The sequence below is a fragment of the Diaphorobacter sp. MNS-0 genome (assembly GCF_019602835.1).
GTDB lineage: Bacteria > Pseudomonadota > Gammaproteobacteria > Burkholderiales > Burkholderiaceae_C > Diaphorobacter > Diaphorobacter nitroreducens.
The window spans coordinates 1-48,975 of the sequence record NZ_CP080762.1; the positions used below are offsets into that span (position 1 = coordinate 1).

A 48,975-nucleotide genomic window follows, 5' to 3' on the forward strand; every position below is an offset into this window, starting at 1 on the left:
TAAGCGAAGCGGCTGGCGTGACGGATGCGCCGGCAACGCGCGCGGCATTGCGGCGGGCGTGACAGGAACAGCCGGGGCCGTGACAGTGCGCAGCGCTGGCGCGGGCTTGGCCCTGGCGCGGCCGTTGCTGCCGCCCTCGTGGTGACAAAAGCGGCGCACCTGGTCGCCGCGGCCGTCACCAAAGTTTCGAGCTGGTGCGGTTGAGCTGGTGACAGCTCGGCCGCGCCGGCGAGCTGCTGCTGTCACCAAGCTCCGATTGGTGACACGGCGCCGGCCTGGATCTCGCCCGGGTGTCACCACGCGAGCGAGTTCCGGGGCAAGCCCTGTGCATCCGCTCGCCCTCGTGGCGAGGGCAAAAAAAAGCCGCCTCTGTGGGCGGCAAAAGGGAGGTCAGGGAGGGATCAGCGGAGAAACAGGCGGATGACTTCGCGGACTCGTTTCAAGCGGTCGTCGTCGAAGCTGTCGACGGGGCAAGTGCTTTCCGAGAGGAAGGTGCGGAAAGCCGCGTCGTTCGAGCGGATCAGGCCGCCATACAACAGCTTCAAGCGGTCACTATAACCGGCCGTCCTGGCGACGCCGCCGATCAGGAAGCGGCCGATGTACGCGCGGGCCACGATGGAGGCCAGCACGACGTTTTCATCAGCGGCGAACAGCGCTTCGCCCTCGAACTGCTCGTCGAGGCGAAACGCCTTGCGGATCGCGAAGTCGAGCGACGGCGCGGCCAAGATCGCGTGCAGCGTCTTGTAGCTCTGCTCGGGTGCGGGTACGGCCGGCAGGCGCGGCGGCAAGGTGGTGTGCAAGTTGAACGGCTCCCAAATGGTGACGGGGCCGCTGTCGTCGATGACGGTGGCGGCGGGTATGTGTGGCGCCGGCCGTGGTCGGCCACGGCCCAGGATGCGGCGGATTGCTGTAAGCAGCATGGGGTTCCTACCTCTTAGCGGCGCGTCCACTAGAAATCGCCCTCGTTGTCCTTCACCAGCTCGTAAGCGCCTGACTTGAACATTTCCCTTGCCACACCGAAGTCGTTGGGCGCGATCGCCCAGGCGATCAGCGCGCGGACTCGGCGTAGCTCCGGCCCGTCCACTTGTTCGAGCGGGCAATAGCTGCCCGCCATGTAGGCACGGAATTCGTCGTCGCTCGTGCGTAGCAGGAGGTCGAAAAGGAAGTGGGCGCGCGTGTTGAAAAGCGTGCCTTGAACCCCTGGATCAATGTGGCCGGGCGCGGTGCTATCGCGCTCCCACTTGTCGAAGAACGCGGCGACGCATGTGCAAGCCAGCGCCTTCGTGTGTTGATCCGGGGTGAGCTTCTTTCGTCCATTGCGTTTGACCTGAAAGACCGACTGCAAGACGGCTGCACGATCTGGCGCGAGGCGCAAGGCGTGAAGCCGCTCCTCGAACTTGCTGCGGAAGGCAGTGGGCTTGTCGTTCTCACTGGCTGCTGCCGACGCGGCGGCAGGCTTGGCGGCCGGCTGCTGTTGCAGCGGGTCGCCCTTGCCGGTGAGGATCGAGAACGCCGATCGGAGGCCGTGCTTGCTCATTCGGGCTTACTTGACCGCGACGGTCGAGGTCGAGCCGTGGCCGATCAGCTCAATGTCGACGCGGCGGTTCTTGGCGCGGCCGGCCTCGGTGGTGTTGTCCGCGATGAAGTCGCCCGACGCCTTGCCGCTGACGCGAATCTTGTTCGCCGGCACACCGTTCTGCACAAGGTAGGCGCGCGCGGCCAGCGCGCGGCCGGTGGCGATCTTCTGGTTGGCGGTGGTGGTGCCGATCGCGTCAGTGTGGCCGATGATGTTGACCTGCTGCGCCTTCTGCGCGGCGGGGATCAGCCAAGCGCTCATGAGGGCGCTGGGCTTGAATGCGGTGCTGTCGAAGCCGAACGGCACACGCACCAGCTTCGCGGCGAGGCCGTTGATCCGGGTTTCGATCACGTCGAGCTGGCGATTGATCGCCTCGGTGTCGGCGTCGCGCTGCGCAAGCTGGGCCTGCACCTGGGCCAGCTCCTTCTTGGCCCGCTCCAGCTCCGCTTCGGTAGCGGCCAGTTTGGCCGCGCTCTCGGTTTCCGACGCGCGCAGCGCGGATACCTGTGCGGCCGGATCGGCGGCGTCGTAGCCGTTGTTGGTCACGATGGCCTGCTCGCCCAGCACGGTCACGGCCAGCCACGGATGCAGCCCGCTCACGATCGCGTACTGGCCCATGCGGTTGTAGGGCAGGGTCTTGCCCTTGCTGTCGTAAATCGCGGGGTTCTGCCGCTCGAGGTCGACGAACTGGATGATCGTCGACGTGCGATCGTCGAAGGCGCGCAGCACGCCCACGCCGGCACGGTTCGACACGTCGTAGTTGAACCGGAAGCGCGAGGCGCCGGCCGCCTTGTCAGACGCGGTAGCGGTTGCCGCGCCGTTCTGGTCGGTGCCCTTGAACATCGCGCAGCCTGGAAGGCCAAGGGCGATTGCGGTGGCGAGCGCGAGGGTGACGGGAGTTTTCTTCATCGGTGTTTTCCTTCTGGTCAGGTTACGGGTTTTGAGGCGCTTTCGCGCCGGATGTGTTGGGGGCCAGTGCCTCGGGCGCCCATGCGCTCGGGTTGGCCCAGCTCCGTTTGAACGACTGCACGCCGCTGTCGGCGGTGTACGGGTTCGGCGGGATCGGTGGCGCCTCGTAGGCGACGGGATCGGCAAAGGCCACTTTGACGGCCGGCGCTCCGGGTGCTCGAGCGACGACACTTTGCCCGCCCAGGGGCGGCATGATCGCGGCAGGGATCGGGGCGCCCGCCTTGGCCGCGACTTTGGCGACGTAGCCATTCTTGAAGCCGGTGGTGAAGTTGCCGGAGTTGTATGCGGACAAGGCCGCATACAAGGCCTTGGTGCCGGGGCCGTACTGCTTCGACGCGCGGCCGTAGGCCTCTGTCAGCAGGTAGGCGCCGGCCCGGATGTTCGTGCAAGGCTCGAACACGTTTTCGGCCGTGAGGCCCAGCTTGTCGAAGTTCGTGCTGTTGATCTGCACGATGCCGGCGTCGAATTTGTAGCCGTTGGCGAGTAGCCATTGCGCCCAGCTCACGGCCTCGGCCGCGTCCTTGGGCTGTCGCTGCAAGGTGAGAACCGCGCGGCCGGGGCCGACGATCTTGTAGCCGATCGCCGTGGGCCGGAAGCTCGATTCGACGTGCATGATCGCGGCGACGGTGTTGGGGCCGACGTTCGGCGCGCATTCGTGAATCAGGGCGGGTAAGTCCATCGTCCGGTGCCTCTTGTTATTGGTTGAAAGCCGCGATGAGCGGAATGTCGAATAGACGCGCCCAGGCGCGCAGCGCCGTGCGCTGGATGCCGGGGATCGAGGTCGTCTTGCTCCACCACGCATTCGCGGGCGCGACGATGGCCTGCGGCTTGTGGGCCAGCGACACAAGCGCCGGCCACACAAGAAGCTGCTCGTAGCAGATCAGGCCGGCGACGGGCCGGCCCTGCACGGTGAAGATGCCTGCATCGAACCAGTGGGCGCGTGCGCCGTCCTGGGCGAACGGGCGCCACATGGAAATCGGCACTGGCACGCGCTGGCGGTACTTCACGCCGGCATCGGCGCCCACGGCGATGATGGCGTTGTCGTAGATGCGCTTCGCGTCTGTATTGAGGAAGCCGCCCAGCAGCGCCGTCGAGCCTTTGCGCGCGAGCGCGTCGCTTGCGTCCTGCCAGAAGTCGGCGGTCGTGCTGTTCCAGTAGCCGACAAGCGACTCGGGATAGACGGCCACTGTGCGCGGCGGCAGGGCCGTCGCGTGCCCGATCAGTTGGGTGTTGATCTCGTAGGCGCGCATGAAGTATTGCGGCCCGTCGAGCGGGTTGAAGCGGTTGCCGCTGTAGTCGGTGTTCACGGCCGTCCAGTAGGCACGCGGTTCGCCTTGGGTCGCTTGCAGGCCCAGGGCGGCCACGAACACGGCGGCCACGACGCCGCGCCACATGCCTTCGGCCGCGCACATGGCCCACATGAGCGCGAGCAAGGCCAGCAGGCCAAACCATCCCCAGGCCGGGAACAGCACGCCGGCCGCCGTGAGCGGGTTGGCCCAGCCAACCAAGCCGATCGGGGGAAGCGCCACAAGCGCGAGGGCCAGCGGCAGGCGCCACGCGAAGCCGCGCGGCGTCGGCCGGTCAGTCCACAAGGCCGCCCAGGGCGCGGCCAGCAAGGCGCTCGAGGCGAGCCACACGGCGACGCCGAAATAGCCGGGCGCCTCCGGGCCGAAGAAGATGATCGTGCCGGTCGGCAAGCCGCGCGCGGCGCCCAGGTAGTACGCGAAGGCAGCGAGGCCGGCAATCATCCGCGACGGCGCTTCTGCCCACAACAGGGGCAGGAGCGCGGAGAAAGCCAGCAGGGGCAGGTAATCGCCCCATGCGGCCACGCCCACGGCGCCGGCCAGCGCGATCACCAGCAGGCCGTACACGTCGGCCGGCTTGGCGCGGAGGTAGTACAGGCGAAGGGCTGTGGTCACTTCCTTCCCCCCTTGGCGGCCGGCTTACGCGGCGCCGGGTTGAAGTTGGGCTTGCCCGCGCGGTCGTCGTAGGAGGCGTCGCATTTCGGCTCGGCCTTGTAGTTCGAGCAAGACCAGAAGAAGCCCTTGCTGCCCTTGATGCGGCGCAGCTTGCCCGTCTTGCACTTGGGGCAAGTGATCTCGGGCGGCGGGGCGAGCTGCGGCTTGCCTCCGGCGTCGTTGAAGATCGCTTCGCACTTGGGTTCGCTGTTCCAGTTCGAGCAAGACCAGAACGGGCCTTTGCTGCCCTTCTTCATGGTCAGCTTGCCGCCCTGGCACTTCGGGCAAGGGAAGCTCGGCGCAAGCGGCAGGTTCATCGTGGCTTGGCGAAGGTCGCCGCATACCTTCGTGATGAAACCGACGTTGCGCTCGATGAAGGTTTCGTAGGGCAAGGCGCCCTTGGCGATCGCGTCGAGGGCCAGCTTGAAGATGCCGGCCATCGTCGGGTCTTTCACCGGGCCGGGCAGTGCGTCGATCAGGGCGCGCGCGTCCTTGGTCGACTGGAATTTCGTCTTGCTGCCCTTGACCGGCTCGAGGAATCCGCGCTCGCGCAAGTCTTTGATGATGCCGGCGCGGGTCGCGCTGGTGCCGATGCCCGATCCGTCCTTGAGTCGCGCCTTCGCGTTGGCGTCGGTGACGTACTTGTGAAGGTTAATCATCGCGTCCAGCAGGCTCGATTCATCGAAGCGCGGCGGCGGCGTGGTCTGCTTGCTGTTCACGTCGCACTTCTGGCAGGGCGCGCTATCGCCCTTCTGCATGGCCGGAAGCGTCTGCTTGCCCTCCTTCTCGTCCTGGTCGTCGCCCTTGCCGTCGTCCTCGTCGGCCGGGGCGTACACCTCGCGCCATCCGGCAGATACCGGGGTCTTGCCGCTGGCCGTGAAGCGCTCGCCCTCGGCCACGGCTTCGATCTTGGTGGCGCTGAACACGGCGGCCGGGAAGAACTGCGCGAGGTAGCTGCGAACGATCAGGTCGTAGACGTTCTTCTCGATCGGAGAGAAGCCCGTCGTGTCGGCCGTCTTTTCGGTCGGCACGATCGCGTGGTGCGGGTTGCCCTCCATCTTCTTGTCGTCGAAGGCGGGCGACTTGCGTTTCGGGTCGGCCTTGCCGATCACGCCGGCCATTGCCGGCAGGTTCTTCGCCAGCGCGGCGAGGATCGTGGGCGCCTCGTCGTGCTGCGCTTCGGACAGGTAGCGGCACTCGCTTCGCGGGTAGGTCGTCACCTTGTAGGTTTCATAGAGGGCTTGGGCGGCGTCCAGCACCTGTTCGGCGGTGTAGCCGTACTTCGAGCAAGCGAACATCGTGAGTTCGTTCAACGACAGCGGAAGCGGCGGCGCCTCCTTCTTGTCGGCCTTCTCGTAGTGCGTGATCGTGGCCGGCTTGCCGGTCACTTTGGCGGCGATGCCCTTGGCGATCGCGGCGTCGACAAGGCGGCCGGCTTCGTCGAGGCCGGCTTGCCCTTCCTTGGCCTTCCAGTTGGCCCGGAACGCGCCGTTCGCGTGTTGCAGCGTCGCGGTGAGCGTGAAGTAGGGGATCGGCTTGAAGCCTTCGATCACGCGGTCGCGGTCGACGACGATCTTGAGCGTCGGCGTCTGCACGCTGCCCACGGTCAGCACGCCGTCGTAGCCCAGCTCGCGCGCGCGCAAGGTGGCGGCGCGCGTGATGTTGAGGCCGAAAAGCCAGTCGTAATGCGATCGGGCCAGCGCCCACTTGTACCAGCCGCGAAACTGCGGGTCGTCGTTGCTCTTGATCGCGGCGAGGGCTTGCTTGACCTTCGTGGCGTTGTAGTCGTTCACCAGCAGCCGGCGAACAGGCTTGCGGTTCCCCAGGAACAAGAGCACTTCGTCGACAAGAAGCTGGCCCTCGGCGTCCGGGTCGCCCAGGTGGATCACTTCGTCGCATTTGGGCAGCAGCTCCTTGATGGCCGCGAGATTGCGCTTTGTGTCGTCGCGAGGCTTCATCACCCACTGCTTCGGGACGATGGGAAGGTCTTGCGCACGCCACACCTTGTTCCCCGACTTGCCGCGCGGCACGTCGTCGGGAAGGTAGTGGTCGGGCATTTCTTGCTCGAGGATGTGGCCGGCCAGCGGCACGAAATAGTTGTCCCCGACTTTGGTGTAGACGCCGTGCTTCTCCGGGTTGCCGGGCAACACGGCCGCGACGGCCTGGGCCAAGCTGGGCTTTTCAGCGATGAAAAGTCGAATCATTTGTCATGGTTCCTTCGTTGTTGTTGTTGCCGCCGCCGTGCTTGCAGCTCGGCTTGCAATTCCGCTTCGCGCTCGGCCTCCCGTTGCCGGGAACGGGCACGCACGCGCTCGATGCGGGCGCGGGATTCACGTCGCTCGCTGTATTTGCTCCAAGCAAAGCCAAAAGCCACGATCAGCAAAAAGCCGATCGCGGCCGTAGCTGCGAGTGACAACACGTTATCGGGCATCGGACTCCCCAAAAAATTGGCGCCTCTAGTGATATAAATATATCACGATAAGGCGCCGGCCTCAAGCCGTGATTGGCTATGTAGCTGTGGGGTAGGCCTTGGTGACGACGGGCAGCATGGTCGACAGGATCGCGCTGGCCCGAACCGGGCCGAAATAGCGGCTGTCGTAGCTGTTCGGGTGCTGGTTCGCGATCAACCAGTATTCGCCCTGCGCGACGGTGTAGGTGCCGCGCTCAATGAACTGCATCGGTCGGCCCTTGCTGTCGTGGCGGTTCGTCCTGGTGTTCGGGATCGGCTTGCCGTTCACGATCACGGCGTCGTCGGTCAGCGTCACGGTGTCGCCGGGCATGGCGACGATCTGCTTCAAGAGCGGCGCGTAGCCGCTCGGGCATTCGCCCTCGGGCATGTAGTTGCGCTCGAAGGCCATCGCGGCCGTGGGCGTCTGGTGGTCGATGCAGGCGGTAGCGTAGGCGCCACGGTGTACCGTATCGCCCTGCTTCCACAAGCCCAGCGGCATAGATGCCGTCGTGTTGAGGCGGTAGCCCATGAGGCCGCCGATCACGACGATCGCCAGCAGGACAGCGCCGGGCACGAGCGCCCTGGTGATGAGCTTTCGAGTATTCATGCAGTCCCCTCCCCTTTCAGCCCAAGCGCTTCATGGCCTCGGGGCCGTCCATCGAGGTCGGCGGCACTTCGCTTTCTTCGCCTGCGTCAGCGGGCAGCGGTGCGCTTTGCTCGCGGTCGTCGCGGTCGAGCGCGACGCGGTGGTGATCCTCCGCGATGATTTCGACGCTGGTGCGCTTCACGTTCTTGTCGTCCGTCCACTGGCGCGTGAACTTGCGGCCGTCGACGTGGATGCAGTCGCCCTTCTTGTAGCCCTCGGCGCGCTCCGCGAGCTTCCGGTACATCACGACGGTGTGCCATTCGGTGTGCGTCTGCCACTGGTCTTTCGCGTCCTTCCACGACTCTTGCGTGGCGAGGCGAAGGCTCAAAACGGCATCGCCGTTCGGCATGTAGCGGATCGTCGGGTCGTTGCCGACATTTCCGCAGAGTTCAACGCGGTTTTTGTAGGGTATGCGTGCCATGTATGTCGCTCCTGGTCATGTGTTGACGTGATATAAATATATCACTTAATGCCGCTGGCATCTAGGGGTCAGCGGCTCATTGGGTCGTTGCGGATTTCGGCCAGCAGGTCGTCGAGGCCGTCCATTCCTGGTTCGACTTCCTGCGGCTTGGCCGAAGCCTTGGGCTTGCTCGAGGCCTCGGCCGTCGAGCTGGTCGGTGCGCCGGCCAGTATGTCGTCGAACATGCTGTAGTCGCTCTCGTCGGCTTTCGCGGATACCGCGAGGGCCGCCATCAGCAGGTCGTCGACGCCGCCCGCTGCCGGCGCGGCCGGCTCCGGTGTCGGCTCCACGTTGATCGGGCCTTGTGCCAAGGCTTCGATCGGCGGCATGTCGTCGTGGTGATCGCCGCCATCGTGCTCGATGTAGTGCTCGATTGGCGTGCCCACGTCCTCCGGTGCTTCTTCGATCAAGTCGTCGATCGGTGCGCCGACTGGCGCCTCGGTCGCGGCGTCGAGGATCGCATCGAGCACTTCATCGGTAGGCGCCACGGCCTCGGCGGCCGGCGCCGCTGCCGGCGCTGCCGCTGCGGCGGCCTTGATTGCGCCCGCTGCCTCCGGGTTGGCCGCGAGGTGGCTGGCCGCGCTTGCGGCGGCGATCGCCGCTTGCTCGGCGTCGGCCGGCTTCGCCGCGATCGGCGGCATGGTCACGATGGGCGCATCGTAGAGCCGGTCGCTTGCGGCCGGCGTGGCGACTTTGGCCCGCGTGCTGAACGTCGGGTCGGTGAAGTAGAGGATTTGCTTGCCGTACACGGGCGCGTGGCCAGCGACGAAGATCAGCATGTCGCCGGCCTCGAGGATGTTGCCCTGGGCATCCTTCTTCGCTGCCGGCAGGCGCATCACCTCGTCAGGCGTCAGCAGTGGGCGCGACACTTCGTTCTGTGACGTGCTCACGTTCGACAGCATCGGCGTCAGCCGGTCGCCGCTGTAGCTGTTCTGCGTCTTGACGATCGTCGTGGTTCCCGTCATGTCCGAAAGCAGCTTCGCCGTTTCGATCTTGTTGGGCGCGTAGGCGATCCGAACGTGGCAATTCGAGAAGATGCTTTCGTCCTTGCCGTAGGCCGTCCAGAGCTGGGAAATGTCCTGCACGATGAGATAGGCCTTCATGCCGTAGCCCGCGATGAAGGCAAGCGATTCCTCGAAAATGTCGAGCTTGCCCAGCGACGGGAATTCGTCGATCAGCAGCAAGAGCTTGTGCTTGTAGCCGGCCACGCTGCGGCCGTCCTTGAATTCCATCTTCTCGGTGAGCGAGCGCACCACCTGGTTGATGACAAGCCGGATCAGCGGCTTCAAGCGGTCTTTGTCGCTCGGTGGCACGACGAGATAAAGCGACATAGGTTTGTCGGCATTCATCAGGTCGCGCACCTTGAATTGGCTGTAGCGGGTGTTCTTGGCAACGACAGGATCGCGGTACAGCGTCAGGAAGCTCATGGCGGTCGATAGCACGCCCGACATTTCGTTTTCCGACTTGTTGAGCATGTCGCGCGCGCTGGCCGCGACGACTGGATGCGTGCCGGTGGGCTTGCCTTCGCTGTCCGTCCAACCGCGCTTGCGGTCGGGGTCGTGCTCGGTGCCCAGCATGTAATGCAAGGTTTCCTCGAGCGTCCTGGTCGGCTCCGACAGGAAGTTCGCGAGGCCGGCCAGGGTCTTGTCGTTCTCGGAGTAGAGAACGTGAAGCATGGTGCCGACAAGCAGCGCGTGGCCGGTCTTGGCCCAATGGTCGTTCAGGCCTTTGCCGTCCGGGTCGACGATCATGGTGACGATGTTCTGAACGTCCGACACTTCCTTGTCGGTGCCCAGGCGGATTTCCTCGAGCGGGTTGAAGCACACGCTCGATCCGTCCGTCGCGGTCGGCTCGAACTTCAATGCGTAGTTGCCGGCCTCCTGTTGGCGCCATCCTGCGGTGAGCGCCCAGTTCTCGCCCTTGATGTCGTAGACCAACACGCTGTTGGGCCAGCTCAAGAGGGTCGGCAACACCAAGCCGACGCCCTTACCCGATCGGGTCGGGGCGAAGGCCATGATGTGCTCGGGGCCGTCGTGGCGAAGGTAGTGGATCGTTTCGGTCTTGGGGTTCTTCCACGCGCCCACATAGACGCCCTTGCCCTGCCCTTTCATGGGCAGCAGGGTCGTCGCCTTGATTTCTTCCTCGGTCGCCCAATGGGCGGAACCGTGAAGGTGCTCCGCGCCCGATTCGAGGTTCCTGGTGCGGCGGTAGGTGATGTAGGCGGCCGTCAGCACGGATAGCCCGCTGCCGATGATGACGATCATGTAGGCGACGGTGAAATGGTGGCGAACGACGGGGTTCTCGAGTTCGCGCCATTTCCAAATCCAGCTAATCCACCCGAAGGGGTGGTACACCCGCACGCTGCCCAGCGTGAAAAGGGGCGTGCCAAGCGCGTCCTGGTAGCCGAAGGCGGCGGCGAGGTATTGCGTCGCGATGATGCCGACGATCAGTAGAAGGCCAAGCCCAACGGCCACGGCGATCCACATAACGCCGCCCAGGTTGGTCGGCTTATTGGGTAGTTTGTAGAGTGGGTTTTCGAGGTTGGGCTTTGCCATTCCTTTGTCCTTTGCCCGCCCCTTGCCTTTCGGCAAAGGGCGGTGCGGTTAGTTAGTGGATCAGCGCGCGATCTCGCGATCGGGGCCGCGTTGCCGGTCTTGCTGCTGCTGTCGCTGCGCGCCCTGCACGATGGCCTTGCCCTGGTTGTACTGAACCTTCACGAACTGGCCGATGCCAACGTCGCCGCCGTCGAGCGCGCTGCGCTCGTGAGCGATGAACTTGTTGGCACCGATGCGCTGGATCACGCGGTCGTCGTCTTGAGCGACGACGGTGCCGGTGAAGTTGCCCTGCTCGGCGTCGACGAACTTGGCGTCGACGATCTTGGCGTCCTTGCCGAACTTCTCGCGCACTTGCTCGCGGGCACTCTCGGCGGTGTGGCCCTTTTCCTGGGCGTCATGCTTGGCGTGCTCGCGCTGCTTGTCGGCGCTCAATTCCTCGGCGTACACCTTGCCGTGCTCGTACACGATCGAAAGGTTGTGGCCTACCTCCACGTCCTTCTGCAAGTTGGTCTTGGCGTGGACGATGGCGGTCTGGTCGTTCACCTTCTGGATCACATAGCTCCCGGTTTCCGCGACGATGGGGCCGTCGAAGGTTTGGCGTCCCTCGTTGTCGTAGGCGAATTGGAGCTTCGCATCCTTGCCCATGTGCTCGGTCTTGAGCGATTGCAGCTCGGCTTCCTGGCCCGGCGTCGTGCGCTGGGTCATGCGGCCGTCTTTGTAGGAAACGCGCATTTGGCCGCCGATCTCGGGCACTTCGTCGAAGTTCTCGCGAAGATGCGCGATTGCGGTGGCCTTGCCGACTTGCTGCACGACGTGGGTTTCGTTCACGAAAATCACGCTGCCCCGGTATTCCTGGGCGTTGCGGTTGGGGATGTAGGTCTTGGCCTCGGCGCCCAGCTCGGCGGCGACGGCCTGCTTCACTTCCTGGTAGCCGCGCGACAGCCGATCGCGGTTCTGCTCGAGGCTCGGCGCATCCGCGATGGCCGGCGCATCGCGGCCCGGCTCGTAGGCCATGCGCAAGGCCTTGCCGGTTTCGATGCTGTTGGCGATGCGCTCGAGGGCTTCGCCCCGGCCGATCTTCTCGAGGTCGTGGACGATGGCCGTGTCCTTGCCGATCTGCTGAACGGCGTAGTTCTCGTTCATATAGATGAACTTGCCGTCGTACTGGCGGGCGGCGTCGGGGCGCGGCGAGTAGAGCTTGCCGCCCTCGCCCAGCATTTCCGGGGTCTTTGCCATGTACGCGGCCAGCGATCGGTCGGTGTCGCGGTTGTCGCGAGCGATGGCGCCCAGCGCCTGATAGCCGGCGTCGCGCTCCGCGCGCGTCAGCTTGTTTTCCTCGGCCCACTGGATGAAGGCCGGCGTGCCGCCGAACATGATTTCTTGGTTGTTGGGCAGCGTGGCGATCAGCTCCTTGCGATCGTTCACGGTCAGCGCGACGCCCGGCATGGTGGTCAGCTCCGCGACTGGCGTGCGCGTGCGGTGCATGTCGATCAAGGCGTCGATCTTGTCGAGCGCCTTGTCGATGTTCTGCTCGAGGCCGTCGATCTCGAACGGCAGTTCGTGGCGCTGCCAGAAGGGGTTTTGCGTGTTGAGCGGAACCATCCCGGTCAGGTGGTCGCGGTGGTATTCCAGCTCGTCGATGCCGGCACGCGAAAGGTTGTCGCGGTAGGCCTTCGGATCGGTTTGCAGCTCGGCCAGAATGCGGCCTTCCTGCTCCTGGCGCATGGCGTCGTATTCGACAGCCTTGCGCTGCTCCTTGGCTGCGCTGCGGCGCTGGTTTTCTTCGGGACTGATCCCGTATTCGTTATGCAGGGCATCGCCCTTCAAGATGCCCTTGTCGGCCTCGGCCTGCATGATCGCCTTGGCGTTCTTGTCGCCCACGGTGTCGGCCAGCGCGTCGGCGTCCAGTTGCTCGAACTTGGCGACGATCTTGCTGCCGCTGTAGAAGGCGGCGGTGTAGGCCAGCTCGCCGCCCTCGAGCTGCGAACGGGTGAAGCGGATCGAGTTGGCTTCCTTGTCGTCGATCCTGGTGATTCCGGTGGCGGCTACCTCTTGTTGCGCGGTTTCCATAGCTTGCGGCTCCTGGTCAGGTGTAGGCAGGGTGACGGCCTGCTCCGGCTGCTGCTCGCGCGTCAGCTCGAGCGCTTTGGTCAAGCGCTCGGCGGTCAAGGCAAAGTGCTGCGCGAGTCCCTTGCGTTCCAAATAGGCGTTGCCCATTTCGTCGTGCTCGGGGTCGATACCGAACACGGCGGAAAGGCGGTCGTGCGCCGTTTCGTAGAACTTCTCGGGGTCGTGGCCGGTGACGGCGCCCACGGTCGCAAGGTTGCGGCTGCGTAAGGCATCGTCGAGGCTTGCGCCCTGGTAGGCGGTGAAGTGGTCGAAGGTCACGCTCGGGTCGGCCATTGCTTCCGCAATGTCCACCTCGAGGGCACGCGCGACGGCCGGCTCGGCGGTGCGCTCCTGCGCTTTCTCGATGGTGCGTTCGCGCGCAAGGTCGATCACATAGTCGGCCATGATTTCCGCGTCGCGGGCCGCGCGGAAAATCTCGTGCTTGTCCTCCTTCAAGGCCTTCACCCATGACGCTTGATAGGCGGCATGGCGGTCGGGGTTGAAAGGGACGCCCAGCTCGGCCGACAGGTAGAGGCTCGCCATCTGCGCGCGCAGTTCCTCGCGCGCATACGACTCACTGCCGAAGCCGCCCGACAGGTCACGGTTCAGGCGCTTTTCGTGGCCCGTCCAGTGGCCCAGCTCGTGCATGGCGACTTCGTAGTAGTCGAGCGGCTGCGGGAAGGCCTCGCGCGGGGGCAGGTGGATTTCATCGGCGCCCGGCGAGTAGTAGGCGCGATCCTGCTGGTCGTGGAAGATGCGCGCCCCGCTGCCCGTTAGGATGCGGTCGGCTTCTTCTACAGGATTCCAGCCGTCAGGCCGCTCGCGGCGCTTGTACTCGGGGATGCCCTCGATCTGGCTGGCGTGGAAAACCGTGGCGTAGAACACGCGCGGGTTTTCGAGTTTCACCGTCACCTTTTCCTTCTTGCCGGTGGTCGGGTCGAAGCGTTCTTCTTCCTTGTCGAATTGCCAGTATTCGACGCTGGTGCCTTTCGATCCCTTCTTGACTTGCCAGCCTTCCGCCTGGGCCTGCTTGAAGGTGCACCAGCGCGGATCATCCGATCCCATGAGCTGGGCTTTCGCCATCAGGTACAGAGCGTTGCCGCCGCGATAGGCCCGGCCGCTTGTGGCGTTGTGGGGCATTTCGAGGAAGCTGCTGGCGGCGTCGGGATTCCACGGCTTTTGCCAAGGTGCCGCGCCCTGCTCAATCAGGTCGACGATCTGATTGGTCAGGTCTTGCCGGAAGTCGCGCTTGGGCTTGTCGTCTTTTTCAGTCGCCATGATTTACCGGCTCCTGGTCAACGTCGGCCACATAGGTTTCCGACAGGTCAGAAAGCGGCATGTCCGCTTCCTCAACAGATACGCCGCCGTCCTGAGACAGCGGGCGGCCGGCGAGCTTCGCCCTGGGCAGGATCGCTTTGCGATCGGCTTGTTGGTCATGAGTGTTCATGCCGCATTTCCTCCTTGTGATTAGCTCCCGCCGCCGTTGTCGGACGGGCAATTCCAGTTCAAGACGTTCCAGTACTTCTTGCTGTTGTTCATGTCCATCCGAACGTAGGTGTTGCGGATGTGGTCGGCCGGCACTTTCGGGTTGGCCGTGGCGTGGTAGTTCTGCACGAGGTATTCGTACTGCGGCGTCAGCACGCCGTAGCCGGCGTACACCACGGCGTTGTTGCCGGGGCCGACCAGCGAACAAATCAACTGGTTGTTGAGCACGACGTAGCTGCGCGAACCTCCGGGCACTGCCTGGAAAAACTCGGCCGGCTGATAGACATTGCTCTTGCCGTCAGTGCTGGGCGGGAACCATGTGCCGTTCTGGTAGAACGCGAGGTCGTTGCCGTTGCGCATGACGCCGATGTAGTAGGCGCCGGGGCGCCCAACATCGGCCGCGTTGGGTGTGATCGTCACGGTCACTTTGTGGCCGGTCAGAACTTGGTTGTCGCCGTAGCCGCTGTAGATTTCCTCCACCGTCGCGGTCGCGTCGGCCAGCGCCGGCCCGACTGCGAGGGCGGCCAGCAGGCCGGCCAAATAACGAAACTTCATAAAGCAAACTCCTTTCAACGTGAAATGCCCCGCCGTTTGTGGTTGTGGGCTGGCTCGCGGCGCGGGGCGATTTCATAGCCTCCCGGCGTTGGGCGAATTGCGCCGCGATCCAGTAACTCTTTGCCTGTCTCGGCCAAAGCTCGGTGGTACTTGCCCAGCCATCCGCCATAGGCGCGCTCGGTGGGTAGGTGCTTCGTGGTGTTCACCGTGCGGAACACTTCACCCATGAGGCGCTTCTTGTCGGTCAGCAAGGCGTCTGCATCGCCGTAGCTGTCGAAGCGGACTTTCACCCGCTCCTTACCGTCCTGGCCGATGTACGGGGACGCCTGCAAGACGACGTATTCGCCTGTCTTTAAGCCTTCCGCCCTCGCCTTCTCGGCCTCTTTGGACTGATATATATAATGCACTTTACCATCAGTTCCTTCAATCAGCATGAACGGCTGGTCGCGCGCTTCGTCGAGGCCTGTGCCGATCAGGCGCCCGGCCACGCGGCCCACTTTGCGTAGGTCGGTGTTCTGCATCTGCAAGCGCGGATCGGACAGCATGGCCCGATGCTGGAACAGTGTTTTCAATCGGTCGTTGCCGATTTGCCGCTGCCTCAAGGCGTGTTCGAGATTCGGCGGCAACTGCCACTTCATGTTTCCGGTGCGCTGGGCCAAGCCCATTTGCTCGAGGTGAACAAGGCGCTTGATCTGCTGGATGCGGTACTCGCGCAGCTTGAGCGATCGCGGAATGTTGCCGTCGTAGTTCGCCTCGAATCCCTGGTCGCCGGCCATCCTGGTCGCGGACTTGAGGATCATCCGGTCGAGTTCGGTGTAGCGCTGCTGGTCGATCTGGCGGGTCAGCGATTCCGTCACTTCCTTGTCGGTGCGGAACCCCAGGTGGTTTGTGGCGACTTGCTGCGCGCGCTCGCGCATGGTTTTCTTGACGTAGGCCGGGTCGATGCGCAAGGCCTTGCCGTGCTCATCCTTTCCACGCACCGCTAGGTGGACGTGCGGATGCTCGGTGTTGTAGTGATCGACTCCAACCCACTCGAGCGGCGTGCCTAAGTCCTGCTCGAGTTTCTTCACGAAGTCTTTGGTGTACTGCCGCAAGTCCAGCTTGTCGCCAAACTCGGGCGACAGGATGAACTTGAACATGCGCTCGTCGCCGGCCTTCTGCCAGCGGTCGAGCGTTTCAGCGATCGGCATGGCATCGCCAGCGCTGCCGAAGCCTGGATTCTTTACAGCCCGGCGTCGGTTGCCCGTTGTACGTTCGCCATCACCTCCCCGTCGCAATGCTGGATCGCCGTTTGATCCTCGGTGCTCCACGTCACGAGGTGCATTACCCGGCAGTAGCACTTCACTTGATTTGCTGAAGCCAACCACACCGATCCCGGACAGGCTTCGCACACTGTTGAGGGATTGGGCCTCTGGCTTTTCGGCAAGCGCGCGAGCGTAGGACTGACGTAAGGCTCTAAGCCGGCCAGCACTGGATACAGGGATTCCGGCGTAACGGCTTCCTCCGTCGTCGCGCTCTCGTTCGGGTTCTCGTTCATGGTCTAGCTCCTGGTCAAGTTGTGGATCGTCAATGCCGCGCTCTTGCTGGGCCTCGAGTGAGGCCGATTCGCGAGCGATGTAGCGGCCGTGGGCTTTCCATTGCCCATTGCCCTTGTTGCCGGCGAAGGTCATGCGAACGCTGGCGCGCTGCAAGTGGCGCGTCGGGTTCGCGGTTCGCATGGCCTGCTTGGTGACTGTGCTGGCGGCGGCGGCTCCTTTGCCGCGCGCTCCCCCCATAGAAAATTCGGGACTCGCCCGGCGTTTGCCCGGCGACTCCCGAAGTAGGTTCATCAGCTCGCGACGGACTTTCTTAATGTCGCGGACACCATCAGAGGGCCGCTTGCCGGCCCTTGGGGTGATCTTGAACTTGCTGTCGTCAGCCATTCATTCCCCCGAAAGTCTCTCGCGAGAAACTGGCTTGACGATCAAAGGGGTAAGCGCGCACGCCCGGCGAAAGTTTCTCGCGAGAAACTTTGCGTGTCCTGGTCGATGCGGCTGGGCGGGTCATTCGCCGTCACCCTCCGCATTCAGCTCTGCCGCAATGGCGAGCACGCCGCTTCCGGCCCGCACCATTTGGGCCACCTGGGCGCGCAGTTTCTCGTAGCGCTCCCAGGCCTCTTTCGATGCAAGGTCGATCGCCTCGGGCGGGACGGCCGGGGTGTGAAGGAAGAAGCTGCGGGTGAACAGGTCGAACAAGGCCAGCATCACTTCAAGGTCGTTCTTGATGCGCCGCTGCTCGCGTGTCACCGCGCGATGGCTTGCGGCTACGCGCTTCTCGAACTCCGCGAATTCTTCGCGCAGCCTGTCGCGGCCCAGGTACTCGCGCACGGCCTCGCGGTACACGTCCGCGATCGCCCAGCCTTTGTCCTTTGCCGCCTTCTCTACGGCCTCTTTGAACTCGGGGTCTGTCACCTGAACGGTGTGCTTCGGGTACTTCGCCCCTCCGCCTGTCTTGCCTCCGGTAGTGGCCTTTGCCATGTGGGTTCCTTCTATCGGTTCGGTTCTAATTCGCTGCTAAAAAGTGTATAATGGAACCGACAAAAAAGCAAGGCACAGCCTTGACTTACGCCGCATTCGCGGCCACAATCGCACCTAACCTTTATGTTCCACTATGCTTTGTTTGGTGATGCTGTGCTCGGGTGTGGTTTCCGTAGCACGCAGCGCCGGACAAAGCAGGGGGATGCCGGGCGGGAGAGGCGCGAAGCGCCGAGGATCGAGCCGGCGGGGGGCGTGCCACCCAAGAGGCGGCGCCTTTGGTCTTGTGTTTGGGGATGTGGGTCTACAGCGCGGAGCGATGCAGAGGATGTGAGGATGTAGCGATGGCGTTATGGCGATCGGAAAGAGCGACACGGCAAGCGGGCCGGCAGTCCTCCGGTTTCTCGCGAGAAACCGGGGCTGTCGGCTTTTTGTCGTTTCCGTCGTGGGGTCGGCCTTGCGGCCTGCTGGGTCAGCGCTCTAAAAGTTTCTCGCGAGAAACTTTTAGAGCGGGTGAGGGAAGGGGTGCTATCCGCGCGCCCGCCTTGCGGGCTGGGAAAAAGAAGTCAGCGCTCGATGCCTTTGCTCTGTGCGAACTTGCGGGCGCCGTCGATGGTGCGTTGTATGTAGTCACGCTGGCGGGCTTCGCCGCCTTTGTGCGACAGGTCGCGCGATCGGATCGCGCCCTCGATCTCGTGATCGGGGACGCCGCGCGAAACTGCGTAGACGGCGTAGCTCATGTCGGCGCGGTGGTAGTCGCCCTGGAATTTGGGGTCGTTGCGGAAGTCGTTGATCGACTTGCGCGCACCTGCCCGGCTTTGGCTCTGCGGCGCATTGCGCCACTGCTCCCGGCGTTCCGCTTCCTCACGCTCGCGCGTCTGGATCGTGTCGCGCGCCGTCTGGATCAGCTCCCCCGCCTTGGGGTAGGTTTCACCCGTAGCTTCGCGGACAATGACAAACGGGAAGTAGCCGGAGTCGAGCTTGTGCTTCGGCTTGCAGTTGGTGAAGCCGGCAAGGCGGCCGAAGTGTCGCCAGTCTGCGCTGCTCGGGTCGCCGCCATAGCGGCGCGCGAGTTCCTTGGCGCACTCGGTGGAAAGATCGGTGGGGAGTGGTTGGCCGTGGTTTACCCACGCCTGGAAGTTCTTGGGGGAGGTTTCGACGACAAGGGCGGGCGCGATGCCGTCGCGCTTCATCTGCTCCACACCGTCTTTGGTGAGGTCGTCGACAAGCGACAAGGCATGTTCGCCGGCCGGGCGGATGTAGATGTGCTTGCCGTTCACGTTCTGCGCGCGGAAGTAGTCGATCGAGCGCAGCACGGTTTCCTTGTCCCACTGCTTGATAAGCATCGTTTCGCGGCGGGCGTCGTAGACGCCGATCTCGAAGCGATCGCAGCCCATTGCCTCCACCTGTCTCTGTACTGCTACAGCGGTCAGATCAGCCATTTATTTATCTTCCTTTCAAGTCTGAGTGATTGCACAACGTCATGCGAGGTGATATATTTATATCACGAACACCCCAGGGGGACAACCAATTGACCAGTACCAAAGACAAGCAACGGCATCTGCTCGAAGAAAAGCTACGTCGGGAATGCGGCATCGTGTTCATGGAAGGCCTCGAGTCTCCGAAGGTGAACGAACTTGCGCTGAACCCGGACGGACGGCTTTGGTTCGACATTGCCGGTAGCGGCTGGACTGACATAGGGGAAACGATGGCCCCGGCTCAATCCGAGTCGCTGCTTGCGACGTGCGCGAGCATGTTGCATACATGCGTCACGCGGGAGAACCCGATTCTCGAGGGCGAATTCCCGCTGGACGGCTCCCGCCTTGAAGGCCTCATTTATCCCGTCGTGCGTGCGCCGACGTTCACCGTCCGCAAGAAGGCGACTTCGATCTTCACCTTCGAGGACTACAAGGCACGCGGCATCATCCGCCCCTTGCACACCATCCCGCCACGTTCGCGCAAGGTGAACATGCTGGAACAGGAGTTCGGCCATCCAGTCGAGGCCATCCGCGCGGCCGTTTCCGCGAGAAAGAACATCCTGGTCGTCGGCGGCACTGGCTCGGGCAAGACGACGCTGGTGAACGCGGTGCTTCATGAAATCGGCTTGCTGACGCCTCACGATCGCATGGTGGCGATCGAGGACACGATGGAACTGCAAGTCAACATTGCGAATGCGGTGCTGCTGCGCTCAAGCGAGCACTGCACGATGCAAAGACTTCTCCGGGCAACGATGCGGTTGAGTCCCAACCGGATCGTGGTCGGTGAAACGCGGGGTGCGGAAGCCTTCACCCTGCTCAAGAGCTGGAACAGTGGACACCCTGGCGGCGCTGCGACGATTCACGCGGACAGTGCCGAAGAAGGGCTGGATAAGCTGGTCAGCTACATCTACGAGTCGCCTGACGCGAAAGCGTTGTCGCCCGAGATCATCGGGCGGCTCGTCGCTACGGCTGTTCACATGGTTCTGTTTATTGAGAAATGGGAGGGTGATCCTGGACGTTTAGTAAGTGAAGTTGCACTGGTTCGTGGCTATTCCAACGGTCGTTTTGACCTTCAACCTATCAAGGAGTCTTTTCAACATGCAATCGCGTAAATCTCTCATCAGCAACGTGCTGTTCGTTATGTTCTTCGGCCTTTTCTCGGCCGCTGCTTTCGCCGGTACTGGCGGCGGTGGTCTGCCCTGGGAAGGCCCGCTGGACACGGTGGTGAAGTCGCTGACTGGCCCGGTCGCCCTGGCGATCTCCATTCTGGCGATGGCCGCCGCTGGTGGCGCCCTGGTGTTCGGCGGCGAGCTGTCCGAGTTCACCCGCAAGATCATCATGCTCGTGCTGGCGATCTCGTTCCTGGTGTTCGGCGCCTCGTTCATGAGCACGGTGTTCGGTGTGTCGGGGGCGTTGATCTAAATGGACGAACCACGCCGCATTCCAATTCATCGCTCGCTGAATCAGCCGCACATGCTGATCGGCGGCGAGCGCACCCTTGTCCAGTTCTCCGGGCTTATCGCCGTGCTGATTGTCATTTCGGGCATGTCGCTCTTTGCGTTGGTCTGCGGCGTGGGGTTCTGGATCGTGTGCATGTGGGCGCTTGTACGGATGGGCAAGGCCGATCCGCAAATGTCGGACGTGTACCGCCGCCACATTCAGTACAAGGACTATTACCCCGCCCGGACGGGGAGCCAAGCGCTCCCCGCTCCGGTGCGCACCTGGAAGGCTTAACCGATGCTCAAGCTACAACAATTTCGCGATAAGGCGATCGGGCTGCCGGATTTGCTGAACTTCGCACTGTCCCCGGAGGATGGGATCGTGCAAGGCAAAGACGGTTGCCTTATGGCCTCGTGGTACTACAGAGGCGAGGACATGGGGAGTTCTACCCACGGTGAACTTGCCTCGATCTCGGCCCGCCTCAATGCCGCCTTGGTCGGCCTGGGAAGCGGCTGGATGAGTCACACCGACTTGATCCGCCGCTACACCACCGGCTACCCCAAGCGCGGCGCATTCCCGGATCGGACGACGCTGGTGATCGACGAAGAACGTCGCCAGCTCTACGAAGCCGAAGGCGTACACCTGGAAGGCGTGTATGCCCTGACGCTGAGTTACATGCCCGATTCCAAGACCGCCGAGAAGATCAAGGACTTTCTCTACGAAGGCGGCCAGAAAGGCCAAGACAAGGCGCAAGAACTGGCGGATCGCGTGATCCAGAAGTTCAAGCGCGGGATTGGCGAGTTCGAGGGCGTGCTGTCGGGCATGTTCCCGGTTCGCCGCATGAAGGGCATCCGCGACACCGACGACTTCGGCCGTGAGTACGTCGAGGATGAACAGCTCCAATTCCTCGAGTTCTGCGTTTCCGGCGATCTGCGCCCGGTTCGCCTGCCTTCGATCCCGATGTACCTGGACGCCATCATCGGCGGCCATACCTTCGCGGGCGGTATCGAGCCGCGTATCGACAACAAGCTGGTGAAGGTCGTTGCAATCGACGGTTTTCCCCAGGACAGCACGCCGGGCATTCTGCATGTGCTCGATGAGCTGAACTGCGAATATCGGTGGTCTACGCGCTTCATCTTCCTTGATCCGTACCAAGCAAAAGCGGTGCTTGACAAGCAGCGCAAGCGCTGGCAGCAAAAGCAGCGCGGCTTGAAGGATCAGGTGATGAATACCGCGAGCGGCGCCGTCGATCTGAACGCGATGGAAATGACGGCGGACGTGCAGGCCGCGATGGGTGAGGCCGAATCGAACTTGGTGCGATTCGGCTACTACACCAGTGTCGTCGTGCTCATCGGCAAGGATGAGGATCGGGTTCGCGAGAACGCCGAAGAAGTGCGTACCGCGATCAAGAACAAGGGTTTCGGCGCCCGGATCGAGGACATTAATTCGGTCGAAGCCTACCTGGGGTCGATTCCTGGTCATGGCTATCCGAACGTGCGCCGGCCGATCATGCACACGCTGAATCTGGCCGACATGCTGCCGATCACGTCGGTGTGGGCCGGCAATGAGTTTCATCCCAGCCCGCTCTATCCGAAGAAAAGCCCGCCGCTGATTCACACCACGACGACAGGCACGACGCCCTTCCGCATGTGCCTGCACGTCGACGACGTGGGCCACGCCCTCATGCTTGGCCCAACTGGTGCCGGCAAGACCACGGCGATCAACACCTTGATCGCCCAGCACTTCCGCTACCCGAACGCCAACACGATCGGCCTGGACTACAAGAACGGCTCCTATGTGCTGTGCAAGGCCGCTGGTGGCGATTACTACGACATTGGCGGCCCTGGTCAGGATGACATGGCTTTCTGCCCGCTGTCCGATCTGGACACGACAGCCGATGTGACATGGGCGAACGAATGGCTCGAGGGCTGCGTCGAGCTGCAAGGCATCACGCCGACGCCCGCGCTGCGCGAGGAAATGCAACGGGCGCTTGAGCGCTTCAAGCGCAGTCCGTCGCGCTCGCTTTCCGAGTTCTGCTCGGAAGTGCAAAGCAACGAGCTGCGGCAGGCGATCGGCCTTTACACCATGAGCGGCCCCTTGGGCGGCCTGCTCGATGGTCAGCAGGACAACATGAAGAAGGGCCGCTTCATGATGTTCGAGATGGAGCACTTGCTTGAGATGGGCGACAAGAACGCGCTGCCCGTCCTCGGCTATCTGTTCCGTCAAATCGAAAAGCGGCTGAATGGTCGCGATCCGACGTTCGTGCCGTGCGATGAGGCATGGCGAGCCGGCAGCCATCCAGTCGGCCGTCGCTGGATCGGTCGTGCGCTCAATACGTGGCGCTCGAAGAACGCCAACATGCTCATCGCAACCCAGCAGCCGATCGAGCTGTTCCGCTACGAAGAACTCCGCGACGTGATCCTGGCCGGCTGCCCGACGCGCATCCTGCTCGCCAACCCGGAAGCCCAGGAATCGCAGAAGCCCATGTACGAAATGATGGGCTGCAACGCGAAGGAGCTGGAAATCGTCGCCAACATGACCAAGAAGCGCGAGTACTACTACAAGTCGCCGCTCGGTCGTCGCCGGTTCTCACTCGGGCTTGGCCCGGTCGCCCTGGCTTTCGTCGGTGCGTCGGGTAAGGAAGCGGTCGCGGAAGCGCGCCGCTACATGGATCAGTACGGCGAAACATGGCCGGCTGAGTGGTTGCGTAATCACGCCTCTCCCGAGTGGGCTGATTACTGGATGCGTGTTCAATAACAGGAGAAAGTGCAATGCAGAAACGCAAAGTAGTTGCGCTGGTGATGGCCCTGGCCACGGCCTTCGGGCCGATGCCAGCGGCCCATGCCTCCGGCGCTGTCGCGGGTGCCACGGAAATCACCCAGCTTCTCAACAACGCCGAATTGGTGACGCAAGTTGCCCAGCAAGCCCAGCAGCTCGCGACGCAGTTGCAGCAGTATCAGACGATGCTGACCAACCTGCAAAACATCCCGAACCAGATTTGGGGGCCGATCCAGCAGGACTTGGTTGCCCTGCAAAACGTGGTGAAGCAGGGGCAAGCGCTGTCGTTTGCGGCCTCGAACGTGGTGCAGCAGTTCGAGAACACTTACGAGGGCTTCAAGCAGGCGCCGAAGTTCGTGACGGCATACAAGAACTGGTCGAAAACCTCGATGGACTCGATCAAGGGGTCGCTGGCGGCGGCCAACTTGCAAGCCAACCAGTTCGCGACGGAAGAAGGCACGCTGTCGGCGCTGCGCTCCATGTCGCAAAGCTCGGTCGGCCAGCTTCAAGCGCTGCAAGTCGGCTCGCAAATCGCGGTCGAACAGGCCGGGCAAATGCAGAAGCTGCGCGGGCTCATCATGGCCCAAATGCAGGCGCAAAGCGCCTACATGGCAGGCAACCAGCAAGAGAAGGACAACCGTAAGGCGGCCGAAGAAGGGTTCTTCGTCAAGACGAACCCAGGCGGCAAGCCCTACAAGACCTTCTAACCAACGGGAGCAACACACGCCATGAATCTCACGAAAGCATTGTTCGCGTCGCTCCTGGCGGTGTTGCTCGCCGCCTGCGGTGACAAGGCCAGCGATCCGGCCCAAAAGGCCGCGATCGCTGCGCCTGACGCCGATCGAGTGACGTTCTACGTCGAGCACGACGCCGAACGCAAAGCCAAGCTGGCGGAATGCACCAGTCGGGGCATTAACCGCATGGCCGATACAGAGGAAGCGGCGGAATGCCGGGCGGCAGGGAAGGCCGCCGATCACGCGCTTCTGAAACCTGCGACGGCCTCCGAGCCGAAGCAATACAAGAAGTTCTAAGGGGCACTCAACGATGACGAATAACAAGAGTTCGCTGGTGCGCCGGGTCTGGTTCTATGCGCTGTGTGCGGTTCTTTTTTTCGCCGCCTCTGGCGCGCGAGCGGATGTTTTCGACACGATCACGCAAAGCTACCAGACTGCGACGACTGGCTGGTTTAGCGCACTGCAAGGCTATGCCCAAACGCTGTTTTGGCTGCTGGCCGCGATCGAGCTGGCTTGGTCGGGTATCACCTGGGCGCTTGAGAAGGACAACATGAGCAGCTTCACGGCTGCGCTGGTGAAGAAGATCATGGGGATCAGCTTCTTCTACGCGCTGCTGCTGAATGCCGGAACGTGGATTCCGGCAATCGTGAACAGTCTCAAAATCGCCGGCCAGAATGCGGCCGGCAGCGGCGGCCTGTCGCCGTCCTCGATTGTGGATCAAGGCATCTTCACGGCCTCCACCATGCTCGAGGGCTTGAAAGACCTGTCGCTGTTCGACAGCCCTATGACGATCGTGGTGGGCGGCCTCTCGGCCCTGGGCATCGTGATCGCCTTCGTGGTGATCGCGGGCCAGCTCATGGTCGCCTTGATCGAGTCGTATATCGCAATCGGTGCCGGCGTGCTGTTCCTCGGCTTCGGCGGCGCCCGCTGGACGACGGACTTCACGCAAAAGTACGTCAGCTACGCCTTCGCCACTGGCGTCAAGCTGTTCATGCTGTACCTGATTCTCGGCCTCGGCATGGCACAAGCGTCGACGTGGGCCGCACTCCTGGCGACGGCCTCGCTCGAAAACATCTTCGCGGTGCTCGGCGGCTCGTTGATCCTGGCCTTCCTGGCCTTCCAGATTCCGGGGATGGCTGCGGCCATGCTCTCGGGTTCGCCAAGTCTCACGGCCGGCGCTGCGGCCTCTACGGCGGCCACGGTGGCGGCCGGTACGGTCGCCGCTGGCGGCGCCGTTATTTCTCCGGCAATGCGCGAAGCTCGTGGCGGTATGCAGGCCATTTCCTCCGGCTATCAAGCCAACCGCGCCGAAGGCGGCAGTGTGCTCGGCTCGGCCGTGGCAAGCCTTGGCTCGGCCGGCGCGCAGATGGCGCGCGAAGCCGGGCGCAACATGGGCGACGCCGTGGGCTTGATGAAGCCCTCGGAGCACACCAGTAGCACGCTCGGCGGCCGTGCGGCCCAGGCGCTGGATCAGCGCGCGGCCACTGCGGCCGAACGAAGCGCTGCGATGGGTGGTTCTGGCGATGGCAAGTCGGGATCGACGCCGCCATCGAGCAATCCGCCTTCTGGTGGCCCTGGCGGTGGCGAAGGCGGCACGCCGGTCGCACCGAGTTCCGGCGCTCCCTCGGGCGGCTCTGGTGGTGGTGCGGCTGCGGCGGCTGAAAGCGACGCGCCCGCGCCTGTGGCTGCGGTTCCTCCACCGGCTATCGCGGATGGTGGCGGCTCCAATGGCTCGCTGTCGGGCGGCAGTGTTGACTACAAGAACCTGGACAAGCCGGCCTATCAGCGCAAGCAAGCTGCTGAATCGGCCGCTGCGGCGGCCCCGGCCGGGGGTTCTGCATCCGCTGCGCCGCCTGCTGCGGCGGGAAAAGGTAGCGCTGCACCTGGTAGTGCACCTGGTGGTGCCTCTGTAGCCTCGGCGCCGGCTTCTGCCGCGCCTGCTGCGGCCTCGGAAGCGGCTGCGGCCACGGCCAGCGCCGCACCGGCTATCGCGGATGTTTCCCCGGCTTCCTCGGCTCCTGCAACGGGTTCGCTGGAACAGGAAATGGCGACGCCGGGCGTGTCCGACAAGCTCGGTCAAGAAATGCTGACGCCGGCCAACGAAACGCCGTCGACGGCAACAGCGCCGGCCAGCTCGAGCGCGCCGGCAAGCAGCTCTAGCGCCCAAGCTCCGGCGCCCGCCCAGGCGAGCAATGTGACGCCTGAGCTGCCGGGCAAGGACTTCAAGACGGCCGGTGTGCAAGACGTTCGCCCGCCTCAACTGCCGCAAGACTCGGCGGGAGGTGGCACGGTGCATATCAAGCTGAACCACTCCGAAGATTGAGGCAAAGAGGCGTTGGAAAGCGCCTCGCCTCGTGCTACTATTCGTCTTAGCCGTGATATACATATATCACCAACCTTAAAGGAAACCAGCCGATGGACAAGAAAGACAAGCAGCAGAAAGCGCCGCAATCCGACGCGGCACTCAACCCCTACATGGAAGCGCGCCGTGAATGGCTCGAGCGCTACGGCGACTACATCGCCCAGGCGAAGAACTGGCGCATGGCCGCCTTCGGCGCGATCCTGGTGGCCCTGGCCGCCGTTGTCGGCCTCGCGGTGAGCGCGTCGCAAAGCAAGATCACGCCCTACGTGGTCGAGGTCGACAAGATTGGCAACGTGGCCGCCGTTGGCCCGGCCGACAAGGCAAGCACGGCCGATCAGCGCGTTATCAAGGCCTACTTGAGCCGCTTCATCACCGACTTCCGTTTCGTCACTTCCGATCTGGTGCAGCAGAAGGCCGCGCTCACGCGCGTGTACTCGATGCTGCCGCAAGGCTCGGCCTCGCTGACGAAGGTCAACGAGTCCTACAAGGCCGCTTCTCCGTTCGAGGCCGCTGCCAGCAAGACCGTGCAAGTCGAAGTGACCTCGGTGCTGCCGATCAGCGAAAAGACGTGGCAAATCGAATGGACTGAAACGACGCGCAACCTGCAAGGCGGCATCTTGGGCACGCCCACGCGCTACCAAGCATCGGTGCAAGTGGCGATCAATCCGCCGTCCGATCTGCGGCAGGTGCTCATCAATCCGTTGGGCATCTTCTTGCCCGATCTGAACTGGACGCAAGTTCTCTAACTTTTTGAGGGGATTCAACCAATGAAAAAGCAGCTTCTCTTTGTCGCCCTGTCGATCGCCGGGGCATCCGCGATCGCCGCACCTTCTACCGGCGCTGTTGCCGCTGGCCCGGCTGCGGTGGCCGCGCAACCCGCCGCCTCCGTTCCGATGTTGCCCACGTCCGCGCCGGCTCCGGCCGCGAAGCCGGCCGCTGCTGACGCGCCGGCCGCTGCGGCTTCCGGCCCTTCTTGCAACTGCACCAAGCCTGTCGCGAAGCCGGCCGTGAAGCGCGTCGTGCGCCCGCGTGCCCCGGTCGATACGGCGCCTGCCGTTCCGAAGGCCGCGAAGGAAGCGGTCGAGAAGTCCGAAGCCTGGGCGAACGATCCCAAGACCATCGTTTCGATGGGCGACGACGGCCGCATCGTGTTCCTCTACGGCCAGTCCACGCCTACGGTGGTTTGCTCCACGCTGCGCGTGTGCTCGATCGAGCTGGAACCGGGCGAAACCGTGCTGGACAAGCCGCACGCGGGCGATCCGGTGCGCTGGGCCATCGAGCCGGCTGTCACTGGCTCCGGCCCGAACAAGACCGTCCTGGTCGTGGTCAAGCCGAAGGATGTGGGCCTCGATACGAACCTCATGATCCCCACGGATCGCCGCGCCTACTTCGTGCGCCTTGTGTCGTCGGACAAGCACTACGTTACCCGCGTGAGCTGGTACTACCCGGAGAACGAGGCGAAGGCCTGGGCCGCCCAGCGCGAGGCGCTGGCGAAGAAAGAGGCGCCTGTCGTTTCCGATCTGCCGCCGCTGTCGGCCGACAAGCTGAACTTCAAGTACACGGTCGAGGCCGACAAGGGCAAGCCCAGCTTCATCCCGGTTCGTGTGTTCGATGACGGCGAAAAGACCTACTTCCAAATGTCCCCGAACATGAAGGTCGACGAAGCGCCGGCCGTGGTGCTCCTGGACAGCGAAGGCAAGGAACAGCTCGTCAATTACCGCCTCAAGAACGGCTACTACGTCATTGATCGTCTTTTCACCAAGGCGGCCTTGATCGCCGGGGTTGGCGGATCGCAAGACCGCGTGCTGGTCACGCGCGACACATGCACGAAGCGCAACTGGTTCAACTCTTGCGTAGCCTCGGAGTGATCGACTATGGCAGACACCAATGAAATCAAGTCGCCCGACGCCCTGGAAGTGAAGGGCAAGGCCAAGACGGGCCTGCGCATCGGCAAGAAGGCGGCCTTCCTGGTGATCTTGCTCATGGCCGTGGCCGGTATGGTGGTGGCAATCAACATCGCCACACGCAAGCCGGCAGGCCTGGACAAGAACGCCGTGGATCAAACGCCGGAGAACAAGAAGCTCGTGGCCGCGACGGCCGTGGGCGCCGAAATGACGCGCGGCGTGCCCGATGGTCAGGCCTCGGCCTGGGCCAAAAACAACATGGCCGGCCAACCGCAACCGGCAGACGGCGGCAACGTGCTCGCGCCGATTCCTGGCAGCGGTGCCGCGCCTCTGGCCGGCCCGGCCGGTCAGCCCGTTCCGCTGGGTGGCCCTGCGGTTCCCGATCTGAGTGGTCAAGGCCCGGCGCCGGGCACTGGTGCCCCGCAAGGCACTGCGCCGCGCATGTCCAACGGTCAGCCGGCTCTGTCGGATGCCGAACTGGCGGCGAAGAAGCTGCGCGAGCAACGCGAGCAAGAGCGTCAGCGCGCGATCAACGCCGGCACGTCGGTCGAGAAATACCAGTCGGGCAACCCGAACCAGCAAGGCCAACAGCAACAACCAGCCGCCGCCGCGCTGGCCGCGCAGTTGAAAGGTCTGCAAGGCCTTGCTCCTGCTGCGGGCGGTATCCCGGCCTTCGGTGGCAACGGTGGCCCGAATGGCGAAGAACCGGATCAGAACCGCCAAGCGCAGAAGCAAGCCTTCCTCGAGCGCGCCGCTGCGGTGCAGGACACGCCTTACCTGCCTTCGGTGCGCAAGGCCGCCATGTCGCCGCTGGAAATCAAGACCGGCACGGTGATCCCGGCCGTCATGATCGACGCCGTGAACTCCGATCTGCCCGGCGAGCTGATTGCCCAGGTGTCGGAGAACGTCTACGACACGGCAACGGGCAGCAAGCTCCTGATTCCGCAAGGCTCGAAGCTGTATGGCAGCTACGACAGCGCAGTAGCCTACGGGCAAGAAGGGCTGCTTGTGGTGTGGAAGCGACTGATTTTCCCGGATGCCTCCACGCTCGAGCTGGGCGGCATGGGCGGATCGGATCAAGGTGGCCGTGCCGGCTTCCGCGATCAGGTCAACAACCACTACGGCCGCATCTTCGGCTATGGCCTCATGACTTCGCTGTTCTCGGCCGCGTTCCAGCTCTCCCAGCCTCAACAGAGCACGACGACGGGCGGCCAGCTATCCAGTCAGCAAACCGTGGCCGCTGCCGTGGGCACGCAAATGAGCCAGTTGGGGATCGAGATCACGCGCAAGAACCTGCGGATTCAACCTACGATCGAAGTTCGCCCCGGTTATCGCTTCGTGGTCAAGGTCAATCGCGACGTTGTGTTTCCTTCGACCTTTAAGTGAGGGGTCTGTAGAATGGAACATTTATACAACAAGCGATACAGAGAAGGCCGAAATGACCATGAACCCGGAAGCGGTGAAGCTCGTCACCGTCCGCCTGTCTGAGCGGGCCGATCGCCTCTTGCGTAAGAAGGTTGAACGAAAAGGGGACGTTTCGAGATTGATAGGTGATGCGATCGCGGCTACGGACTTCGCCGCGATCGAGGTCACACCAAGAAAGAGACAGCCGGGCGGCGGCCGTCAGACGTTCATCACCACATCGGTGAAGTTCGTGCCGGAAGTGCATGAAGCACTGGCGGCTACCGCCAAGCTACGCGGCGTGTCAACAAGCGCGCTGCTGGACGCAATCATCATTGGGTTTTATGGGAGCGGTAAGCCCAAGCCCAGCTAAACAGAGATAAGGAGCAACATGGCTAAGGTTATCGCGGTAACGAATCAAAAAGGCGGCGTCGGCAAAACGACGGTTTCCGCTCACATTTCGTTCGCTCTGCAAGAGGCAGGGCATAGCGTCCTGCACGTCGATCTTGACGGGCAAGGGCATTCGTCGATCTACATCAGTGGTGATAAGGCAATCAACAGCCGGAAGGGCGGTGCTGAACGCATCTTCGATCGCCTGGAAGGCTTGCGCGGTGATGCGACGCCCTGCGGCGTCGATCTGCTGCACGGTCACTTGGACTTGGGCAAGCTGGACGAGGGCGAAAAGACCTCGGCCGACGCCCTGGCTCTGCGGGACTATGTGAAGTCGCTGCCTTACGACTACATCGTGATCGACACGCCGCCTGCTTTGCAGTTGCGGCAGTTCGCCGCGATGATCTGGGCCGACGTGCTCCTGGTGGTGGTCGAGCCGGAAGAAAAGGCACTGCGCGGCTTCATGAAGGTGAAGGAAGTCGTCGAGCTGCTGAAATCGAAAGGCCTGCTGGCCGCCGATTACAAGTGGCGCATCCTGTTCAACAAGGTCGACGGCCGCATCGCTGAACAGCAAAAGGTGGTCGACGGCTTCATGGAGTCCTACAAGGGCATCGTGATCCCGGTGCCGCTGGCCGAACGCAAGGCGCTCATCAACAAGGCCTACTCGGCCCGCGTGCCGGTCTGGAAGTTCAAGGACACGCCCAAAGACTTGGGCGGCATCTGGCGCGGTCTGCCTAGCCTGCTCGGCGTGCTGTAAGGGGAGGGGGCCACATGACAAAAGCTAAAGGCGGCTCCGTCCTGGACATTCTTGGCGAAATGACGGCTCCGGCCGCGACGCCGGCCGCTGCGCCGGCTCCGGTCGTGCCGGCCGCGCCTCTCCTGGCGCGGATCGACGACATTGAACCCGATCCCGAACAGCCACGCCGCGAGTTCGACGAAGCCGATCTGGATGATCTGGCCTCGTCGTTCAAGATGGTCGGCATCCTCGAGCCGTTGGTTCTTCGCGAAACCAACGGCCAAGCGCCGTTCACCAAGCGCTTCGTGATCCTGGCCGGCGAACGCCGTTGGCGCGCAGCGCCGCGCGCTGGTCTGGAAGAAGTGCCCTATGTGCTGCGCAACGACATTGCGGCAGAGGATGTGTTTCTCGCCCAGGTGGTCGAGAACACCAACCGCAAGGACTTGACCGACTTCGAGCTGGCGAAGTCGATCCGCCGCGTGCTCGATAGCAACAAGAAGATCAAGCAGAAGGACATTGCTGCGGCAATGAACAAGAGCAAGGCGACGATCTCCAAGGTGCTCGGCATGTTGGACGACGACGTGATCCAGTTCGTCGAAGAAGGCTTGCTGCGCACGGCGAACGACGTGTCGTTCTTCAAGGCTTTGAGCGATGACGACAAGCTCGCCCTGGTCGAGAAGGTGCGCGCAGAAGGCGGCCGGCCGATCTCGCGCCCGGACTTCGATGATCTCAAGGCTGCAAAGGCATCCGCTGCGCCTGCTGCTGACGCTGCAAGCGGTGAAAGCGGCCATGCCGAAGGCGGCACGTCCGTCGAGGATGGCGCGGGCGCCGGTTCTTCTGTGGATAGCGGCAGCGACGGCGGCCAGCTCGAGGGCGACGGGCAACAGGCCGGCGCTGACGTGGGCGGCGAGGGCGGTTTCCCCGACTTCTCCGGTGCCACTGCCGGCGACGGTGAGGCGGGTGGCTTTGGTGGTGAAGGCGCCGGCCTGGATGGCCTCGGCGGCTTTGGTGGTGAAGCTGGCGGTGACGGCGGTTCTGACGAAGGCGGCACGTCCGTCGCTACTTCCAGCTCGAGCGGCGAGAAAGGCCCGGCCGGGCCGAAGCCGGTGAGCGTCAAGCTCAAGGTCGAGGACGTGGAACGGTTGATTCCGCATTTCGTCGACAAGAGCGAGGACAAGGTAGAGCTGCGCTTCTCGGCCGATCTCGCGATCGCCTTGATCGAGAACTTGGGCGGCACGGTGCCTGACGATGCAGGCGAGTACGGCGAGAAGATCAAGGATTTGCTCGCATGATTTGATGAACTCATGGTGACAGGTCGGCCACCTGGCCAAGCAAGGCCTGTCACCATTCACTTTCGGGAAGGAACACAAGATATGCGGAAACTGGTACTCATCGGCGCGATCATCGCCCTCGCTGGCTGCGCTCAAACAGGCAACGTGCTGCAAAGCGTCAACGAGTCGTTGAAGGCCGCCAACAAGACGTTGGCCGGGGGCAGCACGATCGCCACGCTGGGCGAAGCGAACGGCTATCAGGCTACCAATCTGTCCGTGCCGGCCGATCGCGACGTGTGCGATCAGACGGCCTACATGGACGGCTTCAAGACGGGCTACGTCCAGTCCTGGAACCAGTTGGTCGACGGCCGCGCCAATCTGTTCCGCCTGAACCTGCAAAACCGTCCGAAGGACACGGCCGCCAAAGCGAACTACAACCTCTACCACGGCAAGAAGATCGTGTACGGCGACGCCGGCACGAAAGAAGTGCTCTATGGGGTGAAGTGGGACGCCTCGGGCAAGATCACGAACTTCTGCCAGTCGAACGGCTACACCAAGGGCAAGAATGCCGGCCTGACGGCCGCCTCCAATGACTTCCGCACGCTGCAACAGCAGGAAGTCGCGGGCGGCATCGGCTCATGATGCGCTGAACAGCTCGGCACGGTCGCAGAAACGCCCTACGGGGCGTTTTTTCATGCTCGGACAGGGTTCGCCCTGTCCGTTGTCGTTTGAGGCCCGCCACGGCCCTCCTGTGGCCTCGGCGCGGTATTGGTTTTCCTTTTCCCCGCCCAAGGGGCGGCGGCGGATAACTCCCTGGCGGCCGCTATGCGCCTCGGTGCTTGATTGCCCACGACTGGATGAGTAGGCGCGCTTGCGCGCCCTTCAATCGGCTTTGTGAGCGAAGCGAACCACTTATTGAGGTCTTGGGGTTCATGGTTTTCGATTTGCCCAGGTGGTCGAGGCGAGCGCCCCGGCGCAGCAGCGCCGGGACTCAATCACCTTGTGAGCGAAGCGAACCACTTATTGCGACGGCTACAGCCGGCGCGGGGGTATGCCGGGCGGGGAGCGCCGAAGGCGCGGGCGGAGGGCCGCTTGCGGCCCGCAGGAGCCGGCAGGGGGCTTGCCCCCTAAGAGGCGGCGCCGAGTCCCCCAGGACGCGGCTACGGCGTTAAAACCGTTATAAAACAATGTTAAGAGACGCGCGCGCGTGTTAGCTGTTTGCAAGGCCTTGATCTGCATGGCTTTTTAGGCGTTTTCTATCCGCGATAGCCGGTAGATAGCATCCGCGTTCGCCGGTCGATTTCATCCGCGATAGCCGGTGTTTGCATCCGCGTTCGCCGGTAGCCTGTGGATAACCGTTTCAGGCATCCGCGATAGCCGGTCGAACATCCGCGATAGCCGGTTGTAAGGTTCGCGTGGTCGGCCGGCGCCGGTTTCTTCAAAAAAAATGACGGTGGCTTGCAAAGCCCCGTCATTCCTGGGTTTTTGGTGTTTTACCGGCCTTCGGCGGCATCCGCGATAGCCGGTAAAAACATCCGCGATAGCCGGTTCGGCATCCGCGATCGCCGCCGCGCTCGTTTCTTCAAACATCCGCGTTAGCCGGTGCGGCCAGCGCCTTCGGGCGCTTCGGCTTGCGCCATTGGGCCGTGTTGTCGGGCCGCTCGAGGCTCTGGAACCATTCGATCTTCTGCAAGCGCATCAGCTCCATAGAGAGCTTGCGCGTGTCCCTGGTGTAGAACACCACGTCGTCGGGCGAAGCCTTCGTGTCGAGCGCGACGCGGTACTGTGGCAGCTCGTCGGCCTCGATGGCCTGCCGGATTTCATCGCGCACCTTGAAGCGTTCGCGGCTGGTGCCGATCTTCTCGGCCAGTAGGTCGATGTTCACTTTCCAAAGGGCTTGATCGCCGCAGTGCTTGCGGGCGATCTCGTACAGGCGCCGGTCGATCGAGCGCGTCAGCCGGAAGTAGGCGCGGTCGAGGGTCAACACCTCGAAGTCCATCAGGCCGTTGTAGAGCCATTCGCTGATCGTCACGGTGAAGCTGAACACCCGTTCGACTTCGGTTTCCTCGGGCTTGCCGCTTTTCTTGTCGACGTTGGTGATCGTGCGCTTCTTGCTCGATAGCACCTTGAAGTGGTCGATCATCGAGAAGCCCTCGGTCTGCGTGATCTTGTCCTTGCCGGTGGGAATGTTGGTTTCGATCGTGGTGCCGCGCAGCCGGCGAAGCATGTTGATGATGCGCTCGAACGAGGCGCCTCCGTCGCCTCGCTCGGTGCCCAGCAGGAAGTCGATGCTGTCGATCTGGACGTTGCGCGAAACGGGAAGGCCTTGGTTCTTCGCCTCTACGATCTGCGACGCGATGTAGAGCAACAGGTCTTTGTCGAACACGGTGGCCGCGCCGACAGACGACGGCACGATCCGAACGACTTTGTTGCCGCGCCGGTACTCGCGAATCTCGGTGTCCTTCTGTTTCGCGAGGCTGAACAGCGGGAACTCCATGCTGGCAATGTCGTCCTTGACCGGCCAGTTCGCGATCTCGCACACGAACAGGTCGCCTTGCGCCGGTTCCTCGATGAAATGGCCGGGCTTTTGTCCGCGTGCCGTTTTAGAATTCTTCTTAGCCATGAATCGCCTCCTGGTCAGGTGTCAGTGGTTAGGCTCGGTGAGTGTTCGCGCACTCAACCGGGCCGCTTTGTTTATGGTACTCCGATGCGCTGGCGTGACATATATGCAGCGCGTTGTGTGTGGTGACAAAGCCCGCGCGTGGATCTCGCCGCAGTGTCACCATTTTCGCATATTGGTGACATGGCCAGCTCGCCGGCGGGCCGTTTTTGTCACCATGCGCCCGGCGCCGCGAATTGGTGACAAATCGCGCGCACCTGGTTGTCGATCGCGTCACCATTGCTTGCGCAAGGCGTTGACGGCCTCGCGGATGTGAAGCCGGCCGGTGTATAGCCGTTGTTCGATTCGCTCGAGCTGGGCCTTCAAGGCGTCGTACTCCTTGGCCCGCTCGATGGCCGCATGGGTTTCCTCGATCTTCTTGGCGTCGGCGCCGACGTACTCGCGCTTCCGCTCTCCATCCTGCATCGGGTAGATCAGGTACAGATATTTGCCTTGGCGCATGTGCGTCTTGGCGTAGATCAGGCCGGCGCGCTTGAGCGCGGCCATGCTGTCGGCTGTCGCCTTGCGCGCATCCTCAAGGCCAGCGATCAGCTCGGGCAACGACTCGGCCAGCTTCGCGCATTCGTTCGCGATGGTCATGGCGTGGCCTCCTTGTTAGTTCTGCGGCTTCTTGGCCTGGGCGCGCTTCGAGGCGGGCTTGCCCTCGGCGGGCTGGGCCTGCTCCGGCTTGGCCTTGCCGATCGAGGCGATCAGCTCGCTGTGTTGCTTCATCACGGTCTGCGCCGTGGCCTCGGCGCGGTCGGCCCTCGAGCGGGCTTCGTCGCGCTCGATGGTCACACGCTCGAAGCGCTCCTGGGCGGCCTCTAGCTGGCCTTGCAGGCCCGCGACTTGGCCCTTGACGGCCTCGGCCGTGGCCTCTGCCTTCGTCAGCTTGCCGGCCAGCGCCTCGCGCTCCTGCTGGCATTTGGTCAGCGTGGTTTGCACCTCGGACAGTTGCGCGGTCACGGCCTCGGCCGTGGCCTCTGCCTTGGCGAGCTTGCCGGTCAGCGCCTCGCGCTCCTGCTGGCACTTGGTCAATGCCGCCTGCTGCTCGGCCAGTTGGGTCGCCATGCGGGCCAGCTCGGCCGCGTGCTCGGTCTGCTGCTGGGCCTGCTCGGTCTTGATGCTGTCAATGTGGCTCTGACGCTCTGCGGCCGTGGCCTCGGCGCGCTCGGCTCGCGCGGTGGCTTCCGCTGCGCTGCGCTCGGTCTGCTCCAGCTTGGTCGTCAAGCCCTGCACGGTGGCGGTCGCCGCCTCGAGGTCGGCCGAAAGCTGGTCAGCGAACTCGGCGGCCTGCTGCTGCTCGGCCTCGAACTCTTGACGTGCCGCCTCGAGGGCTTCGCGCTCGGCCGCAAGCCGGCCATTCACAACGTCTTGCGCCGCGTCCCACACGATCACGGCGAATTCCTGGGATGCGGTGACGACGCGCTCCGGCGCCGGTTCCCGGCGCGGTGCCTGTGCAGCCTCGCGCTGCGCCCGGCGCTCGTTCATCGCCTCCGAAATGGTGGTGAAGCTGCCGCCGCCCAGCTTGCGCCGGATGTTCGCCTGGGTAGGCCGCTCGCCGGCCGCCTCGAGTTCGTCGGCCGCCGCCCAAATCGCTTCTTTCGTGTAGATCGCCATGTTTTCCTGCTCCTGGTTTGAATCCGCCCGGCCGCCGTTGGCGCCGGAAAAGGGGGGTAGGGCGCCACGATGGGCGCCGCCTGTCAATGGTTAATCGGCCAGCAGCTCGATCCGCTCGAGCACCCAGCTCGACAGGCTGGGCCGATCGGGGAAGCTGGTGCGTGCCAGCTCGCGCACTGCGCGGCTGAAAACCTCGTCCTCGTCGGGCGCGTACACGTCTACATGGCCGTCGTAGGTAGCCCACATGCCCGGCGCGCTGCGAAGGTGGCAGCGGTACTTCTTGAAGGTCTGTTCGAGGCTCATTGCTCAATACCCCTGCTTCGCGAGTTCTGCGGTGATGGTCTTGGCGACGATGGCGTGCTGCTCATCGGTCAAGGTCTTTTGAATGGCGATCAGCGCTTGCGCGCTCGCCATTGCGCGAGCGACTTCCGACTTCATCGCCTCGAGGGCGCGCACCTCGTTCGACAGCGCGAGGCGCATGAACAGGTTGCCGATCTCGCCCCACGTCGGGGTCATGTCGATGGTCTTGCCGGTGTCAGCGGTGGCGGTTTGGGTCATGTTGAAGCTCCTTTCGGTGATGGTGTCAGGCCTTGTCCTGGTGGTGGGCGCCCTGTCACCATCGCGCCCTGTTGTATGTTGTATTTGTATTCTACTACAACATACAACAAACGCAAGCCCTTTTTGTATATTTGTAGCGTCGATACAGAATCATACAGCAAGGCATGGTGACAAGCACGCGCAGGCCTGCCGCGCCTCTGTCACCAGTTGCGAAAATGCGACGTTTTCGAGGTCGACGGGGGCAAAACGGCCTCGGGAAACCGATCGTTTTCAGGTGGTCGAAACGGGCCGCTTAAAGGTCGCTTTTTTGATGCCGAAACGGTGCCGAAAAAGTACAATTAGGCGTTTTCGTGAAACGCTCGGGTTTTGGGCCTGCTGTGGCCTGTTCCTGGTCGAAAGGGGAGGGGAATGAAGCAAGCAGAGGATGCGCGGACGCTCGAACTTCCGATACCGGCAGTGCCTCGGTACTTCGGCTACCTGCGGGTGTCGAGCGACGATCAAACGACGGAGAACCAACGGCTCGGCCTGCTGGACTACGCCAACAGCCGGCGCCTCGTGCCGATCGAGCTGGTCGAGGACACGGCCAGCCGGGCGAAGTCCTGGCGCGATCGCGGGCTGGGCGCCCTGCTCGAACAGGCCTCGGCCGGCGATGTGATCCTGTCGCCCGAAATCTCACGCCTGGGCGGCTCTGCGCTTCAAGTCCTGGAATTCATGGCCGAAGCCGTGAAGAAGGGCGTCACGGTGCATATAACGAAACAAGGCATCGTGCTCGATGGCTCGTTGCAGGCCGAAATCATGGCGACGGTGCTGGGCCTTGTTGCGCAGATTGAACGGGCCTTCATCAAGGCGCGCACCAAGGAAGCCTTGCAGGTCGCCAAGCTCAACGGCAAGAAGCTCGGCCGGCCGGCCGGGCACGCCGAAACGCTCAAGCTCGATCCACGCGCCGATGAGATAGCCGGTTATCTGGCCCTGGGCCTGTCGCAAGCAAAGATCGCCGCTCGCGTCGGGTGCTCGAAGGCCACGCTGTCGCGGTTCATCGAACGGCGAGGACTCAAGGGCAAGGGGTGAGGTTTTCTTTCTTCGCGCGCCGTGCGCGCGCAGCGGATACAGGGGGTTGCATGGACAAGTGGCAGGCCGAATTCGCAGACGCGCAAGAGCGCCTGCCGTGCTGGTTGTCGCGGCTGGCCCGGCCGCGCATCTTCTTCTTGCCGCGCTGGTGGCCGGCGCCGGTCGGCGCCTGGGCCTACCTTCACATGGTGTTCATCGGCCCCGGCCTACGCGATGCGCCCGACGACGTGCGCCGCTACATCGTCGGCCACGAGTACGGCCACATTCAGGCCAATCACACGCTCCTGCACTTCTTCTACTGGCTCGGCGCCCTGGGCTTCGCCCTGGCGGCGATCTGGCACATGCCCGCGCTCGGCGCGTGGTCGTGCCTTGTCCTGGCCGTGGTGTCGCTCCTGGTCGTGCTGCCGCCCTTGGCGCGCGGGCGCGAGTATCAGGCCGACGCCGTGGCGGCGTTGTTGTATGGCAGGGAAACCGCGCTGAATGGCGCGCTGTGGATGGCCGACAAGACGGGCACGATCGGCAACGAGTTCCGGCGCAGTCGGTTGCGCCGGCTAGGCTGGCGAGAGTAGGTTTCTCGCGAGAAACGGCGAACTGGTGACAGGCGTTGCACCTGGCCAGCTCGCGTTTGTCACCATCAGCGCTTGCTGTGGTGGTAGTACAGGTAGGCCAGTCCGATCGGCGCGATGAACACGGCGAACATGAAGCACACCGACATGGTGATGAGCTTCACGAACAGCATGAGAAAGGCGTTCGCGTAGAACACGTTGTTCCCCATGATGAAGCCGACGACGCTTTCGTAAACGAACCGCGAATAGGGGTACAACAGCGCGTTGATCGCCATCAGCAGCGCGGCCCCGATCGGCACGCCGTGGGTGCTTTTCGATGCCATGAACATGAAGAAGGCCACGAACAGCAGGCCGAAGAAAAATTGCCGGAAGTAGTACGGTTTCGACAGGCCGCCGAAGGTCTTAGCGATGACTGGATGCACGGTGCCCGCTCCTTATCGCTGTGAGGCCGGTTGATCGAACACCGATTCAGCCGGCGACGACAGTGCGAAGCGGTAGCCGAAATCGTCGTCGCTGCTCTCGCCCTGGGTGTCGCCGCTCTCGATGCGCGCGACGACTTCCTTGAGCTGGGCCAGCATTGCGGCCCGATCAGAATGTCGCGTGCCTTGCAGCTCGATCGTGATGAGTTGCAAGGGATAGGCGTGGTCTTTCCATGCTTGTGATGCCAAGGTGTTTCTCCTTCTTGGTTAGCGTCCGATAGCCTGTTGCTGGCCTCGTGACTGGTCGCGATCAACGATGCGGGCCTTGCCCGCGTCGTACTGGATTTTGGTGAAGGCGCCGATCTGCGGCGCCTCTGCGAAGGCCGCCCGATCGTGCCGGGCGATGTTGTTCTTGCCCAGCTCCTGGTAGACGTGCTTCCCGTCGACGTGCAACACGGTGCCGGCGAAAAGCTCCTTCGCCTCGCGCGCGACGGGCTTGGCCTCATGCAAGGGATAGACGCCCTTGCGCAGACTGCCGGCGTCGTCGACTCTGGTGGCGATCCACTGGCGCCCGTAGTTACGCTCGAGGCGCTTGCTGCCGTTGGACACGATCAGGCGTTCGTCGTACTGACCGGCCAGCTTGGCCGAATAGGCCTCGGGCGATTGCCCGAAGGTCTGTTCTATCTCCCGGCGCCCGGCCTGGGCGATCTGCGCGACGGTCGGCTCGCGCCCCGGCTCGCCCAGCTTGCCGGCCAGCGCGTGCGGCGGCACGCCGCTTTGCAGTGCTGTCTTGAGTACGCCGCGCTCGAGGGCGAGGCGACGCCCGCCCTGTTCTTCCTTGTCGTATGCCATGCCCTTATCTCGCAAGACTCAAGCGCTGGCCTTGAGCATGGCCTTTGTCGACGACTTGGGCCTTGCCGGCGTCGTACTGAATCTTGGTGAACTGGCCGCGCTCGGGAACCTTGTCGAAGGCCGCCCGATCGTGGCGAACGATGTTGTTCTTGCCCAGCTCCTGGTAGACGTGCTTGGCGTCGGTGTCGATGATCTTGCCGGCGAACTGCTGGCCCTTGTCCTCGGCCGGCTTCGACTGGCTGAGATAAGGCGACGGCACGCCCTGGGCCTCGTAGAGCTTGTCGATTGCCTTCTCCACGGCCGGGGCACGGCTGCGCTCGGCAACCTCCTTCATGATCTCGTCGCGCGTCCTCGGGCCGACGCTCTGCTGGAAGTCCTTGAAGGCCTGCGACAAGCCGTTCTGCTCGCCGGGGTTGAAAACCATCTTGGTCACGTTGTCCTGCAAGAACTTGCCGTCGTCGGGAGACAGCTTGCCGGTTTTGATGCCGTGGTCGATCACGCTGTTCACGAACAGCATGTGATTGACCAGCTTCTCCTTCATGACGGGCAGTTTCTCGCCCTGGGCAAGCCCGACGTGGTTGCCTCGGCGCTCGTCGTCGATCGTCAGGCGGCCACGGTTGCCGAACTGCTCGAGCACTATGTCGGCGTTGAGCTTGCGGCCCTGGTTCACCAGTTGGCGCATGTCCTCGGACATGCCCAGGCCTTTCGGCATGTCGACGTTGGCCGTGCGGCCGGCGAGGATCGCGACGGTGCTTTCCGGGCTTTGCCCGAAGGCTCGCTGCATGTCCTCTCGCCCTTTCTGGATCATTTGCAGCGTGGTCGGCTCTCGCCCAGGATCGCCCAGCTTGCCGGCCAGCGCGTGCGGCGGCACTGCGTTTTCCAATGCGGTCTTGAGAACGGCGCGCTCGAGGGCCAGCCGGCCGGCGCCCAGCGCCTTCCGGCCCTCCGGGATGCTCGTATTGGAAAGCGCGCTGTAGAAGCGGTCGTACTCCTGGCCGAAGTTCGCGGTGATGCGATCCTCGGCGGCTTGGCGTTCTTGTTGTACTGCCATGTTTTCACCCTTCCTTGTGGGGTCGCTGGCTTAGTGCAGCGGCTCGGGGTTGTTCAAGTGCTCGATCTGGCCGACGCTGATGCCCAGCAAGGCCAAGAACGAGAAGGTCTTGCCGCATTCGCTGCACTTGCAGGTGTGGTGCGACATGCCCATGCGCGGGGGCATGGTCACGACGCCGTGACACTCCGGGCAGGTGGGCAGCTCGAGGGCTTGGGGTTGTGCGTCGCTCATCAGGCGGTCGCCCCGGCGATCGTGTGATCCATGTAGTCGCGCGACTCGCGCACCTTGGCCGTCGCCTCGCGGCCGGCCTGGATGGCTTTGCCGGCGTCGAACTCGTGGTGGTCGAAGGCCCACTTGAGGGCGCGGTAGTAGGTGAGGCTGTCCAGCCGCTCGCCCAGCAAGGCTTCCATCAGCTCGTTGAAGGCGCCCGCTGCTTCCGGCCCCTTGTCGGCAAGGGCGAAGCTCCACGACAGGGGATCGCCGGCCGGCGCCGGGTTCAGGGCGGTGTAGGTGGGGAACGGGGTGTCGTCGTCCAGCAGGTCGACGTAGGCGTTGCCGGCGCCGACGACGATGGCGAGCTTGCGAAAGCCGCGCATCGTGTCGTTGATTTCGATGATGGTTTCCGGCTCGAAGGTGGTGGTGTTCATGTCAGCTTGTTGCATGGTGTTGCTCCTTTCCGCGCGCCCTCTCGGGCAAAAAATAAGGCCTCCTGGTGGGCGGCCCTGGTGATGGTTATGCCAGCTCGGCCGCCTTGAAAGCGGCCTCTTTGTTGGTGGTGAAGGTACTGGCCTCGTTCTCGTCGACTTCGCGCAGCTCGAGGCCGATCACGTCAGCGCCCTCGGTCAGCAGGGACAAGATGAACCACGCGCCGCGCTTGGTCTTGCCCAGGATCGCAAGCTGTAGCTGTCGATCCTTGTTGTCGACGTGCTGCGGGTCGGCCATGTGTACCAGTTCGGCTTCGCTGCCCTTCCAGCGTTTACCGTCTTGCAACAGGTCGAAGCCGTGGAATGCGGCCCGGACATTGCGCGCCCAGGCAGCGCGTAGGCGCCGGTCGTTCTTCTCGATGAGGGTCAAGATCGCCGGGATGGCGAGCAAGGGGGCCAGCACGGCGCCGGCCTTGCCGCCGTCGTAGGCGAAAGCCACAACGGCGATCAGGATGGACGCGGCGGCCGATCCGATCGCGGTCTGTGTCAGTTGTTCATCGGTGAGTCGTTGCAAGAACATGAATTTCCCCCTGGTTCAACGGACGCGCTTCAAGCGCGCGCCCAGCAAGAAAAGGATCAAGGCGGCCACGGCCAGCTTGGCGCTATGCCAGTTGCCGGTCAGCAGGAAGGCGCCGTAGAGCGTGCCGGAGAACACGAACAGCAAGGCCGACGTGGTGGCGAAGAAGTCGATCAAGCTGCGCTTGGGGCAAGGCGGCATTCCGCGCATCAGCAGGAGGCCAAACAGGGCCAAGCCGCCCGTCACCATCAGGAACGGCCGCCACGAGTGCGTCGCCAGCCATTCGCCGGCCGCAGTCCTGGCCGGTTCTGCCAGTTCCCACAACCCGCGCAAGCCGTGAACGATGGCCGCCCCTCGGCCGCTCGCTTCCTGCGCGCCTTCACGCAAGAACCAGTCGATCGCCAGCACTGCCAAAGCAGCGGCAAGGGCATAAACCAAAATCCCGAAACCGGGCTTTTTGGGTGGTGCTTTTACGGTGGTTCCATTCAACATGATGGCCTCCTATTACGCGCTATAAGTATATCACGCGACGCCTTGAAAATCTAGGCTAAACCGTTGATTTTCCTAATAAAAAAGCGTTTTTATTCAATGGGTTATGCAACTTCAACGGCATTAAGTGGCTTGAAATGCCGGGCCATAATCTCCGGTTCGTCCTGCACCAATTCAGCGGCCTTTTCTTCTGCAATTGGGGTGATGCCGTATTCGATTACCTTGTCGCCGTGGGTGAGCACATGCAGGAGAAACCACGCGCCTTTCTCCGTCTTGCAAAGCAAGGGGTAGCGGAAGGTCATTCGGTGGTATGGCCTGGGCACGCCCTCCATGTCGCTCGGCTCGAGCTGGGCGACGATGGTGCTTTGTGCGCCGATCCAGCGCTTGCCGTCCGCGATCTGGTCGAGCTGCTTGAAAGTGCCGATCACGGCACGGTGCCGGCGATCGCGGAACTTGCGCCAATCGTTTTCGAGGATCAGGCCGTAAAACAGGCCGAAAACAAGCAGCGCGGGAAACAGCAGCAGCGGGTTCGAGGTATGCGAGGCATAGGCCACGATGCCGCCCGACACGGCCAGCGTGCCCAGCAGGGCCGGCCGCATGGCGTGATCGGGGATTCGGTTCAAGAAAAGCATTGTTGTATTCCCTCTGTAGTGAAAGATATGTTCATCATGCCGGATAGAAGCGGCTGACGGTATTGCCGCCGCGATCCTCGAACACCACGATCCCGCCGCGCACCTGGAACACGCGAGGTTCCGGCGCGCGCTTCGGCGGGACTTCACGCACGACGACGACGGGCGCGGGCTGGGCTGGCTTGTTGCCCAGCACGAACAGGCCCAGCAGGCCGGCCGCGACGTTCGCGGCCAGTGCAGGCGGGGCGATGACGGCAGCAAGGAAGCAAGCGATGCTGAAAAGCAGGGTCGAGGCTTTCAAGGGTGTTCTCCTGGTCAGTTGCCCAGCGGTGCGGGCATGGTGTCGGCGGCCGGCTTGGCAATGCCGGGCAGTGGGGCCGGACGGCCGATAGCGTGGCCCTGGGCCAGATTGACACCCAGCCAAAACGCGAAGTCGCGGATGGCCGGGCTATCGACGCATTCAGCAATGACGGTGGCACTCACGCTGCGCGCGGCGGCCAGCAGCTCAACGGCCGGCGCGATCTCGCGCGTGCTGTAGCAGTGGTGAAGGAACTCGCCGTCGAGCTTGATGGCCTGCGGCTTGATCTGCGCAATGAACGCCGGATCGCCGTACAGGTGGCCCGGCCGGCAGTCGTCCAGCGCGATCGAGCAACCCAGCTCGCGGCAGTGGCCGATGAAGCGCATCAGCGCCGGCATGTCCTGGATCGGGCTGGTTTCGGTCAGCTCCACGATCACGCGGCGCGTGTGCGGGGTGAGCATCTTCAAGGCCTCGAGGTAGGCGGTGCCGCCTTCCTCAACCGTGGCGATCGACACGTTCACGGCCAGCCGCAAGGCCGGCCGGGCGGTGCCGACGATCTCCGCGATGCGCTTGAGCATGGCGCGATCAGCGTGCTTGATGAAGCCGGTTTTCTCCCAGCGGAGAACGAACGGCGCCGGGCTGGCGTCGTGGCCGTGAAACCGCATCAGGGCTTCATAGGCGTAGACCGCACCCGTCGCGTCGACGATGGGCTGGAAAAGCGGCTCAAAGAGTCCTTGCATCGTTGTCCCCTTAGAAGCCTGCGGCCATGCCGTGAAGGCGCTGGTAGTTCTTGCGGTAGCGCTCGGCGCGGCGGCGCATCTTGGCCGCGTCGCGCGAGCTGCGAAGGTCGCGCGCGCCCTTGGCTTCGGCGTGATTCATCAGAATCGCCATGCGGTTCAGGCTGTTGGCCGCCATTGCCTTGATCTCTTGCTTGGTGATCTTCACGGTCGTTCTCCTGGTCGTTGAGGTCGGGTTAGAAGATGCCGGTGTGAACGAACCGGACGGGCACGAAAGCGGCGCGAAGGCCTCGGCGCACGAGCACGCTGGGCACGCCGTCGATCACCTTCTTGTAGAAGGCCGGGAGGCGCCGCCAATCGGCCGGGCGGATGTTGATGGGCTGCTCGAGTTCGATGCTGTTTTGCTGGGGCATGGTCTAGCTCCTGGTCGTCGTCACTGGATCGGTGACAAGGGCGCGCTGCGCCCTTGTCGGCGTGGGTCAGTAGTCGGAAGGCAGCAGTACGGTCGTCACGCTGCGGTCGTGCTCGGTAATCACCCAAACCTTCGGGGCGTCCTCGCCCTGGTCGTCGGTCAGGTAGTACGAACTGAAAACGCGATAGCCCTTTTCAGCACTGGCGGCGTTCTCGAGCGCATCGCTCTCGGTCTGGTGCGACCAGTCGCCGGCCAAGTGGCGGCCGATGAAGTCGAAGGGGGTCTTGCCGTGCTGCTCGAGCACGTCGATCGCGGCCGGCGTGGCGACGATGCGGCCCAGCTTGAACAGGGCCGGGGCGTAGACGATCTCGCCGCCCTCGGCCTTGCTGCGGAAGGCTTGGCAAAGCGAATAGCCCGACGAAGCGGGCAGGGCGGTCGGTGCGCCCAGGGCCACGAAGTCGGACAGGTTGACGGTGACAGGCTCGAAGCTGTTGCCGTCACGGCGGAAAACGCGGGTCAGACGGGCTTGCTGTGCTTGAACGGTTTGCATGGTGCTTCCTCCGGTTGGCGCCCTTGTGGTGATATATGTATATCACTAAAGGGCAAAAAAAAGGGGTTAAAGGCTTTCGGGCTTGAAGTCGGACGGTAGGGCTACACGGTAGGCCTCGAAGTCCTCTTTGGTTGCCGGGCGAATGGTGGCGCCGAACGTGGACACCGGGCCGTTTTTCCAGTCGTGGCCGCCCTTCAAAACGCTACCCTGCAAGACGCCCATGTAGGGCGAACCTTCTTGCAAGTAGCCCAGGGTGTGTTCGTCCTTGACGACGTAGCGGATTGCGGTGTTCGGCATCTTGATCCTCCGGGGTTGGTTGCCTGTTTCAGTGATATAAATATATCACTATCTAGCCGACAATACAAGCGAAAATACAGGTGCTACAGAACTTTTTTTCACGCGCTGCGCGCGGGCGGATGATTGGCTCATGGTCAGAAGCGCTTATAGGTCTTGCCGGTGTTCGCGGCGACAGTCAGAAAGGCGTCTTGCGCCGCTTTGCCGGCCGCGCGGCACTCGGCCGCCTCGGTCGTGTCTTGCAACGTGTTCACGGCCTTGTCGTGGCACTCGGCCAGCTTGGCCTTGCGCTCGTCCTGGTTGGCCTTGTAGTAGGCGACGGTTTTGGCCTCCGGCATCGTCACGGTGACGGCGGGCTTGTTGCCCTCTTGGGCACACGCGGCCAGCAGGCCGGCCAGCACAAGAGCAAGGGGGAGTCGGGTGTTCATGGCGTTTCTCCTGGTCAGGTCAGAGGAAAATCTTGCGGCCGTTGTGGTCGCGGAATTCGATGCTGTTGAGGTCGACGGTGTGCCACGCCTCGAAGTCGTCGGTGATCTCGAGCTGGCCGGCGCGCACGCGAGCGCCAAAGGCGCGCGAGCAAACGGCGCTCGGATAGAAGCCTGCCAACGTGCGGGCGTGGTGGTCGTTCAAGCGGCGCGCTGCGCGGGTCGGTGTGGTCTGCGTGGTCATGTCGTTCCTCCTGGTCATGCGTAGGTTTTGCGGGCTTCGGCCTTGGCCTCGGCCAGCGTGTCGAATCGGTCAATGCGGCCAGTCCAGTGCATCAGTGCCCAATGCGGCGCCTCGCCCTGGTTGCCGGCATTGGCAAGCGCCCCTTTGTCGAAGTAGCGGATCAAGGCCACAAACATCGGCCCGCCCAGGCGCGTCGCTGTGACGCGGTAGGCCGCCTTGCCGCTCTCGATGCCGTCTTTCTTGATCTGGATTGCCACGGTCTTTTTCCTCTCTTTGGTGATATATGTATATCACTATTGGGCGAATGATACAACAGAATTACAGGTGCTACAGGTCACGGTTAGCCGATCAGCTCGGGGATCATGTCGGCCATCTGCACCGGGTAGAAGCCGTTGCGCTGCTGCCGGCCTCGCGTGGTGCTCGCAAGGTGCGCGTTCACCTTCCCGTCAATGCGGACGCCCAGGCCCAGGACTCGCCATGTGTCGCCTTCCCATTCGATGATCTGCCCGACTTCCACCGGGCGCGGTTCCGTGGTTTTCATGCTCTTGGTTCCTGTGAAAAGCGATCCTCTCGCTCGGCTTCCCTCGCTCCCGCCCTGGGGCGGGCGGGGGGTGGGGATGGCCCTTTCCCTCACGGGGAAGGGTTGGGATGGGGTGGGGTCTTTGCAGCGTTAAACACGGCTCGCCGGCCGCGTCGTTAAAGCATCCCCCCACAAGTCCCCCTCGCAAATCGACGGGGGTTGTGGGGGGAGGCCGACGCGGCTGGTGAGGCGTGTAGCTGCGGGGTTCGCGGTGCCGGCATCGGCGGCCGGCATGACAGGCAAGCGAAGCGGCTGGCGTGACGGTTGCAGCGGCCGTGCCCTGCGGCACTGCGGCGGGCGTGACAGGAACAGCCGGGGCCGTGACAGTGCGCAGCGCTGGCGCGGGCTTGGCCCTGGCGCGGCCGTTGCTGCCGCCCTCGATCAGCACGGCGCCGGTCATGCCGGCGCGACTTCGCCCCGACGGTGGTGATTGGTGTCAGGCCTCGCGCCTGGCCAGCTCCTTCTTGTCACCATCGGGGCGCGGCCGGGTTGCCCGGCCTCGCGCGCGTAAGGCCTGAATGCCGCGACGCGCGCCCGCGTGAAAAGCCGCCCTTTCGGGCGGTTCCGGCTTGCCGTATCAGGCGAACAGGTCGAGCTGTTCGCTGGCCTTCACGCGCTGCGCGACGATCTCGGCGCGCTGTCGCTCAATGGGAGCCGGCGCCGGCATTTCCGGGGCCGTTTCGGCCGCCTTGGCGCTGGTCGAGGCCTCGGCCAGCGCGAGGGCTTCGCGCGCGGCCTGCTCGCGATCTCGGCGGCGCAAGCGGGCATCCCACAAGCCGACGACGTGGGCCGGCGTCACCCAATGGCCCCATGCCTTTTCGGGCCAAAGTGCATTGCCGTGGATCACGATGGCCGGAATGTGCAGCAAGGAAAACTGGATGTAGGCCATGTGGCACGCGGTCGGGTCAATGTCGGTCGCGGTGACGTGCATGGTCTGCTGGTAGTTGATGCCTTGATCGAGCATCGCGGCGGCCGACGCGATCACCATGCAGCCGGCGCCGGCTGCTGGTTCGTTCAACGTGAAGAAGCCTTCGCGCTCGATCACGGCGGCCATGTCGCCCATAGTGATCTTCGCCATCAGCAAGGCCAGCTCGTAAGGGGTGAAGAACTGGCCTTTCCAGTGGTCGCCCAGCTCCATGCTCATGAAGATTTGGCCCAGCGCGTCCTTGTGGCCGCCTTCGAGGCTGTCGACAAGGTGCGCGAGCATCCGGGGGAAGCGCTCAACCTCGGCGCGCTCGTAGCGGCCGACGATCTCCATGTAGCGGGCCTCGCGGGCCGCGTACTGGTGGCGGTCTACCGTGTTGCTGATACTGAGGGCCGCCATTTCGCAGAAGTCGCGGAAAACCTCGTGCCGGCGATAGCGGCGCGCGTTTTCTCCGATCAGCTTCACGAACTCTTTTTGATGCGGGTCGAGGCCCGTAAACTCTGCTTTAGCCATGTTTCACGCTCCAATCGTGAGGGGTGGTTAGAAGCCCTCGGCCTGCTCCAACAGGCCGGGGGCTTCGCGTTTGTGGTCAGTGCTGCTTGTAGTAGGCGTAGATGGGCCAGCCATAGCGGGCGGCCAGCTCGTCGCCATAGGCGGCGGCCTCGGCCACGTCGGAGAAGTCGCCCACGCACGCAACGCCGCCCGCGACGTTGTGCAGGTACACGCTGAAAAACTGCGGGTCGTCGTTGTCGACTTCGCAGAAGCTGCCCTGCGGGTCGGTCTGGTCGATGTACTCGCGCACGCCCTGAATCTCGATGGCGTCGAACTGGTGGGGATTGCCGGCGATGATTTCGTCGGCGTAGCGGTCGCAAATTTGGGTCATGGTGAATTCCTCCGGGAGTGGTGGGTTAGGGCCGCCCTGCCGGGCGGCCGTGGGTCTTAGCGCTGCTTCTCGGCGCAATACAGCAGGTAAGAGGCGTCGAGCGAGGCGTACAGGTCGAGGCCGTGCGCTTCGCAGAAGTGGCGAAGGTCGGTCACAAAGTCGGTCACGGTGTCGATGCACACCGGGCCGGCTTCGCCAAGGTGCTCGGCTTTGTAGGTGGAAAGCGTGGCCGCAATGCGGGCCGCCCTGACTTCGTTGGTCGGCTCGGCCTCGTCGTCCAGCTCGGCTTGCGGCGGAACATCGAAGGCGGCGAACTTGCCTTCGTCGTTGGAAACCTCGAAGGCGTAGGCCAGCAGCTCGTGAACCTCGGCGGCGGCCGTGGCTTTGGTGTCGGCGGCGACAGTGATTCGGGCGGTGATGATGTGTTCTTGCGTCATGGTTAGACCTCCGGTTATGGGTTGTTGAGAGCGATCCTCTCGCTCGGCTTCCCTCGCTCCCGCCCTGGGGCGGGCGGGGGGTGGGGATGGCCCTTTCCCTCACGGGGAAGGGTTGGGATGGGGTGGGGTCTTTGCAGCGTTAAACACGGCTCGCCGGCCGCGTCGTTAAAGCATCCCCCCACAAGTCCCCCTCGCAAATCGACGGGGGTTGTGGGGGGAGGCCGACGCGGCTGGTGAGGCGTGTAGCTGCGGGGTTCGCGGTGCCGGCATCGGCGGCCGGCATGACAGG

General features: G+C 63.4%; 59 protein-coding genes and 1 pseudogene. 16 read left to right on the forward strand and 44 right to left on the reverse strand.

All coding sequences use genetic code 11. From position 1 onward, the window contains the following. Positions 1-401: 401 nt before the first annotated feature. From K2L43_RS18500 to K2L43_RS18575, 16 genes and pseudogenes are all read right to left on the reverse strand, one after another. Positions 402-920, reverse strand: coding sequence for a hypothetical protein (locus tag K2L43_RS18500; protein ID WP_220639060.1), 519 nt, complete (start codon positions 918-920; stop codon positions 402-404). 29 nt (positions 921-949) lie between these two features. After that, a complete protein-coding gene (locus K2L43_RS18505) occupies positions 950-1,537 on the reverse strand; it encodes a hypothetical protein (protein ID WP_220639061.1) in 588 nt (195 codons plus the stop codon). A 6-nt stretch (positions 1,538-1,543) separates the two neighbouring features. Continuing rightward, on the reverse strand, positions 1,544-2,485 hold the full coding sequence (locus tag K2L43_RS18510) for an OmpA family protein (protein ID WP_220639062.1): 942 nt from the start codon (positions 2,483-2,485) through the stop codon (positions 1,544-1,546). Positions 2,486-2,507: 22 nt separating this feature from the next. After that, positions 2,508-3,224, reverse strand: a complete 717-nt coding sequence (locus tag K2L43_RS18515) for a lytic transglycosylase domain-containing protein (protein WP_220639063.1) — start codon at positions 3,222-3,224, stop codon at positions 2,508-2,510. A 16-nt stretch (positions 3,225-3,240) separates the two neighbouring features. Next, positions 3,241-4,464 carry a nitrilase-related carbon-nitrogen hydrolase gene (locus tag K2L43_RS18520; RefSeq protein WP_220639064.1) on the reverse strand — a complete coding sequence of 408 codons (1,224 nt, stop codon included), beginning with the start codon at positions 4,462-4,464 and terminating at the stop codon, positions 3,241-3,243. After that, positions 4,461-6,707, reverse strand: a complete 2,247-nt coding sequence (locus tag K2L43_RS18525) for a DNA topoisomerase 3 (protein ID WP_220639065.1) — start codon at positions 6,705-6,707, stop codon at positions 4,461-4,463. Before K2L43_RS18525 ends, K2L43_RS18520 begins: the two co-directional genes overlap by 4 nt. Further along, positions 6,704-6,934: a hypothetical protein gene (locus K2L43_RS18530; protein ID WP_220639066.1), complete on the reverse strand. Its 231-nt coding sequence runs from the start codon at positions 6,932-6,934 to the stop codon at positions 6,704-6,706. Before K2L43_RS18530 ends, K2L43_RS18525 begins: the two co-directional genes overlap by 4 nt. Positions 6,935-7,010: 76 nt before the next feature. Beyond that, positions 7,011-7,559 carry a conjugative transfer signal peptidase TraF gene (gene traF / locus K2L43_RS18535; protein WP_220639067.1) on the reverse strand — a complete coding sequence of 183 codons (549 nt, stop codon included), beginning with the start codon at positions 7,557-7,559 and terminating at the stop codon, positions 7,011-7,013. 16 nt (positions 7,560-7,575) lie between these two features. Further along, positions 7,576-8,019 (reverse strand): single-stranded DNA-binding protein, encoded by a 444-nt coding sequence (locus K2L43_RS18540; protein ID WP_220639068.1) that lies wholly within the window; start codon positions 8,017-8,019, stop codon positions 7,576-7,578. Between the two features lie 674 nt (positions 8,020-8,693). Continuing rightward, a pseudogene (traG, locus tag K2L43_RS18545) lies at positions 8,694-10,544 on the reverse strand (IncP-type conjugal transfer protein TraG); the annotation flags it as partial. A 129-nt stretch (positions 10,545-10,673) separates the two neighbouring features. Next, a complete protein-coding gene (locus K2L43_RS18550; RefSeq protein WP_220639070.1) occupies positions 10,674-14,000 on the reverse strand; it encodes an ArdC family protein in 3,327 nt (1,108 codons plus the stop codon). Beyond that, complete coding sequence (locus K2L43_RS18555; RefSeq protein WP_220639071.1) at positions 13,990-14,169, reverse strand: hypothetical protein; 180 nt, start codon at positions 14,167-14,169, stop codon at positions 13,990-13,992. The genes K2L43_RS18550 and K2L43_RS18555 overlap by 11 nt, the downstream gene beginning before the upstream one ends. 20 nt (positions 14,170-14,189) lie before the next feature. After that, entirely contained in the window at positions 14,190-14,762 is a 573-nt protein-coding gene (locus tag K2L43_RS18560) for a hypothetical protein (protein WP_220639072.1), read from the reverse strand. 14 nt (positions 14,763-14,776) lie between these two features. Beyond that, positions 14,777-16,684: a DUF3363 domain-containing protein gene (locus K2L43_RS18565; RefSeq protein ID WP_220639073.1), complete on the reverse strand. Its 1,908-nt coding sequence runs from the start codon at positions 16,682-16,684 to the stop codon at positions 14,777-14,779. Positions 16,685-16,804: 120 nt separating this feature from the next. Further along, positions 16,805-17,278: a hypothetical protein gene (locus tag K2L43_RS18570; RefSeq protein ID WP_220639074.1), complete on the reverse strand. Its 474-nt coding sequence runs from the start codon at positions 17,276-17,278 to the stop codon at positions 16,805-16,807. 563 nt (positions 17,279-17,841) lie between these two features. Next, positions 17,842-18,717 (reverse strand): RepB family DNA primase, encoded by an 876-nt coding sequence (locus tag K2L43_RS18575; RefSeq protein WP_220639075.1) that lies wholly within the window; start codon positions 18,715-18,717, stop codon positions 17,842-17,844. A gap of 89 nt (positions 18,718-18,806) precedes the next feature. Here K2L43_RS18575 and K2L43_RS18580 point away from each other — a divergent pair, with 89 nt between their 5' ends. The 14 genes from K2L43_RS18580 (at position 18,807) to K2L43_RS18645 (ending at position 32,411) form a co-directional block, all read left to right on the forward strand. Further along, positions 18,807-19,865 (forward strand): ATPase, T2SS/T4P/T4SS family, encoded by a 1,059-nt coding sequence (locus K2L43_RS18580; RefSeq protein ID WP_255580610.1) that lies wholly within the window; start codon positions 18,807-18,809, stop codon positions 19,863-19,865. Then, positions 19,852-20,175: a TrbC/VirB2 family protein gene (locus tag K2L43_RS18585; protein WP_220639076.1), complete on the forward strand. Its 324-nt coding sequence runs from the start codon at positions 19,852-19,854 to the stop codon at positions 20,173-20,175. The genes K2L43_RS18580 and K2L43_RS18585 overlap by 14 nt, the downstream gene beginning before the upstream one ends. After that, the gene (trbD, locus tag K2L43_RS18590; protein WP_220639077.1) at positions 20,176-20,487 is read left to right on the forward strand and encodes a conjugal transfer protein TrbD; all 312 of its coding nucleotides are present in this window, start codon (positions 20,176-20,178) and stop codon (positions 20,485-20,487) included. A 3-nt stretch (positions 20,488-20,490) separates the two neighbouring features. Next, on the forward strand, positions 20,491-22,950 hold the full coding sequence (locus tag K2L43_RS18595) for a hypothetical protein (RefSeq protein ID WP_220639078.1): 2,460 nt from the start codon (positions 20,491-20,493) through the stop codon (positions 22,948-22,950). Positions 22,951-22,964: 14 nt separating this feature from the next. Then, a complete protein-coding gene (gene trbJ / locus K2L43_RS18600) occupies positions 22,965-23,678 on the forward strand; it encodes a P-type conjugative transfer protein TrbJ (protein WP_220639079.1) in 714 nt (237 codons plus the stop codon). A gap of 21 nt (positions 23,679-23,699) precedes the next feature. Next, positions 23,700-24,002, forward strand: a complete 303-nt coding sequence (locus tag K2L43_RS18605; protein ID WP_220639080.1) for a hypothetical protein — start codon at positions 23,700-23,702, stop codon at positions 24,000-24,002. Positions 24,003-24,015: 13 nt separating this feature from the next. Next, a complete protein-coding gene (gene trbL / locus K2L43_RS19170; protein ID WP_220639081.1) occupies positions 24,016-26,028 on the forward strand; it encodes a P-type conjugative transfer protein TrbL in 2,013 nt (670 codons plus the stop codon). A 92-nt stretch (positions 26,029-26,120) separates the two neighbouring features. Continuing rightward, positions 26,121-26,813 carry a conjugal transfer protein TrbF gene (gene trbF, locus K2L43_RS18615; RefSeq protein ID WP_220639025.1) on the forward strand — a complete coding sequence of 231 codons (693 nt, stop codon included), beginning with the start codon at positions 26,121-26,123 and terminating at the stop codon, positions 26,811-26,813. Between the two features lie 21 nt (positions 26,814-26,834). Then, positions 26,835-27,935 (forward strand): P-type conjugative transfer protein TrbG, encoded by a 1,101-nt coding sequence (gene trbG, locus K2L43_RS18620; RefSeq protein ID WP_220639026.1) that lies wholly within the window; start codon positions 26,835-26,837, stop codon positions 27,933-27,935. 6 nt (positions 27,936-27,941) lie between these two features. Further along, a complete protein-coding gene (locus K2L43_RS18625) occupies positions 27,942-29,357 on the forward strand; it encodes a TrbI/VirB10 family protein (RefSeq protein ID WP_220639027.1) in 1,416 nt (471 codons plus the stop codon). Between the two features lie 52 nt (positions 29,358-29,409). Next, complete coding sequence (locus tag K2L43_RS18630) at positions 29,410-29,745, forward strand: hypothetical protein (RefSeq protein WP_220639028.1); 336 nt, start codon at positions 29,410-29,412, stop codon at positions 29,743-29,745. A gap of 18 nt (positions 29,746-29,763) precedes the next feature. Beyond that, positions 29,764-30,519 (forward strand): ParA family protein, encoded by a 756-nt coding sequence (locus K2L43_RS18635; RefSeq protein ID WP_220639029.1) that lies wholly within the window; start codon positions 29,764-29,766, stop codon positions 30,517-30,519. A 14-nt stretch (positions 30,520-30,533) separates the two neighbouring features. After that, the gene (locus K2L43_RS18640; protein ID WP_220639030.1) at positions 30,534-31,790 is read left to right on the forward strand and encodes a ParB/RepB/Spo0J family partition protein; all 1,257 of its coding nucleotides are present in this window, start codon (positions 30,534-30,536) and stop codon (positions 31,788-31,790) included. Positions 31,791-31,871: 81 nt separating this feature from the next. After that, the gene (locus K2L43_RS18645) at positions 31,872-32,411 is read left to right on the forward strand and encodes a hypothetical protein (protein WP_220639031.1); all 540 of its coding nucleotides are present in this window, start codon (positions 31,872-31,874) and stop codon (positions 32,409-32,411) included. 660 nt (positions 32,412-33,071) lie between these two features. On the opposite strand, the gene K2L43_RS18650 is transcribed toward K2L43_RS18645, so the two are convergent. The 6 genes from K2L43_RS18650 to K2L43_RS18675 all read right to left on the reverse strand — a co-directional run bounded on the left by K2L43_RS18650 (position 33,072) and on the right by K2L43_RS18675 (position 36,606). Further along, the gene (locus tag K2L43_RS18650) at positions 33,072-33,359 is read right to left on the reverse strand and encodes a hypothetical protein (protein ID WP_220639032.1); all 288 of its coding nucleotides are present in this window, start codon (positions 33,357-33,359) and stop codon (positions 33,072-33,074) included. Continuing rightward, a complete protein-coding gene (locus K2L43_RS18655; RefSeq protein WP_220639033.1) occupies positions 33,352-34,392 on the reverse strand; it encodes a replication initiator protein A in 1,041 nt (346 codons plus the stop codon). The genes K2L43_RS18650 and K2L43_RS18655 overlap by 8 nt, the downstream gene beginning before the upstream one ends. Positions 34,393-34,662: 270 nt before the next feature. Next, positions 34,663-35,028, reverse strand: a complete 366-nt coding sequence (locus tag K2L43_RS18660) for a hypothetical protein (RefSeq protein ID WP_220639034.1) — start codon at positions 35,026-35,028, stop codon at positions 34,663-34,665. Positions 35,029-35,043: 15 nt separating this feature from the next. Beyond that, a complete protein-coding gene (locus K2L43_RS18665; RefSeq protein ID WP_220639035.1) occupies positions 35,044-36,048 on the reverse strand; it encodes a DNA-binding protein in 1,005 nt (334 codons plus the stop codon). Positions 36,049-36,138: 90 nt separating this feature from the next. Beyond that, complete coding sequence (locus tag K2L43_RS18670; RefSeq protein WP_220639036.1) at positions 36,139-36,351, reverse strand: hypothetical protein; 213 nt, start codon at positions 36,349-36,351, stop codon at positions 36,139-36,141. A gap of 3 nt (positions 36,352-36,354) precedes the next feature. After that, entirely contained in the window at positions 36,355-36,606 is a 252-nt protein-coding gene (locus K2L43_RS18675; RefSeq protein ID WP_220639037.1) for a hypothetical protein, read from the reverse strand. 456 nt (positions 36,607-37,062) lie between these two features. Here K2L43_RS18675 and K2L43_RS18680 point away from each other — a divergent pair, with 456 nt between their 5' ends. Both K2L43_RS18680 and K2L43_RS18685 read left to right on the forward strand, forming a co-directional pair. Beyond that, positions 37,063-37,674 (forward strand): recombinase family protein, encoded by a 612-nt coding sequence (locus K2L43_RS18680; protein WP_220639083.1) that lies wholly within the window; start codon positions 37,063-37,065, stop codon positions 37,672-37,674. 50 nt (positions 37,675-37,724) lie between these two features. Then, positions 37,725-38,243: a M48 family metalloprotease gene (locus tag K2L43_RS18685; RefSeq protein WP_220639038.1), complete on the forward strand. Its 519-nt coding sequence runs from the start codon at positions 37,725-37,727 to the stop codon at positions 38,241-38,243. Positions 38,244-38,308: 65 nt separating this feature from the next. Here the strand turns inward: K2L43_RS18685 and K2L43_RS18690 are convergent, their stop codons facing one another. From K2L43_RS18690 to K2L43_RS18795, 22 genes are all read right to left on the reverse strand, one after another. Then, positions 38,309-38,662, reverse strand: a complete 354-nt coding sequence (locus tag K2L43_RS18690; RefSeq protein ID WP_220639039.1) for a hypothetical protein — start codon at positions 38,660-38,662, stop codon at positions 38,309-38,311. Positions 38,663-38,674: 12 nt separating this feature from the next. Next, entirely contained in the window at positions 38,675-38,908 is a 234-nt protein-coding gene (locus K2L43_RS18695; RefSeq protein ID WP_220639040.1) for a hypothetical protein, read from the reverse strand. 18 nt (positions 38,909-38,926) lie between these two features. Beyond that, a complete protein-coding gene (locus K2L43_RS18700) occupies positions 38,927-39,511 on the reverse strand; it encodes a KfrB domain-containing protein (RefSeq protein WP_220639041.1) in 585 nt (194 codons plus the stop codon). A gap of 4 nt (positions 39,512-39,515) precedes the next feature. Next, positions 39,516-40,562 (reverse strand): hypothetical protein, encoded by a 1,047-nt coding sequence (locus K2L43_RS18705; protein WP_220639042.1) that lies wholly within the window; start codon positions 40,560-40,562, stop codon positions 39,516-39,518. A gap of 30 nt (positions 40,563-40,592) precedes the next feature. Beyond that, positions 40,593-40,793, reverse strand: a complete 201-nt coding sequence (locus K2L43_RS18710; protein ID WP_220639043.1) for a hypothetical protein — start codon at positions 40,791-40,793, stop codon at positions 40,593-40,595. Beyond that, positions 40,793-41,224, reverse strand: a complete 432-nt coding sequence (locus K2L43_RS18715) for a hypothetical protein (RefSeq protein WP_220639044.1) — start codon at positions 41,222-41,224, stop codon at positions 40,793-40,795. The genes K2L43_RS18710 and K2L43_RS18715 overlap by 1 nt, the downstream gene beginning before the upstream one ends. A gap of 70 nt (positions 41,225-41,294) precedes the next feature. Further along, positions 41,295-41,786: a hypothetical protein gene (locus K2L43_RS18720; protein WP_220639045.1), complete on the reverse strand. Its 492-nt coding sequence runs from the start codon at positions 41,784-41,786 to the stop codon at positions 41,295-41,297. Between the two features lie 15 nt (positions 41,787-41,801). Beyond that, positions 41,802-42,275, reverse strand: coding sequence for a hypothetical protein (locus tag K2L43_RS18725; protein ID WP_220639046.1), 474 nt, complete (start codon positions 42,273-42,275; stop codon positions 41,802-41,804). Between the two features lie 101 nt (positions 42,276-42,376). Further along, positions 42,377-42,904 (reverse strand): hypothetical protein, encoded by a 528-nt coding sequence (locus tag K2L43_RS18730; RefSeq protein ID WP_220639047.1) that lies wholly within the window; start codon positions 42,902-42,904, stop codon positions 42,377-42,379. A 34-nt stretch (positions 42,905-42,938) separates the two neighbouring features. Next, positions 42,939-43,202 (reverse strand): hypothetical protein, encoded by a 264-nt coding sequence (locus tag K2L43_RS18735; RefSeq protein WP_220639048.1) that lies wholly within the window; start codon positions 43,200-43,202, stop codon positions 42,939-42,941. Positions 43,203-43,216: 14 nt separating this feature from the next. Continuing rightward, entirely contained in the window at positions 43,217-43,939 is a 723-nt protein-coding gene (locus K2L43_RS18740) for an EAL domain-containing protein (protein ID WP_220639049.1), read from the reverse strand. A 10-nt stretch (positions 43,940-43,949) separates the two neighbouring features. Then, complete coding sequence (locus K2L43_RS18745; protein WP_220639050.1) at positions 43,950-44,144, reverse strand: hypothetical protein; 195 nt, start codon at positions 44,142-44,144, stop codon at positions 43,950-43,952. A gap of 28 nt (positions 44,145-44,172) precedes the next feature. Further along, on the reverse strand, positions 44,173-44,349 hold the full coding sequence (locus K2L43_RS18750; RefSeq protein WP_220639051.1) for a hypothetical protein: 177 nt from the start codon (positions 44,347-44,349) through the stop codon (positions 44,173-44,175). 66 nt (positions 44,350-44,415) lie between these two features. Continuing rightward, positions 44,416-44,898 carry a hypothetical protein gene (locus tag K2L43_RS19155; RefSeq protein WP_255580609.1) on the reverse strand — a complete coding sequence of 161 codons (483 nt, stop codon included), beginning with the start codon at positions 44,896-44,898 and terminating at the stop codon, positions 44,416-44,418. 66 nt (positions 44,899-44,964) lie between these two features. Next, positions 44,965-45,195, reverse strand: coding sequence for a hypothetical protein (locus K2L43_RS18760; RefSeq protein ID WP_220639052.1), 231 nt, complete (start codon positions 45,193-45,195; stop codon positions 44,965-44,967). 134 nt (positions 45,196-45,329) lie between these two features. After that, positions 45,330-45,620 carry a hypothetical protein gene (locus tag K2L43_RS18765; protein ID WP_220639053.1) on the reverse strand — a complete coding sequence of 97 codons (291 nt, stop codon included), beginning with the start codon at positions 45,618-45,620 and terminating at the stop codon, positions 45,330-45,332. A 19-nt stretch (positions 45,621-45,639) separates the two neighbouring features. Further along, positions 45,640-45,861, reverse strand: a complete 222-nt coding sequence (locus K2L43_RS18770) for a hypothetical protein (RefSeq protein ID WP_220639054.1) — start codon at positions 45,859-45,861, stop codon at positions 45,640-45,642. 14 nt (positions 45,862-45,875) lie between these two features. Beyond that, a complete protein-coding gene (locus tag K2L43_RS18775; RefSeq protein WP_220639055.1) occupies positions 45,876-46,118 on the reverse strand; it encodes a hypothetical protein in 243 nt (80 codons plus the stop codon). A gap of 83 nt (positions 46,119-46,201) precedes the next feature. Further along, a complete protein-coding gene (locus tag K2L43_RS18780; protein WP_220639056.1) occupies positions 46,202-46,402 on the reverse strand; it encodes a hypothetical protein in 201 nt (66 codons plus the stop codon). A gap of 616 nt (positions 46,403-47,018) precedes the next feature. Then, the gene (locus K2L43_RS18785; protein WP_220639057.1) at positions 47,019-47,879 is read right to left on the reverse strand and encodes an N-6 DNA methylase; all 861 of its coding nucleotides are present in this window, start codon (positions 47,877-47,879) and stop codon (positions 47,019-47,021) included. 76 nt (positions 47,880-47,955) lie between these two features. Then, the gene (locus tag K2L43_RS18790) at positions 47,956-48,249 is read right to left on the reverse strand and encodes a hypothetical protein (RefSeq protein ID WP_220639058.1); all 294 of its coding nucleotides are present in this window, start codon (positions 48,247-48,249) and stop codon (positions 47,956-47,958) included. A 56-nt stretch (positions 48,250-48,305) separates the two neighbouring features. After that, positions 48,306-48,686, reverse strand: coding sequence for a hypothetical protein (locus tag K2L43_RS18795; protein WP_220639059.1), 381 nt, complete (start codon positions 48,684-48,686; stop codon positions 48,306-48,308). Between the last annotated feature and the right edge of the window lie 289 nt (positions 48,687-48,975).

Bases quoted from the DNA above. Each gene is read 5' to 3' on its own strand.
- K2L43_RS18500 (WP_220639060.1), bottom strand. From the start codon at position 920: ATGCTGCTTACAGCAATCCGCCGCATCCTGGGCCGTGGCCGACCACGG.
- K2L43_RS18505 (WP_220639061.1), bottom strand. From the start codon at position 1,537: ATGAGCAAGCACGGCCTCCGATCGGCGTTCTCGATCCTCACCGGCAAG.
- K2L43_RS18510 (WP_220639062.1), bottom strand. From the start codon at position 2,485: ATGAAGAAAACTCCCGTCACCCTCGCGCTCGCCACCGCAATCGCCCTT.
- K2L43_RS18515 (WP_220639063.1), bottom strand. From the start codon at position 3,224: ATGGACTTACCCGCCCTGATTCACGAATGCGCGCCGAACGTCGGCCCC.
- K2L43_RS18525 (WP_220639065.1), bottom strand. From the start codon at position 6,707: ATGATTCGACTTTTCATCGCTGAAAAGCCCAGCTTGGCCCAGGCCGTC.
- K2L43_RS18530 (WP_220639066.1), bottom strand. From the start codon at position 6,934: ATGCCCGATAACGTGTTGTCACTCGCAGCTACGGCCGCGATCGGCTTT.
- traF (WP_220639067.1), bottom strand. From the start codon at position 7,559: ATGAATACTCGAAAGCTCATCACCAGGGCGCTCGTGCCCGGCGCTGTC.
- K2L43_RS18540 (WP_220639068.1), bottom strand. From the start codon at position 8,019: ATGGCACGCATACCCTACAAAAACCGCGTTGAACTCTGCGGAAATGTC.
- K2L43_RS18550 (WP_220639070.1), bottom strand. From the start codon at position 14,000: ATGGCGACTGAAAAAGACGACAAGCCCAAGCGCGACTTCCGGCAAGAC.
- K2L43_RS18555 (WP_220639071.1), bottom strand. From the start codon at position 14,169: ATGAACACTCATGACCAACAAGCCGATCGCAAAGCGATCCTGCCCAGG.
- K2L43_RS18560 (WP_220639072.1), bottom strand. From the start codon at position 14,762: ATGAAGTTTCGTTATTTGGCCGGCCTGCTGGCCGCCCTCGCAGTCGGG.
- K2L43_RS18565 (WP_220639073.1), bottom strand. From the start codon at position 16,684: ATGGCTGACGACAGCAAGTTCAAGATCACCCCAAGGGCCGGCAAGCGG.
- K2L43_RS18570 (WP_220639074.1), bottom strand. From the start codon at position 17,278: ATGGCAAAGGCCACTACCGGAGGCAAGACAGGCGGAGGGGCGAAGTAC.
- K2L43_RS18575 (WP_220639075.1), bottom strand. From the start codon at position 18,717: ATGGCTGATCTGACCGCTGTAGCAGTACAGAGACAGGTGGAGGCAATG.
- K2L43_RS18585 (WP_220639076.1), top strand. From the start codon at position 19,852: ATGCAATCGCGTAAATCTCTCATCAGCAACGTGCTGTTCGTTATGTTC.
- trbD (WP_220639077.1), top strand. From the start codon at position 20,176: ATGGACGAACCACGCCGCATTCCAATTCATCGCTCGCTGAATCAGCCG.
- K2L43_RS18595 (WP_220639078.1), top strand. From the start codon at position 20,491: ATGCTCAAGCTACAACAATTTCGCGATAAGGCGATCGGGCTGCCGGAT.
- trbJ (WP_220639079.1), top strand. From the start codon at position 22,965: ATGCAGAAACGCAAAGTAGTTGCGCTGGTGATGGCCCTGGCCACGGCC.
- K2L43_RS18605 (WP_220639080.1), top strand. From the start codon at position 23,700: ATGAATCTCACGAAAGCATTGTTCGCGTCGCTCCTGGCGGTGTTGCTC.
- trbL (WP_220639081.1), top strand. From the start codon at position 24,016: ATGACGAATAACAAGAGTTCGCTGGTGCGCCGGGTCTGGTTCTATGCG.
- trbF (WP_220639025.1), top strand. From the start codon at position 26,121: ATGGACAAGAAAGACAAGCAGCAGAAAGCGCCGCAATCCGACGCGGCA.
- trbG (WP_220639026.1), top strand. From the start codon at position 26,835: ATGAAAAAGCAGCTTCTCTTTGTCGCCCTGTCGATCGCCGGGGCATCC.
- K2L43_RS18625 (WP_220639027.1), top strand. From the start codon at position 27,942: ATGGCAGACACCAATGAAATCAAGTCGCCCGACGCCCTGGAAGTGAAG.
- K2L43_RS18630 (WP_220639028.1), top strand. From the start codon at position 29,410: ATGACCATGAACCCGGAAGCGGTGAAGCTCGTCACCGTCCGCCTGTCT.
- K2L43_RS18635 (WP_220639029.1), top strand. From the start codon at position 29,764: ATGGCTAAGGTTATCGCGGTAACGAATCAAAAAGGCGGCGTCGGCAAA.
- K2L43_RS18640 (WP_220639030.1), top strand. From the start codon at position 30,534: ATGACAAAAGCTAAAGGCGGCTCCGTCCTGGACATTCTTGGCGAAATG.
- K2L43_RS18645 (WP_220639031.1), top strand. From the start codon at position 31,872: ATGCGGAAACTGGTACTCATCGGCGCGATCATCGCCCTCGCTGGCTGC.
- K2L43_RS18650 (WP_220639032.1), bottom strand. From the start codon at position 33,359: ATGTTTGAAGAAACGAGCGCGGCGGCGATCGCGGATGCCGAACCGGCT.
- K2L43_RS18655 (WP_220639033.1), bottom strand. From the start codon at position 34,392: ATGGCTAAGAAGAATTCTAAAACGGCACGCGGACAAAAGCCCGGCCAT.
- K2L43_RS18660 (WP_220639034.1), bottom strand. From the start codon at position 35,028: ATGACCATCGCGAACGAATGCGCGAAGCTGGCCGAGTCGTTGCCCGAG.
- K2L43_RS18665 (WP_220639035.1), bottom strand. From the start codon at position 36,048: ATGGCGATCTACACGAAAGAAGCGATTTGGGCGGCGGCCGACGAACTC.
- K2L43_RS18670 (WP_220639036.1), bottom strand. From the start codon at position 36,351: ATGAGCCTCGAACAGACCTTCAAGAAGTACCGCTGCCACCTTCGCAGC.
- K2L43_RS18675 (WP_220639037.1), bottom strand. From the start codon at position 36,606: ATGACCCAAACCGCCACCGCTGACACCGGCAAGACCATCGACATGACC.
- K2L43_RS18685 (WP_220639038.1), top strand. From the start codon at position 37,725: ATGGACAAGTGGCAGGCCGAATTCGCAGACGCGCAAGAGCGCCTGCCG.
- K2L43_RS18700 (WP_220639041.1), bottom strand. From the start codon at position 39,511: ATGGCATACGACAAGGAAGAACAGGGCGGGCGTCGCCTCGCCCTCGAG.
- K2L43_RS18705 (WP_220639042.1), bottom strand. From the start codon at position 40,562: ATGGCAGTACAACAAGAACGCCAAGCCGCCGAGGATCGCATCACCGCG.
- K2L43_RS18710 (WP_220639043.1), bottom strand. From the start codon at position 40,793: ATGAGCGACGCACAACCCCAAGCCCTCGAGCTGCCCACCTGCCCGGAG.
- K2L43_RS18715 (WP_220639044.1), bottom strand. From the start codon at position 41,224: ATGCAACAAGCTGACATGAACACCACCACCTTCGAGCCGGAAACCATC.
- K2L43_RS18720 (WP_220639045.1), bottom strand. From the start codon at position 41,786: ATGTTCTTGCAACGACTCACCGATGAACAACTGACACAGACCGCGATC.
- K2L43_RS18725 (WP_220639046.1), bottom strand. From the start codon at position 42,275: ATGTTGAATGGAACCACCGTAAAAGCACCACCCAAAAAGCCCGGTTTC.
- K2L43_RS18730 (WP_220639047.1), bottom strand. From the start codon at position 42,904: ATGCTTTTCTTGAACCGAATCCCCGATCACGCCATGCGGCCGGCCCTG.
- K2L43_RS18740 (WP_220639049.1), bottom strand. From the start codon at position 43,939: ATGCAAGGACTCTTTGAGCCGCTTTTCCAGCCCATCGTCGACGCGACG.
- K2L43_RS18750 (WP_220639051.1), bottom strand. From the start codon at position 44,349: ATGCCCCAGCAAAACAGCATCGAACTCGAGCAGCCCATCAACATCCGC.
- K2L43_RS19155 (WP_255580609.1), bottom strand. From the start codon at position 44,898: ATGCAAACCGTTCAAGCACAGCAAGCCCGTCTGACCCGCGTTTTCCGC.
- K2L43_RS18760 (WP_220639052.1), bottom strand. From the start codon at position 45,195: ATGCCGAACACCGCAATCCGCTACGTCGTCAAGGACGAACACACCCTG.
- K2L43_RS18765 (WP_220639053.1), bottom strand. From the start codon at position 45,620: ATGAACACCCGACTCCCCCTTGCTCTTGTGCTGGCCGGCCTGCTGGCC.
- K2L43_RS18770 (WP_220639054.1), bottom strand. From the start codon at position 45,861: ATGACCACGCAGACCACACCGACCCGCGCAGCGCGCCGCTTGAACGAC.
- K2L43_RS18780 (WP_220639056.1), bottom strand. From the start codon at position 46,402: ATGAAAACCACGGAACCGCGCCCGGTGGAAGTCGGGCAGATCATCGAA.
- K2L43_RS18785 (WP_220639057.1), bottom strand. From the start codon at position 47,879: ATGGCTAAAGCAGAGTTTACGGGCCTCGACCCGCATCAAAAAGAGTTC.
- K2L43_RS18790 (WP_220639058.1), bottom strand. From the start codon at position 48,249: ATGACCCAAATTTGCGACCGCTACGCCGACGAAATCATCGCCGGCAAT.
- K2L43_RS18795 (WP_220639059.1), bottom strand. From the start codon at position 48,686: ATGACGCAAGAACACATCATCACCGCCCGAATCACTGTCGCCGCCGAC.